The sequence below is a fragment of the Mesorhizobium sp. M00.F.Ca.ET.216.01.1.1 genome, assembly GCF_004010325.2.
Taxonomy (GTDB): Bacteria; Pseudomonadota; Alphaproteobacteria; order Rhizobiales; family Rhizobiaceae; genus Mesorhizobium.
Map to the genome: position 1 here is coordinate 1 of NZ_SADR02000037.1, position 47,001 is coordinate 47,001.

Here is a 47,001-nt window from a genome sequence, read left to right on the forward strand (position 1 = left end):
TCCGGCGGTTGCGGGTTTGTCTTTAGAATCAGTCGCTTGAAACTAAAGCGTACCTGAAACCGCCGGGCTTTGCCCGTGGAAATATCGCGATTTCTCTAATAAATTCAGATGCTTGCCCTTTATGGACACGCACTAGACTAGGGTCAGGACCTATTAATCTGGCATCAACTGCCAAGAGCCATCGCTTTCGGAATAGGCCTCGAACGGCAACTTCCCGCCATTATGAGATTAGACCAAGGTCTCAAAAGCGCCAATTGCAGACATCGGAACCAAAACGTGAGCCTAAGGGACCACGGCAAAAATTAGCTGCATTGGCAGGCCGCGACGACCTTCGAAGCACGCTTCCTAAGGAGGTTTGGCTCTCACCAAATACCCGGGAGAAGCCGCCATCGGACCCGCGCGGCGTAATCCGAATAGCCCGCAAGCTCCGCGCGAAGAATTCGGTCCTCCGTGATGGTGCGGTAGAGCAGAAACGGCAGGCTAAAGAGCACAACGAGCGCAGCCGCAAGCCACGATCCGAGCGCGGGTCCGCTTGCCGCTATGATCAGAAATCCAGCGGTGTAACCAGGGTGGCGGACGAAGGCATAAGGCCCCGTGCTGACGACGTGCTGGCCGCGGTCGGCCTGGATCCGAATGACTGAGGAGAAAAACCGGTTCACACGCATAGCCCATAGTGCAAGGGCGTAGCCGGCCGCGACCGTGAACAGGCAAACGCCCTGAAGCCAATCGGGCACGTTGTCGCTCCAATGGAAACGGCCACGGTCAAGCCCCGCAACGATCCAATGCATGAACAGAACGAGCGAAAAGACCCTCAGCGAGAGCGGCGGCTTCTTGCCACCCGGCCGCATGCGTTCGCGCAGGAGGTCCGGATCGAGCGCCGCGAACGAAACGATCATGACGACAGCGAAGATTGCGAGATAGGCCCAAAAGCCCGGGACAGCGATCGTGCCGGCCGCTGAGAACAATGCGGCGGCCGCGGCGACCACAAACAAACCTGCCTTGAAGTAAGCCGAGACGGGCATCCGCTGCCTGCCACCTCAAAGGAGACGCGAAGTACGGTGTCCAGTTTACCCCGATGTCTGGCTTGGGCCAACAGGGGACGGTGGCATTTGCCACTTGCGGCGGCATCGACGGATTGATTCAATGGTTGCGCGAGGAGGCGCTGCCATGAGTGATTTGATGCTGTTGTCTGAGGCGCAGATGCGCCGCATTAAGCCATCCATTGTCGCACGGTATTCCGCGAGTGGACGACCGCCGGATCATCAGTGGTATTGTCTTCGTTATTCGGAACGGATTGCGCTGGCGCGACGCGCCTAAAGAATATGGTCCCCACAAGACGATTTATAATCGCTTCATCCGATGGAGCAGGCTTGGTGTGTTCTGTCGAATCTTAGCCGAACTCGCAGCCAGACGCGGCAAGCCGGAACAATTGATGATCGATGCTACCCATTTGAAAGCACATCGGACGGCAGCCAGCCTGTTAAAAAAGGGGATGTTCCTAGACGTATCGGGCGGACCAAAGGTGGTTTGAATTCGAAACTACACGCGGTGTGCGATAGCCAGGGCCGACCTTTGATCATGTTGCTAAGCGAAGTCCAGATGAGCGATTTCAGAGGGGCCGCGCTTATGCTCAAAGCCTTGCCCAAGGCCAAAGCAATGCTTGCAGACAAGGGATACGAGGCCGACTGGTTTCGAAAGGCGCTGGCTGATCGCAGAATCACCGCCTGCATTCCGTCAAAGGCCAACAGAAAGGTCCCAATCCCGCACGATGTTGTGCTCTACAAGCAACGTCACAAATCGAAAACATGTTCGGAAAACTCAAAGACTGGCGTCGTATTCACACTCGATACGACCGCTGCGCCCACACCTTTTTCTCAAGCATATGCATAGCAGCGGCCGTGATCTTCTGGCTCTGATTAGTGAGTCCTGACCCTAAGTCATCGTGCGCTTGTTATTGTGCAGTGCAGCAACGATATTGCTGCATGTGCGTTGTGCGCAGCGCTGCCGCCATTTTTGGCGGCCGGAACAAAGGATACTAATTTGCGAAAAATCTCCGACACGATCACCCGCCTTGCGGCATTCCGCGCCGGGCAGAGTTTTCAAAGCCACGGCCAAGGCCGCGATCGGTTATCGGATCTGGCGGATTTCGGCTCCAATCCGGGCGCCTTGCGGGCGAGGATCTACGTTCCGGATGCTTTGCCTGAAGCGGCGCCTCTTGTCGTGGTGCTGCATGGCTGCATGCAGACCGCAGCCGGGTACGACCATGGTTCCGGCTGGTCGCAACTGGCCGACCAGGAAGGTTTTGCCCTGCTGTTTCCCGAGCAGCAACGCGCCAACAATCCCAACCTCTGCTTCAACTGGTTCGTGCCCAGCGATACAAAGCGGAACGGCGGAGAGGCCCTTTCCATCCGCCAGATGATTGAGGCGGTTGTCGCTGAAGATGGCCTCGACCGTAAGCGTATCTTTATCACCGGCCTCTCCGCCGGAGGCGCCATGACATCGGTGATGCTGGCTTGCTACCCGGAGGTCTTCGCCGGTGGCGCGATCATCGCCGGCCTGCCGTATGGGAGCGCAAAGACTATCCCGGAAGCCTTCGACCGCATGCGCGGTCATGGCGCGCCCTCGGAAAGGCAATTGCAGAAGGCCCTGCGCGGTGCCTCGCCGCACAAAGGTCCTTGGCCTTCTATATCGGTCTGGCACGGCTCCACCGATCAAACCGTAGCATCCTCCAATGCTGATGCCATCGTCGGACAATGGCGAGCCATTCACGGGCTCGATGCACGTTCAGTCCGATCAGAAATTGTGGATGGTCATTCACGGCGTGTCTGGTGCAATGCCCAAGGGCAGGAAATCATTGAGGAATATCGCATCGCCGGAATGGGCCACGGTACGCCGCTTGATACGGCCGGTGACGCGGCGCTGGGCGCTGAGGGACCGTTCATGCTCGACATCGGCATCTCGTCCACCTCGCATATTGCGCGCTTCTGGGGCATAGCGAAGTCAGGTAGGAACCGGGCGGCGAAAACCAGGCCGGTGAAAGCCAACGGCGAGACTCGCTCTGCCCGTCTCTCAACTACTTTGTCGATGCCCGAAATCGAGATTCCCAAAATGCCACACCCTGCGCCACGCGCTGCGAGGGGAAATGGTCCACCTTCTCAGGAGCCCAACTCCGCCGCAGAGATCCGAAAGGTTATAGAGGATGCCCTGCGATCGGCTGGCTTGATGCGGAATGTCTGAACCGAGGCTCCTGCTGACCGACCTGAGGTCTCTGGCGCGCCCGGATGCAGTGCGCTTGAGCGCTGCATTCGGCTTGACGGCAGCCGAGGACACCAACCGACCATGCGCGCCAAATGCGGAAGTTGGGTAGGCTACCTGCCGACGTTTGCGCCGAACGCAGCCAATGTCACGAGTCGAGTCCGAAGCGATCTATAGATCGGGGCACAGGGGAACGGCAACTTGGAAGCCATTTTGTTATTGTTGCGTCTCAGGTCCCCACAAAGCGTCAGGAGATTCCGCCGAATTGTTCGTCCGTTCAAACTTGGAGCATACCGATTTCTTCGTCCCCTGTGCGACGTCCGCCCATCCGGCGAGTCGCTGAACGTCGGCGACGGTCTGCTTCGCCTCTTGCCCGACCGGCCCGTCGCCGATCCGGATGGGTATCCGAGGGTGCTAGTCGATCTGTGGCCCATGGCCTATCGCTTCAAGAAGGGGCATCACGTCACAGTGCAGGTTTCCAGCGGCGCCGCGATTTGCGCGAAATCTGGGAACGGGGGAGCCGCTCAGAACGGCGACCACGATGATGGTGGCTGAGCAGAGCATCTTCCGCGACCCGGCTCATCCGTCGGCTGTCATTTTGCCCATGAAGCCAAATCATTCTGCTGACCGTGGCGAACTTTCGCGCATCAAAAGTCGCACATTGAATCATGATGAGATCTGGTGGAGGTGTCCGCTGAGGTTCCATCGCCAATGTCAGGTCCCTCTCGTGAAGCCGTCGGCGCTCCAGCGTTCACTGCCCACGCCGTGATGCACGAAGAAGAGGCCGGCCGGGTCGTATTTGTCCTTCACGGCGAGGAGCCTTGCGTAGTTCGCGCCCCAAAAAGATTCCCGCCACGCCTCGTCGAAGAAATCGCTTTCCGACACATAGGAGCCGACGGCCGGCAGTTTACGCGCCTCGGTCATTGCGTTGTCGACCGCGGCTGCATGCCGGCGGGCGGTCGGCACGTCGGGCTCGTGACCGGGAATGCCGGGGTAGGTCGGCGGCCCTTCGGCGCCGCTGATGGCCAGCGCGAAGGCGTCGAGCACCGCCGGGTTCGTCGCCATGTCGTGGGCCGCCTCGATCGCCTCCGCAGAGGCGCCGGCCAGGCCCTTGTTGAAGTGCAAGGAGATGCCCCAATGCCGGGTCGCCGCGAACAGAGCATCGGCGAGACGGCCCTGCTGGCCCGGTTGCAGGAGGGAGGACGGAAGCCAGGCGGACTGATAACCGTGCAGGACCTGCCCCGCTTCCCCCACGTTGCCTGCCCAGAACAGGTTGGCTTTTGGCGCGCCGGGGCGATCGTCGGCAATCACCAATCCGGGAAGTTGCGTGAGAAATGCGGGGTCCCAGAAATTTCGAGCCGGCACCGCCATGATCATCGGCTCAGAGTCGAGGCTGAAATCCTGCGGAGCGCCTTCCAGCCAGCTCAAGAACGGCCGCCAGACCGTCTCCGCCTGCAGCTGGTCGAGCCCTTGGAACACCATTGCGATATCGAGAACGTTGCCCGGCCGGAGGCGGATCTGCTCGCCCCAATGCGGATTGAACAGCGCCGCGCCGTAGAATTCCAGGATCTGGCCGATCAGCCGGCGGAAGGCGGCGTCCGATGCCGCCTTGATCGTCGCGAACACCGCACCGAAGAACTCTGGCAGTTCGTGTGTGCGCAGCGTAAGCCGCGTTACCACGCCGAGGCTGCCGCCACCGCCGCCCTTGATTCCCCAGAATAGGTCAGGGTTCGTACAGGCGTTGGCGATCCTCACTTCGCCATCGGCGGTAACGATCTCTGCCTCCAGCAGGCTCGCCGCGGCCATCCCGTAGGCCTTCGAGAAACTGCCGAAGCCGCCGCTCAGGATCAGGCCCGCAACGCCCACCGTCAGGCAGCCGCCGCCCTGGACGTAGCGGCCCGCCTTCGTCGTGACGGCGTCGTAAACGTGACCCCAGATCGCGCCTGCCTCGACGGTGACGGCCGGCTGCGGCGGCTGTTGCCCGGCACATCCCGTGGCGACGAACGCATCATGCAAGGCGACGGCGTTCATTTTGCGTGTCCAGATCACCACGGAATCGGGGGCACTGGAGGTGCCCTGATAGCTATGCCCGCCGCCCTTCACGACCAGCCGCAAATTGTTCTCGCGGGCGAAATTGACCGCCGCCACGACGTCGCTGGTCGTTCGGGCGGCCACCGCATAGGCGCTCGGCTGAGACGTCCAGCCATCGACCCAGCCGAGGGTCTGCGTCAGCCCGACCTCGTCGCCAAGGTAATAGGGATTCTTCAGTTCCTTGAAGACATCGGCGCAGCGGGGGCTCGACGGCGCTTCCATGCACGCGGCGAGCGGTGAGCGAACCTTTACGAGTTGGCCCTCGACCTCCTGGTTAAGCCGGTCCCAACTTGCCTGGGACGGCCATTCCGGGTCAGTCGGACGGACGCGCGACATCGAACGGTCTGCTGCCGTCGCCTGGATCGGGCTGAGCACCCACGACCACAAGCTGTGCAGGAAGGGGAGGGCTGCTGCGGTTGTTCGCAATAGACGTCTTCTGTTCATTTGACCCCGTCCTTAGCCCGAAGGCCCGTGTTCGATGGCCTGGAGATAGGCTACCGCCGCCTCGGCGCATCCGCAATGATCGCGAGCGAGGCTTGCACCGCGGCACCGCGCTTAGGTTCCTTGCCTTGCCGTGGGTGCGCCGACCGACCGACCCGCCCTGGCCTTCCCCAGCATAACGCGATCGGTTTGAGGTACATCAAGGCGCCCCGGACTCAATCGAATAGGATGGCACAAAGTGGATTTCGAGAATGGCGGTCATGGTCGGGATCAGATGGTTGTTATTGGCGGTCTCCATCGTTGTGCTGGCCGCCGGCGGACTGGTTTTCCTGTCCTACAACAATGAGATCAGCCGCGCGCGTGCCGCGGTCGAGAGCGGAGCCAAGGTCGCGAAAACCGCCGCCGGGCCGATCGAATACGCTGATAGGGGCGATGGCATTCCGCTCCTTTCTATCCACGGTGCGGGTGGCGGATGGGATCAGGGTTTGGCCAACGTTGCCGATCTCGTCGGGGACGGCTTTCGGGTCATCGCCCCGTCGCGTTTCGGCTATCTGGGAACATCAATCCCCTCCGTTGCTTCGCCCGCCGCTCAGGCCGACGCGCATGCGGCGCTGCTCTCCTCACTTGACGTCGACAAGGTCATCCTTGTCGGCATCTCGGCTGGCGCGCGCTCGGCAATCGAACTCGCTCTTCGCCATCCGGATAAGGTGGCGGCGCTCATTCTGATCGTCCCCGGAACATACGCGCCCGAGAGCCCCGTCATGGTCGAGGGCAGTCGTGGCAGCGCGTTTGTCTTCTGGCTGGTCAACGCCGGAGCTGACTTCGCCTGGTGGGCGACCGAGAAGATTGCTCCGTCGGCTCTCATCCGTTTCATCGGCGTGCCGCCGGAATTGGTCGATGCAGCCTCGGAAGAAGAGCGGAATCGGGTGATGACCATCGTTCGGAGCATCGAACCGCTTTCGCGGCGCTTCCCCGGCATCAACATCGACAGTACGCCCGATCTCCAACGCCTGCCTCTCGAAAAGATCGCCACGCCAACTTTGGTCATGTCGGCCCGAGATGATCTGTTCAATACGCTGCCCGCGGCTGAGTTCGCAGCGAGCACGATTCCAAACGCAAAGTTGGTCGTCTATCACACTGGCGGGCATCTCCTTGTGGGGCATGAGGAGGACGCAAGGGAGGTGATCGGCGACTTTCTTGCCCGGGCCGGGGTGGCGCCGTTGTCCAAACCTCCCCTGGCCGCGGCAGCCCGGCCACAGCCGCCGCTTTGAAACGGTCGCGACCTTCCAGGACTATGGAGAAACACATCAGATGACCAGGCGCATCGCTATTGTCCAGGGCCATCCAGACCCGGCTGGCCAACACCTCCTTCACGCTATGGCCGACGCTTATGCCGAAGGCGCGACTGCAGCGGGGCACCAGGTACGCCGCGTCGAAGTGGCCAAGCTCGACTTTCCACTGCTGCGTACGATCAAGGATTTCGAGACCGGGGCGTTGCCGCCAAGCGCGCGGCCGCAAACTGTGGTAGGAGCTCGTAGCACATATCTTGGTCGCCCAGAGTGCCTTGTTGAGGCCATGCCGGCAAAGGCGGAAAGATGTCGGCCTACACGCGTTGGCCCGTGGACAAGTGTGTAATTGCCCCTTGGCGTACTCGGAGGTTAGGGCATGTGGAACGATGTCGCTATCGCAGTGTTAAATGGTGAAAAGAGGGACGCAGTACGGTGGCTGATCTCAAAGAGACGGCATTTGTCGCGCGGCTCGCGGCACGCGGCACGGGTTCTCAAGGGACGCGGTAGAAACCGTGCTGCGTGCCCTGCGCTCGGGCGGCGGTTCCATGGCCCAGTTCAGCCATGCCGAATTCGGCGGGATGTCGCAGTGGTCATCAGGCATGACAATGGTCGGCGACATGTTCAACGATGCGCTAAGGGCGAAGCTGAACGCTGTGGCGACGGATCTCGCAGCTTATCTGCGGGAGAATCCTGAGGTGGCCCGTAATGAACCTGCCGAAGTGAGCTATAGATCGCAGCAGCAGGTAGCTAAAAGTTGGCCGAGCGGACTCGGCACACCCTCATCGACCGGATCGCAGAACCATCTGCGCTACGCAATCTATCCCGAAGCGCGGCGACTGGTCATCGAGGATGCCGGGCAGCGTACGATCTACGACACCGGCGATCACGTCATTTCGGGGATCGCCCAGGCGCAAAGTACGGATGCGTCGCTGACATTCCGCAGCCAGAACGGCCTTGTGCGGCTGTCGGAGCTGAAGAAGGTCGATGCTTAAGGTGTGGCCCTATTTGACTAATGCGCTGCGGTGATGCTCGCGCCCCGCGCCATTCACCGCAGCGCGAGGTGCCTAAAGACGTCCTTCTTCGCCTCTTTGCGTTTCCGCCGCTCCGTCTGCGGCCCGTTCGAGCGCAACCATTTTCTTGACCAGGGCAAGCAGATCGCGCTTGGTGCCGTGCGGCAGGGACACGACCTGTTGCGCGAGCTCCATGGTGTCGCGCGCTTCCTCCGGCGTGCGGCCCCATAGATGCGGGGCAGCGCTGAACAGCATTTCCATTGGCATGAATCCGAGGATTTCGCACAGGTGGATCATGCGCGTGACGTGCATTTTTGAGAACGCGCGTTCATAGCGGCCATAAACCTGCATCGAAAGGCCAAGCAAGGGCGCGAGCTCGGCGCGCGTCAGATCCTTGTCCTCGCGCGCCTTGCGGATGAAGGTGGCAATTCTTTCATCGAGCTCGCCGAGGGTTTTGATGCCTTCGAACCCCGGGCGGCGGAAAACAGGCTTGTCGATCTCGGGGTCGATCGTCTCAACCAATTCCATTTTGTTTTTATAGGCGTCCATATCCTTAGGCACGTCCCCTCCCTCCCACTGAGAGAATATCAGCGCGCCCTGGCTGCAACCATTCGCCAAGTACCCGGCTTGCCCTCGAACACAGCTTCGACAAGTTTTTCCCCATCGACCCACCCCAGCTGCGCCAGGAGTTCGCACGCGATAGAATCTTTGCCCATACTAATACATCGCTTCACGGCAACCGTCGATCCAATCCCGTGCATTGAGATATCCCAATTGGATAAGCGAAAGAGCTCGCCTTTGGCAGTTTCGTTCGATGGCCGGATGCCCGCATCGAGATCGGATTCCATAAGCCCGTTCAATGAGGAGGCGGCTTTTGAGCCTTCACCAAAGTCGAAGCCTTGGCGACCGACCAACGGTGCGGCATAGATGCCAATAAGGATACCGATCCCGAGCAGGAGACTTCGACCGCTCACGGATCAATAGCCGTTGTCTCGTAGAAACTGGTCGATGGCCGCCTTTATGATCACCGTCATCTTGATATCGTTGAAAGGGCCGCGACCTCGGCGCGGCCCTTTATGACCGGGTCGGTCAGTTCGAGCATCTGCAAGGTGCCGAGGCCGTTGCGGATTTCGCGGTAGCAATTTCTTTCGGTGAGCTCGGTATCCATCAGCGTCGATTCATAGCCACTATCGCGAAGATTGGCGATGAACGGACGGATCAGCCTGTAAGCCTCGAGAAAACGGCCAGGAAGTGCGATGCGCGTCACCACGTTGACGTGCGGAATCGTGCGCCGCTGCCTGTCGCCAATATCCGCGGTCACGGTGGCGGCTTCACCGGCCGCCTTGATTTCATCCTGGTTTGGCTGAAGTGGTGTCAGCACCAGGTCGGAGTTGCGGATGATCGTATCGCGGATGACGCTGTCGACGCCCGGTGAGTCCATCAGGATTACGTCATAGACGCCGTCTTGTTCGGCCAGCACGGTTTCAATGCTTCGCTGGGTTGCCGCGCTGTGCAGCTCGATGTTGGCCGGAAGATTGTCCTTGGCCTCGCATCGCTTCCACCATTCGGCGAGGTTTTGGCGCGGATCGGCGTCAATCAGAAGCACCCTCTTTCCATGAATAGCGTACTCGCCGGCAACGAGGATAATGACCGTCGTCTTCCCGGCGCCGCCTTTGCCGCTGATTGCGCAAATTCTTCGAGGCATGTCTGATCCCTCTTTTGCCGCAACCCCCAAAGGCGAACGCGGCAGGCCGTCGCCACGCTCGTGCCTCCTCAACAGCATTTCCAAACGATGTGTTGCTTGGTTTCGCAAGGCGTTTTTACACGGCGGGATTAAGCCTCACTACCCCAGGGTGTGATACTTCAATCACATCTTGCTTTCACATCGTAACGTCATGGCATGTGAACACACCGTGTGAGCCAGTCGTGTGAAATTAGATCACCGAGCGCTGGCGTTGAGCAAACCCTGGAGCCCTCGCCAGTCGACGCAATTTTCCCTCGTTTGGCCAAAGGGGCCGTCAGCGCCGCCGCAGGCCTTCCCGCTCCTTTCGTGGTGAACCCCGGAGCCGCGCGAAGGCCGTCTGTGACGCTCGCACGCAGTCCGCCAGGGCGAAGAGCGGAGCGTCCCTTGCGGGCGAGTACGAGGGGCACACAAAGGCCGACAAAGCGGTCCTGGAGGTGAACCCTGGAGAGCGTTTTAGCGTTTCATGGGCAGCGGACGAAGGCCGTTGCCCATGGTCGCGATAAAGTCGAGCGACGTGTGGGCCGCGCGAAGTTTTCCTCCGTTGAGTGCGAATTTCACGTCTATTGATGGTGGCACCGCGAAATTCGAGGTCCGGCTCGAGCCGGACCGGAAGGGTCGGATGGTGCATGCCCGCGTCGGCGCGGACGAATATGCGGCGATCGAAAAGGCCGCGAAGGCGGCCGACATGACGGTTTCGGGATTTTTCCGGTCGCTGATCCTCGAAGGCGCCGGCGTACGACCAATCCTGACTAAGGATGAAGCGAGGCAGCGCAGGGACGGTACGATGCCAAGCGGGGCGGCCGGCGCAGTCTGGCGAAGGCCGAAAGAAGCCGGGAGTATGCCATAAAGGTAACGCAAAGTTGGCAGAAAATTGCGCTCGCCAGCGGTGATCGGCGTGTTGCCGCTTATGCGGAACAGCTGCGGGATCATTTGACAGCAAGCCTTTCGGCGGGTCAGGCAGGAGCGAGCGCAAATGTCGTCCATGCAGATTTCGGCTCAAAATTCCGCGCCAATCTGGTAACATTGCAGAAAGTCGTTTTGGAGGGTCAGGAAATGCGCGAGACGACGCGGGCAGAGTTTGAAGCATATGAAAAGAAGGTCGAGACGGCCTTATTCCGGCTGGAACGGAGCGTCGGTCCGGACGAGCGAGACGACTTTGATGAAGTCGCGTCTGTCGCCCGCGAGCATGTGAACGGCCGGCGCGAGCTCATGGAACTTTACGAGATGAAGGGCCAGGCACAGGCGGAGCAGGGAACTGCGACCGAGCGAGACAAAGGCCAGGAGCGTCGAGACGATGCGAATGAACAGTGGGATGCGGCAGTCGCCAAACACGGTGAGGCGGTTGTCGAGGCGGCAAATGACATTCTCTTGGACATCGAAACCGGTCGCGAGGGTTTGGATAGAATTGAGGCCGGTGAGCTTTCCAACGATCCAAGGGTATTGCGAGCTGATATCGAGCGCGGACTGGCACGCGCGGGGGAGCTTGCCGTCCAGGGCAACACCTATATGCGCGAGGTAGCCGAGAAGGATCCGGAGCTCAAGCGCGCTATCGAGGCAGCAGAACATACCGACGAACCGCCGACAGAAGACAAAGGCAATACCCCGGCCAATGTCGATGCCGTGAGCGAACAGCAGCGAGATCCTCGCCCCGAGGAGGCCGAGCGGCGGCCGGACGAACCGGCCGAGCAGGCTCACGAACTGGCGTCGACCGTAGATGCTACAAATCGGCTGCAGGATAAGGTAACCAGGGACAAGGAGGCCGCACAACGAGGCGGTGAAACGACGCGGACCGATCCGGCGCAACAGCATATTCCTCGCCTCGAGGAGTTGGAGCGGGAGGAACTAGAAAGAAGGGAACGCGACCGCGACGACCGGGACCGTTAATGGACCATGTTTAATCGACAGGATTACGTCTATCAGAGCAGCGACCCGAAGGGTGACGAGGGGTTTGGCAAGGTATTTGCCATCGTCATCTGTTTCGTTTTCTTCCTGGGTGCACTGCAGGTTGCTTATGAAACGGTGTCTGGCTGGTACCAGAACGTCATGCAGTGGGGCAGCGAAACGCTGGCGTTTTTGGCCGGCTTTTGGCCGTTCTGATAGTTGCGGGCCCCTGGCACTCAAGTCTTAGGACAAGGATAAGAAAATGGCAGTAAAACGAACCGGAGTCCTTATTCGAATACGGTTGAACAAAGCGGACTTAGGTCGAAAATCGGATATGACGAATGGGCGACGTTGTGACCGTCAGAACTGCAGCTCTAGGCGATGCGGCGGAAATTCAGGCGATCTATTCACCTATCGTCGAGCACACCGCAGTAACGTTCGAGGAGGTGCCTCCCACCATCGATGAGATGGCTGGGCGGATCGAAGAAACGCTCCTTGGTTATCATTATTTGGTTGCCGAACGGGGCGGTCGTGTCATTGGATTTGCCTACGCCGCCCCCGCATCGCACCCGTGCCGCATACCGCTCATCAGTTGACGTGACCGTCTATGTCGCGGAAGGGGCACACCGGATAGGCGTTGGGCGTCAACTGTATGGAGCGCTGCTTCCCGATCTAGCAGGACGAGGTTTTCACGCGGCTTTCGCCGGTATCGCCCTTCCTAGTAGGGTCAATACCCAATCACTCTGGACGATCGAGCTCGGACCTTTCCCGGACGTTTGAAGCGCCGGACGCTTCCAAAGCCCGATGCAAAGGCGATCTGGGAGTGCGATAGAGACGTCTCACCTATCAACCGTTTGACTTTCTGAACTCTCTGTAGCCGCCACCTGCGTTGGGCTTGCCCCAACAGGTTTCGCGAACAAGCGCGCGAATCAACTTCTGCAACGGCGACGGCTGAAAATTGCCCGACGCAGCTCTCGGATGGGTAGCGACCTGGTGATATCTTCGCTTCGGGCGCCGGGCTTGCTCCATCCTTCGAGGGAGGACATTCTCATGGCCATCATCAACGGCGACGACCTTGCCAATGTGCTGATCGGCACCAACGCGGCCGACACGATCAGAGGGCTCACTGGGGACGACACGCTGTTCAGTTTGGCCGGACATGACCTGCTCAACGGCGGCAACGGCGCCGACATCATGAGCGGCGGACCCGGCGACGACCTCTATATCGTCGACAATGGCGCAGACACTGTGATCGAAAGCCTGAATGAGGGAACGGACCGGGTCGAGAGCTCGGTCACCTTCAGCCTGAACGTCCCCGGCGCCTTCGACGTCGAGAACCTGACGCTGACGGGCAGCCTCGAGATCAATGGCCTGGGCAATGCGCTGAACAACAGAATCGTCGGCAACGATGTCCACAACGCGCTCTACGGAAGGGCGGGACACGACAGCCTCTTCGGCCTCGGCGGCAACGATTACCTCGAGGGCGGAGCCGGCTCCGATACGCTGAACGGCGGACAAGGCGCTGACATCATGCGGGGCGGTGACGGCAATGATACCTACGTGGTCGACAATGCCGGCGATACGGTCCGTGAAGAGGTCGGCGCGGGTCACGATAAGATCGTGAGCTCGGTCAGCCTCGATCTGCGCGTCGGATACCTGGTGAATGTCGAGAACGTGACGCTGATTGGGTCGGCAGATCTCAACGCGAGCGGCAATGGGCTCAGCAATACCATCGTCGGCAACGCCGGCGACAACCTGCTGATCGGATACGACGGAAGCGATCAGCTGCGCGGAGGGGGCGGCAACGACGTGATCCACGGCGTCGAGGGCAACGACCTCATCAACGGCGATGAGGGCTTCGATTCGATCATAACAGGCAGAGGGTTCGACAGGGTCGTCTTCGACACGCCGCTCGCTCCCGACAACATCGACGCGGTCCAGGATTTCGATACGCTGCGCGACCTTTTCCTGCTGGACCACGCCATATTCGGTGCGCTGGCGCCGGGTGCGGTGCCGGCAGACGCCTTCGTCATCGGCACGGCAGCCGCCGACGCCGACGACCGCCTCGTCTACGACGCCGCCAGCGGCTGGCTGTCATACGATGCGGACGGCTTTGGCGGGCTCGAGCAAACGCTGTTCGCCGTGGTGGCGGGCGACCTTCCGTTTACCGGCTCGGACTTCTGGGTGATATAGCGCCCGCTACGGCTCGCCCACCCGACTACACATTCGGCGATTCACATTGAGGCGCGACGCCGGCGCCTCCCTCTGCGCCGAAGATGAACGTCTGTTGATGGTGCAAAGCAGGCCACATGAATTGCCTTTGCGGCACCAAGCGGTGTCGATGCCAAGTTTTCGCGGAGGCTCGCGAGATGCAATCGAAGCGCGATCGACCGGCCTTTGCTGTGCTCGTTGCCGCCGACCGATTCAAACGGCAAGATTCCACGCATCTCGGCCATTGGCGGCAGCCAATCTGATTGAGTTTTGATCATAACGCCGGTAGCATCCGCCTACATGAGACGATGGGGTTCAAGGCGCTTGGGGTCTATCACGAGGTTGGTCGCAAGTTTGGCCAATGGCATGACGTCGGCTGGTGGCAGCGACTGCCGTAGGTTCCCCTTCGATCGTCGCGAATGTCACTGACCGGACAGCGATCACGACCGCCCTTCCGCTGTCCCTGTACGACTCACTTGCGAAACGTAGCCGGTGCATGGTCTTCACCTCCAGCCTGCTGATGCCCTCCACCTTCAGAGACTTCGGTGATCTTCTCGTATTCCGATTGCGACATCTCTGGAAGACGTCGGGTAAAGGCCACCATCGCCCATAGCTCTTCCTGGTTGTGCGTTGGACCAAACGCAGGCATCCCGGTCATTTTTATGCCGTTTTGCATGATCCAATAGAGCTCTGCATCATCCAAGGTTGCAGCAGCTTTTTTAAGATCCGGCGGCTCTGGCTGCATGTTCTTGGCGAACTCCGCTCGAGAAATTCCCGGACCACCGTGACAGTAGACGCAGCCTTCCTCCTTGTAGTGAAGGCCACCGGTGCGGATCATCTCCGGATCGTCAAGCGATCGATCGAGGCTGACATTGTGGCCGGCGTGGCGTTCAATGGAGTTGTTCCGGATTGTCTCCAGCGACCAGCGGACGAGGTCCCAGTCCTGCTCGGTGGCAGCAACATTGTAGAATCCAAAATAGGTGTAGCTTGCCAGTCCGACGACGTTTGCGAGCAGGACAACAGCGATCGCAGCCAAGGTTCGCACGGTTAGCCTCATCGCGGCGGGCGTCATCGCGTAGGCCCGCCATCTGCCATCCTGAACGCCTGGCGCCGCCAATTTATTCCGCGGCTTTGCGTCACGACATCGCGAGCCGCGAATTCGAGATAAAACGGGGGGTGGTTCGGCTGGTGTGTCAATCTGTATTGAATCTGGATCCCCCAACGGGTGCGCCCCTGCGGATGGGGAGATCGGGGTGAGGAATTGACCAGCCTTCCGGGTTTTCGGAGAGAGGACCCAGGCAAAGCACGTCGTCATCAATGACAATTTCGATTTGCGCATCTTTCCGTCCCCATCTTGACGCCGCCGGCCGTGTTGACAGCTCCGACCATGGACCGGCGGCCCGCTGGCATGATCGCGGCGAGCGCACATTGACGCTCGGCCATTTCGTCGCGTTAGGGGAATTGCGCGCCACCTTCGGGTTGCAGCTTTCGGCGCTCGCCGCCGAATTCGAGATAGACGTGGAAGAAGACCTTGCGTCGATCTTCCCCGTTGGCGGCGACCGGCATGGCTAGATCGGTGACACTACGCCGGCTTTGCGCGGCTTCGGTTTTGGCGCTGGTAGTGCATCCACTGCCCGCAATGCCCAAGTCCTTCGTTGCACCACCTGCCAGTCGACGGGGTTTCGATAGACATGGCCGGGCATCAATTTCAGATCGACCTCGACGGCACGTCGCTATTGCTGGATTCCAGCGGAAAGCACCTCGACTGCCGGCAGATCGACACAAGGACCGTCTGCTTCAATGACGACCAAACGATAGTCTATTCCCTTGAGCCTGACGGGAAGCTCACGGCCGAACAGTCAATTTGAGACGGCAATTGAGAGCGACAACCCACCGAGCTCTACAGCCAAAAGGAAAGTCGGCGGCCCATCTTTCAATGAGCATTGCCTGAACCCGCCGACCTGCGGATTGCCAGTGGCCCCGCGATTCGCAGCTTTGCCGGAACCAAGGCGTGCCGTCTAGCAATGTAGGCGTGTACAGTTCCAGGTGCGGAAGTTTTCAAGACTCTGCTCTAAACCGCATCCGCCGGCCGATGATCCCGGGTATCTCGTTCCGTGGCCCTCTTCTTGCCCGATCGGACTTTCCCCCATACGAAAGCGGAATAACAATATGTGAATTCACACCGAACAGTGACCCCGGGCACCGGAACGCTTAAATGTCTGATACAGCTGCTCTTTCCAGGATTTTCGAAGGGTCACGATAGTCGCCTTCTGGGACCCCCCCGGCTACACTCATTTTCGCAATGAAATCAGCCGGTTAATCCTGGTCGACATGGGATCACTGTTCCGTGCGATTTCACACTAAAGACGATGGGCGAGTGAACAGGTCCGATTGACCAACCCCATCTAACGCCGACAACTCGTCCAGCGTCGTGAGTTGCGTTGCCGTGTCAATTTTGGCGGCTAGGAGGCTGCTTGCGCATTCTTGAGGGGCAGTGGTTCCGCTGAGGTCAACTCCCGCCGTTGGACGTGTGTCAACTGAATGGCGGGTTCTGTGCGCAACTTGCTCGTTCCAATTGACGAGGCGAAGGGCAACATTCCACAGCCAAAACAGAAGTTCGTTCGACGGCGGTCGAATGCAAACCCATGACCCTTCTGTGACGTTCTAATTGGGGCCGATGAACGACCAGATCGGGTGGGAAATCGGCCATTGGCTCACCCAATTTAGATGCTGGCAAACCAGTTTCGAAGTCCAGTCCGATAGACTTTTGAAACGGGCGCCAATACAATCCGATGCCCTGCTTTCTATGAAAGCAAATGCAAAATGGCCGAAGAACCCGCCCAACGCCGTCTTGCAGCCATAATGGCTGCCGATGTGGTTGGCTACAGTCGGCTAATGGAACTGGACGAGCAGGGCACCCTGGCCTCTTTAAAGGAGCGGCGCAGGGGAATCCTGGAGCCACTCGTCCGCGAGCATCATGGCCGTATCGTGAAGGTGATGGGTGACGGCGTTCTGGTCGAGTTCGCCAGTGCGGTGAACGCCGTGACTTGCGCAGTCGAATTCCAGAAGGGGATGATCGCCGCGAACCAAGGTCGCGCTGACGACCGTCACATTGTCCTACGCATCGGGATTAATCTGGGTGATGTCGTTGTCGAAGGCGGCGACCTTTTCGGTGATGGCGTGATTGTCGCCGTGCGGCTTCAGGCAATAGCCGGGTCGGGAGACATCTGCATCTCTGGCAGCGTCTACGACCAGGTTAAACGCAAGCTTGATTTCAGTTTCGACGAACTTGGCCCGCAAGCGATCAAGAACATCGCCGAGCCGGTGACCGTTTATCGCATCCATGCATCGAGCATTCCGGAGCATCACGGCCCGGCGGAGAAGGCCCCACTGCCATTGCCCGCCAAGCCTTCCATCGCCGTCCTTCCGTTCACCAACATGAGCAACGACCCGGAACAGGAGGCGTTTGTCGATGGCCTGACCGAAGACCTGATCACGGACCTATCGAGAACCAGCGGATTGTTTGTCATCGCCAGCAACTCTGTCTTTGCTTACAAAGGTAGGCATGTGGACGTGCGCCGCATCGCTCGCGAGCTCGGTGTGCGCTATCTCCTGGAGGGTAGCGCCCGGCGGGCTGCGGGACGAGTTCGCATCAACGCCCAATTGATCGACTCAATCGGAGGCGACCACCTGTGGGCCGAACGGTTCGACCGCAGCTTGGAGGATATTTTCGCCGTCCAGGACGAGGTGACGGGCAAGATCGTCGAGGCCTTAGCCGGCCGTTTGACGACCCAACCAGCGCGCAACAGACCTGCTAACCTGGAGGCTTATGACCTCTGTGTACGTGCGCGGGCATTGGGCTTGCAAACGGCACTCGCTGCGAAAGAGGCCATTTTCCTGTTGGAAACGGCGATCGCACTTGATCCGGAATATGCCGAGGCGCACCGCTGGTTGGCGCTGAACCTTTGGTTGGGCTGGGAGTTCTGGGACGAGCCGATCGATCCCAATCGGGCAAGAGCGTTGGCGGAAGCACAACAGGCCGTGACGCTCGATCCTAACGATGCCGGGAACCACTGGGTATTGGGCATCATCCTCGGACATGAATGTCGCTGGGCGGAATCGGATTCTGAGTTCGATGCTACCGTGAAACTGGATCCAAACTATGCAGACGCATGGGCCATGCGCTCGGATCTGATTACGCTGAAGGGCCAACCGGCCGATGCCCTCGAACACGTACGCAAGGCGCTCCGGCTCAATCCGCACCCACCCGGTTGGTATTACTGGATGTTGGGGCAGGCCCAATATGCACTTCGCGACTACGAGTCTGCGGTCCAAACACTTCGCAGGCCCGAAACCTATCGCACAACATCGCGCCGCATCCTTGCGGCGAGCCTGGCACAACTCGGGCGTCTTGAGGAGGCGCGCCGGGAGGCACAGACGTTCATGATGAGCAATCCGAATTTCACAATCCGGCATTGGTCCGCCTCGCAACCTTTCCGCGATGAAAATGTGCGGCGGCATTTTGTGGAGGGCTATCGCATGGCCGAGCTGCCAGAATGAACGGTTGGCGGGGCCGCGTTGACATGGCCAACGGAGACTTGCGGCACCGGATCGCGCGACGCGAGGATCTCACGGCTATCACCGTGCTTATGGATGCGGCGATCGCCGAACTCCAGAAGCCCTTTCTTAACGACGCCCAGATTCGATCCAGCCGTTCAATCATGGGGCTGGACACGCAGCTTGTCGATGACGGCACCTATTCGTCGTGGAGCACGATGGCGTCCTGGCAGGTTGCGGGGGCTGGAGCCGGCGCACGACGATGTACGGTGCGGATCAGTCGCCCGGACGTAACGCTGCGTTGCTTGACCCCGCCAAGGACGCGGCGCGTGTCAGAGCCCTGTATACCCATCCGGCCTTTGTCCGACGCGGTGTCGGTCGTCTGATCCTTTCGCTTTGTGAAAATGCAGCCATGACCGAAGGCTTTGCTCGTGTCGAACTGGCAGCAAACATGGCAGGTGAGCCGCTGTATCGAGCCTGCGGCTATCACCCCGCCGAGAAATTCTTCGACGACCGTGGCGGCGCTCCGGTGCCGATCCTGATGATGAGCAAGACGCTCTGAGCTAGGGCTCAAAAGGCAATCCGACCGCTGCTGGTAGTTGCTCTCGTCCAGGTCAGGAGGATGTTGGAGATTCAACCAAGCCATCTCGAACTATAACAGTGCTCCAAAGTTCGCCTGAACTTCCGTTCCGGGTCGAGTCGGACCTTCGTGGCGGTGTTCGCGAGTGTCCGGAACTGGCGGATACTGTTGAAAAAGTCCGCGTCTCGGCTGCCCATGGCATCTGCATAGAATGGCGTTCCGCGAAGACCCCAAAAGTGAATCCTGATTCCATGCAATGCGCCGGGATGGAACGGGATTCTATTATCGGTGGCGGCTTTGCGGTGCGTCGGACTTTTTCAACAATATCGGCGCATTCCAGAAACTCGTTGTTATCCGGTAATCATCATCACCAGGCTCCAGCGGCCGCTGCGATCTATTGCTGTACTCTAGCTCTGCCAAGGTGAAGGCGCTGCGGCTGTGGAGGGCGGCATGGGAGAGAAGTGGCGTACAGATCGTCACAATGGCGCAACTGGCGGCCCGTTTGGCCTGCGGCTTTACACACCCAGCGCGATCCCAGGACCTCGACCCAGCGATCCGGGCCGCGCTCGAAACCAGGAACTTCGCCGAGTTTCGAACGTGTCCAAGAGCTTGCAGGTGTTTGCCAGCGTCCCCTCTGAATCAAAAGGATTCATCGGTAATCAATTTGCGTCGCATGCCAGCCTTCGGCGCGTTTCGTCCAGAACGTTTCCCGCAGCAATGTTGACAGAGGACCAGGGCTGTCATTCCCCAGTATTCGTCCATCGATGCGAGATGCGGGCATGATGCCCCCGGCCGTGGTGGCCAGAAAGATCTCATCGGCCTCCCGCAGTTCAGCTGCACGCATCGGCCGCACTTCACAGGGAATTTCGAGTTCGTTGCACAGCTCGAGCACGGACATGCGCGTTATACCTTCAAGCGCGCCGCGGTCGGGCGTGACGACGGTTCCACCAACGATTGCGAAAACGTTGAAGCCAGGTCCCTCAGTCACCAAACCGTCAGTATCGAGCAAGATGCAATTGTCGGCTCCGCAATCATGGGCTTCGAACAATCCCCGCGTCAGGTCTCCCCAGTGGAAGTTCTTGACCGTGGGGTCAATCGACGCCTCAGATATGCGAGGCGTCTTGGCGATCATTAGGTGAGCGCCCCTCCGCTGCACTTCCTGCGAAACGACCCATACCCACGGGATTGCAAAGGCAGCCAGGTAGTTGCTGCAATTGACAGGGTGGCGCGCCAGCCCGAGCTTTGGCTTGCCGCGGAGGCAATCAACAGCGACGTAGGCCTCTCGCAGGCCCGAGAGCCGAACACATTCCGCAAGAACTTGCCGAATTTCTTCGTCGGATTCTGGCGGGGCAAGCCGAAGCTCGCACATTGAGTTGCGGAACCGACGAACATGGTCGTCCAATCTGAAGAAGGCGCCGTTCCACACGCCCACTACGTCGTACGTCGCGTCCGAGCGACGGTAACCCCAATCGGTTACCGGGATGGCCGCCTCATCAACAGAGACATAGCGGCCATTGATGTATGCCGCTCCCGTTGGCCAAATGCCAACCGTGAGGCCAGACGGTGCAGTCATATCGCGTGGTCTCCATTCTTCAATGGCAGGCGCATGGGATTGGCGATAGCGAGCGAAAAACGCTCAGGTTTGATTGCCAACCTTAGGTTCTTTTCCGCGCAGGGTTCCAATTGGGACTCCATTGATCTGCGCCTGAGCCTCAATGAGCGAAGGAACATAACTCGCGCCGAATCCAAGACAGCTTGCGAGTGCGAACGTCTGATGAATCGTTTCGCCAATAAAACTGGTGGCCCCCAAACTCTCGGCCATATGTGTGTAGTAGCGTAGGTCCTTCTGTCCGTTCGCGAGTTGGAACTTCATACCGTCAAACTCACCGGCAATTGCCTTCGGAACGAGATTGCGCAGCAGCCCGTTGGCCAGAGGGCCCGCGCTAACAACATCATACAGTTTCGCAATGTCTACGCCGGCTTTGGCAGCAGTGGTGATCGCCTCAGCTACTATTGCCGACATGCCTAAAACCATGAAATTATTGATAAGTTTTAGTTTGTGCCCCGCGCCAGGTCCGCCGACGTGAAAGACGTTCTCACAATACGCATCCAGCATTGGTCTGAGTTTTTCAAATATCTCTGGGGTGGCGCCGACCATCGTGTTTAGCCTGCCTGCTTCGGCTTCAACTGGCGTTCGCGTGAGGGGAGCGTCGACGAGGATTGCGCCGCGCTTCGCAAGTTCCGCACCAAGGCGCAAAGTCGAATCTGGTTCGCTGGTCGATGTGTCCACGACGATCAGTCCATGGTGGGCACCGGCCAGTATTCCATCCGGCCGGTAGAACGCTTCCTCGACCTGGGGCGATCCAGTCAAGCAGACGAAGACGACATCGTTTTGGCGAGCCGCTTCTGCTGCAGTATGCGCTTCCAATGCGCCGCGGCTCACGAGATCTTCAACTGGAACTCGATTGCGATGCCCAACGACGGTGAGCCGGAAACCCTTCTCAAGAAGGTTCTTCGCCACGCCATGTCCCATTAGCCCAACGCCAATGAAACCGATACGCAAGTTGGCTGCTGACAAGGGTTCCACTCCTGAGGACATTGGTTCTCAATTCCAGGTCTGAAGTCTTCAGAGACTTCGCGCCTGACCTTCTTTTTCTGTTGCCACGACGACGATTTCAACCGGGCGACCGTGCTGCTGAGCAGAACGTCGACCCGTGGATGGCTCTTTCAGGGGCAATTCATTGCGCGGAATGCTCTCCGCTCTCGCGTTTCGCCTATCTTGGGTCATCTTTTCCGACCTCGCCTGAAATCGGCCGCGTGACATTAGCTTAGTGCTCCTATACAACTGGCTATACAGTTTGGTAATACCACCTTTGCCGATAACGCGCATGCTGTCAAGGCAGATGGGCACGCCAAATCCTCAGTGGTGCTGGTTCTCCCTTTGCCCTCGCTGGACGGAGGGACCAAGGGCGAACTGAGCGGCCAGGAAATCGACGGATCAAATTAAACCGTCGCTTAAACGTGCAGTAACTAGACCCTCGGGGAGGAACTCATGAAGATCTCGACTATTGAAGTAATTCGCATTGGCGAGCCGAGATGGGATGATCTCCCATGGTGGTCGACCTCTCCTTTGGACGTCTTCTTGACAGAAGGAAGCACGCCTCCGGAGCGCCAGTCGGGTCTCTACAACAGGGCGCCAGGAACGGGCGATAACGTGTTTGCGCTAATCGTCCGTATTGGGCTCGAAAATGATATGATTGGCATCGGGTGCATTGCTCTGGGATCGGAAGCAACGGCCGTCTTTATCGAGCGCAACTTATCCCCGCTTGTCCTCGGCTCCTCGGTCTTCGATACCGAGATGATCTGGAATAAGATGTTTCGGGGAACGATCAACGTTGGGCGTCGCGGACTTGTCTTGAACGCTATCAGTGGAATTGACATAGCAATATGGGATGCTTTGGGTCACCTTCTCCAGCAGCCCGTTTACAACCTTTTGGGAGGAAAGACAAAAAAGCGATTCCGGTCCTATTTGAGCTCTGGGTATACAATGGAAGACCCCGACAGAATGGTAGATTTGGCAGCTCGCTATGTGTCGGAGGGGTATACTGCATTCAAGATGCGCTTTGGCTACGGTCCTGCAGATGGCAGGCCAGGAATGTTAAAGAACAAGGAAATTATTCGAAAGCTCCGTCTCAAACTCGGCGACAAAATGGAGATCATGGGCGACGCATACATGGGCTGGACCCGACAATACGCGATCGAGATGATCCGTATGATCGATGAATACGAGCTGACCTGGATCGAGGAGCCACTCCTGCCCGATGATGTCGAGGGGTACGCTCAGATACGCAGTTCATGTCGAACGGCGATTGCCGGTGGGGAGCATGAAGCAACGCGTTGGGGGTTCCGGCGTTTAATTGCGGCTGGAGCAGTTGATTATGTGCAACTGGACGTGAATCGGGTGGGCGGGATCACCGAGGCGCGCAAGATTTGCAACCTTGCTGCAAGTTTCGACCTTCCTGTCGTCCCTCACTCTCCTAACTTTCATAATGCGCACCTCATCATGGCCAACTTCAACGCCCCCCTGATCGAGATGTTTCCCCGCGATTACCGGGATGGCGACACATTCATTGCCGAGCTTTTCCATGGCGAACCCGTTTCGCGTGATGGGTACGTCTACCTGGATGATAGTCCCGGTTTTGGGGTGAGTCTCAACGACGAGGTTGTTGACCGATTCAGGGTGGTCAGTGGTACCACATGAGCGCGAGAGAAGCGCACTCTGCCCCTTGGCCCATGCACCGCGAAAATGGGCTCTGGTCCAGCATAGTGCCAGAGATGAGAGATGCAGCGTAGCGGATCCATCGAAGAGCGCATCATTGGGATATCGCAATATCAGAGCCGAGGTCCCGGTCTCGGCCCGGCAGAACTCGGCCGCATTGGCGAACTGGCAGATGCCGCCGCGACGTCATGCCTACCCGCCTGGAATCGCCGTCTTGCTCTCTGCAGCTCAACGGAACTGGACTGACCAATCTGGATATGCCATTCTAGGGGAAGCAAAGTGGGCAAAAGAAGTTGAACGGCCGGCGACACGTAGTCGTACTCAGCTGGTATCGGCTCCAATACACGAGGTGAGACGTACCTATGAATAGAATACCGGTGCACGTCCGGAAGGGGCAGGCTATTGAGATGGCCAAGCGGACGCTAGCCTGAATATCTCAAAGTGAGGGGTGCATCGGCCCCGAGAATCTGAGAAACTGCTTTTGAAACAAAGAGTTATCAGATCCAAGGACGGGGTCCGATGCAAACACACTGTGCATGAACCCGAAGGTCATTACTTTGATCCGGCATCCAGAAGTATTTGCCAAATATGCCTGAGGTGATCGGTCATGGCCGCCCTTGCAGCCTTCGGATCGCGTTCTTTGATCGCCGAGAGGACAGCGAGATGGTCTTCGACCCACAACGGGCGAATCTCCTTTGTCCGTCCATATTCGTCGGCTCGGAGCCACATTCGACTCTTCTGCTGGGTACTCCACAAGACCTCTATAAGTTCCATAAGGACAGTGTTGGCGGACGCTTTGGCCACCGCGCAGTGGAACAATCTATCGCCCTTCTCTGTCGGCGCATTCTGAATGTGTTCCAAGCGCATCTGCTCAGTCGCCGCCTCCATCTTTTCTAGGTCGGCTTGGATGTGATGCTCTGCGGCTAGCGCGGCTACCTCAGGCTCAAGAATCATTCGCGCCCGCAATATTTCGAATGGCGGAGCGCCAGGATCGTCAGAAGCTTGGGGCATGGAGTTGGCCACGTAGGTCCCGCTGTTGGTCCGCACGTGAACCAGTCCGGCAAGCTCGAGACTGACGACCGCCTCGCGAACGGTCGGACGGCTGACCTTGTATTTCTTTGCCAAGTCACGTTCACCAGGGAGGCGATCGCCGATCTCATACTTTCTGAGAATCAGCTCCTCGATCTTGCGGGCGAGCACTTGATAACTCCGGCGCGTTTCCAACGGTATTGTTCTCCTAAAAGGGCTCGTTGAAGGGGCTCGGTTTTGAATAATCAGAGGGCCTGTTATAGACAGGTTAACACTTCTGTTGCCGCCGCGAGGACCGGCTGCGGCGCATTGAAGTAAGCCTGACCGATATTATCGTCAAGCGACTGCGAGCACACCTCGATCGGGGCTTATCGACTGAGCTGCACCGCATGGGACAACCAAGGCGAGCACGGCCTCAGAACTCGTCTTACTGGCGAGGCCCAGAACAGCCGGACGGCGTCACAAACCACATTCTGGGCCGAGCCCTACAGGCATCGATGGCGATACCTGAAGTGTGTCTCCGATCATTCACCTGCTACATGACCGCCCCTATCGTCCAAGGAACAAATTCATTGTTCCCATAATCATACCTCTCGCTTGCCGACTTTTCTCCAGAAGCAACTGCGAGCATCTTATCGAAGATACGTTGACCCGCCTGTTCGATGCTCTCCTCGCCGGTTATGATTTCCCCACAATTAATGTCCATGTCATCTGACATCCTTTCATACATAGGCGTATTGGAGGCAATCTTAATGCAGGGCGCAGGCTTAAAGCCGGAGGTTGACCCGCGTCCGGTCGTGAAACCAATCAAGTTAGCCCCTCCGGCCACCTGTCCGGTCACCGCGACAGGATCATTGCCTGGGGTATCCATGAACACCAGGCCCTTCTGGGTGATGGGTTCCGCAAATTCGTAGACAGCATTGAGCCGCGTTGTGCCGCCCTTTGCCACGGCGCCGAGTGATTTCTCAAGAATGGTTGTCAGACCGCCAGCCTTGTTGCCATGCGAAGGGTTGTTATTGAGCTCCGCATTGTTCCGCTGCGTGTAGTCGCGCCACCACTCGATTCGTTCAAGCAGCGCCTGCGCAACGCCCGGTGTTGCAGCTCGCCGCGTCAAGAGATGCTCGGCGCCATAAATTTCAGGCGTCTCGCTTAGGACCGCGGTGCCACCCTGTTTGACGATCAGGTCCGCCGCATAGCCAAGCGCCGGATTGGCAGAAATTCCAGAATATCCGTCGGAGCCGCCACACTGCAGCGCCAACACCAGATCTGACGCGTAGCATGACGTCCGCGCAAAACGGTTGACCTCATGCAACATAGTGCCGACGCGATCAATCGCAGAGTCCACCGTCTTGCGGGTTCCTCCATATGCTTGAATGTTAAACGTTCCGAGCGTCGGATTTTCTTGTAGCTTATGCTCATCCAGCATAAGTGAAATCTGATTTGTCTCACAACCTAGGCCAATCATAACGACGCCGCCAATATTTGGATTGCTCGCGTATCCGGCAAGTGTTCGTGTCAGATAGTGGTAGCCTTCCGCGTAGCCATTGCTAGAACAGCCACTCCCGTGCGTAAACGCGACGACTCCGTCTACATTTTTATATGCACTCAATCGCTGTTCTTGACGAAAATGATCTGCAACTGCCTTGGAGACGGTGGCCGAGCAGTTCACGGACGATATGATTGCAATGTAATTGCGGGTGCCGACTTTGCCCGAAGGGCGCGGTATGCCGTTAAACCGCGCCCGCTGCGAAGCGGGAACAATTTCCGGGGCGCTTGCATCTACGCAGAACTCATGTTGTAGGGAAACGTCCCGCATAACTGCGTTATGCACGTGGACATGTGCTCCGGGCGCGATATCTTCACTCGCATAGGCGATCACCTGCCCGAATTTTCGAATGGCGCAGCCAGTGGGAATACGCTCGACTGCTATTTTGTGCCCACGAGGCACCGTATCTCTCGCGAGTAGCTTTGAATGTCCGACTTCATCTCCGCAAGCGAGCGGCCGGCGCGTGACAGCTACGTTATCTGATGAATGCAGAATGATAGTTGGTGAGATGGATTGGGTCATAATAGATCCATAACGGATTGAAGTGTATCTACATTGCCGCGGTTCGAATCCAACCTATTGCCGCAAGACAAAACCTCGATGCCGGCCGCAATCAATCGCCGACAAACAGCTAAAGGCTGCGCAGCTCAAAGGACTCGTCGACGGCCGTTGCCAACGTATTACGCAATGGCCTGCCTAGATCCGGGACATCAATTTCGAACTTGTCGCCAATTTGAGTCTGGACACCAGAGGCGCAGCTCAGCACAGGAGCGCCGAAAAAATACGCGTGAAGATCACCTGGCCGTCTGAACATCGGATATCGAAAATGGTAGTGCTCCAGATTGGAGACCGAGTGGGACATATTGTCTTCACCGCTCTGGAATTCTCCTTCCCAAATCACATGCCCCTTACGAAGAATGCGTGATTTGCCGCGAATATCAGCGGGTAGGTCACCAACGAGAAGCTCAGGGCCGATGGAGCATGAGCGGAGCTTTGAATGAGCCAGGTAGAGGTAATTCAGGGCTTCGGTGGTTTGGTCGGAAAATTCATTTCCAAGCGCAAATCCCAGCCGCCAGGGATTTCCGTCCGGCCCTATCAAGTAAAGACCCACAATTTCGGCCTCTTCTCCTCCCGACAGGGAAAACGAAGGCATTGGTAGAGCCGCTTCCGGTGGAACAACGCAGGTTCCCACGCCTTTGAAAAACCACTCCGGTTGAACGCCTACTTCGCCGAATGAAGGCTTCCCTCCTTCAAGGCCCATTCTGAATATCTTCATCGAGTCAGTAAGTTCTTCGTCAGAGCCGTGGGCGATCTCATGCATTTTGTCCCGGGCGTCCGCACTCCCTATGTGAGTGAGACCAGTGCCGGTGATCCAGAAGCGTGCGGGTTCGGGGTGGTCAACGGGCGGCAGGAGACGGCCTTCCGCAATTATTTCATTGTAGTCAGCTCGCTCAGCTCCGACTTGCGATTGGGCCTGGTCCGCGAGTGTAGAGGACCTCGACAACGACTCATTGGCAAGTTCATAGACTGTGCGCGATCGCTTCAGCACCTGTACCTGCTGACCGTCCACTATACCGACGCGACGCTCTCCGGTTTCGGAGGCAAATTGTACAAGGTGCATTCGTTTGACCCTCATCTGGCTGGAATCGCGCAATTTTCTGCAAATCGCGCTCAGGCTGGCTTGGCGAGTTGCTGCGCCTCTGTCGAATGAAGATCGGGAGCCTGCTTCAAACGCCACCGCTGAACATCCAATCTGGTATATCCAGAATGGTAAGTCCAGTGAACCAGCCTTCTGGTCGTGAGTCAAGCTGGATCGCTGAGGTGCGGCGGCGCGCCTCGGCATATTAACAATTGACAATATTCCTCTTTCCTGCCTATCTGGTAAGGCCAGTTAGGTCATACCAGATTTCAAAATTTAGCAATCCCTATGGTCCGATGGGATGCTTTCCAAATGCGACTGGACCCAGCGAAACGTTGTAAGAAGGAAGTAAGATGATGACCCGAAATATCGTCAAATATGCTGCCTTAGTCTCCATTGTGGCGGGCCTTACTGGGTCAGTCACCGCGAGTCAGGCGGCGAGTGAAAGTGCGACGCTCGACGCGGTCAAAGCGCGCGGCGAGCTGATTTGTGGCGTTGACACAGGCATGCCAGGCTTTGCGTTTCAGGATTCGTCGGGTGAGTGGAAGGGTCTCGACGTTTCGTATTGCCGCGCGATCGCGGCAGCGGTTCTCGGCGATCCGCAAAAGGTCAAGTTCATCGGAACGACCTCAAAGGTCCGCTTCACAGTGTTGCAGTCCCGCGAAATTGACGTTCTTGTCCGCGATTCTGAATATACACTGGCCCGTAATTCACAATTGCGCCTCATGGAACCAGCTGTGAACTTCTACACGGGCCAGACATTCATGGCGCGCAAGTCGCTTGGAGTGTCCCACGTCAAGGAATTGGACGGCGCCACGATTTGCGTGCTTACGGGCACCACGCTCGAAACCAACATTGCCGATTACAATCGGGCGATGAAAATCAAAATCAACACGTTGCTCTTTGATAAGCCGGAAGAGGCGTTTGCGGCAGCCGATGCACAACGATGCGATGGCTACACGGATGACAGCGGTTCGGTGGCTGCGGCGCGTTCGACCATGAAAGTGCCGGAGGACTGGGTTATTCTGCCGGAGACAATTTCGAGCCAGGCGCAAGGGGCGTTTACCCGGTACGATGATGATCAATGGACCACCATTGTTAAGTGGACACACGGAGCAATGCTCAAGGCCGAGGCTCTCGGCATTACCAAGGCCAATGTGGACGAGCTCAAGTCGACATCCACCGATCCTCAGGTCAAGAAGTTCCTTGGTGTCGAAGGTGAGCTCGGCGGCGCGCTTGGTCTCAACAACGATTTCGCGTACCAGATCGTAAAAGGCGTGGGCAACTACGCTGAAGTTTACGATGAGTATTTTGGTTCCAAAGGGTTGCAATTACCCCGCGGCCTGAATGAACTCTATACCAAGGGTGGATTGCAGTACGTCGCATCTTGGTACTGACTGGCTAAGTCGGGGATCAAAATGATCAGGCGACCGTCATCGCGGGCAGTTATCGGCCAGTGGGTCTTACTGGCAGCCCTGGTGATCGTCGCTTGGTTGCTCATCGCAACAGGTGGAGCGAATCTTGCTCGCAGGAATATGTCATTGGACTTCGGGTTTCTTGCAAACTCAGCCAATTTTGACATTCCGTTCCATCTGATATCTTGGCAGGATTCTGATACCTACGGCCGAGCTTTGATCGTTGCCGTCTTAAACACCTTGCTCGTTTCGGTCATGGGTATCATTGGAGCGACGCTTTTAGGGCTGTTGGTCGGCATCATGCGGCTCTCGGCCAATTGGCTGGTCCGAAACGTTGCACTGACTTTCGTAGAGGCTGTCCGCAATACGCCCCAAGTCGTGCAGATTGTGTTCTGGTACGTAGCGGTCCTGCAGTCATTGCCACCACCTCGGCAAAGCATTGATGTCCCGGGGGGGATATTGCTGAACGCCCGCGGCGTTTACTTGCCGTTTGCCGTCATGAATGCAAATGGGGCGCTGCTGTCATCTTTTGTGCTCGCCGCCTTGGTTGCCACCCCGATTGTCTGGCGGCTCCGCATTCGTCAGCGACGTATCGGCGTTAAAGCATTGGTATTGCCGTTGGTGGCGCTCAGTTCTTGGGTGGCTGGGGTTGAGCGAATTGAATGGCCCGCGCTGAAGGGATTCAATGTCGCCGGCGGCACTGCCATTCCGCCGGAACTGGTCATACTTTGGGCGGGTTTGACGATCTACTCGGCCGCATTCATTGCGGAGATTGTGCGGGGCTCAATTGAGGCTGTGCCCAAAGGGCAGCGCGAGGCGGCGGTGAGCCTCGGGCTGAAGTTCACACAGGTCCTCTTTCTAATCGTCCTGCCGCAAGCCTTGCGCATGATGGTGCCCCCGCTGACGAACCAGTATCTCAACTTGATTAAAAGCAGCTCACTCGGCGCGTTCATTGCGTACCCAGAGATATTTCAGATCGTCCTCGGCACGGTCCTGAGCCAATCTGATCGGGGAGTAGAGTCAATCATTTTAGTGATGGTGGTATTTCTGACAATCAATCTGGCTGCGTCTGCATTTATGAACTGGTACAATGGCCGAGTGGCCATGGTCGTCCGCTGAACGTTGGAGCACCGAGCATGGCAATCTTATTGGAGCAGCGGCCAAAGGCATCACCGACTACCTCGTCGGCGGCGTCAACGAGTTCGATGACGCGACCGATGGATCCGACGAGCTTGACCCAAGAGGGCTCAAAGGGGCTTCGTAGTCGCATCAGCAACTGGCTTCGGCGCAATCTTTTTGGTTCTCTCGCCAACACAATCCTCACCTTGTCGGTGTTGATTCTACTGGGCCTAACGGTGCCTCGCTTCATCGACTGGGCGATTACCCACGCGAGCATCGGGGGCAATTCCAAGTCAGCATGCTCCGGGGACGGGGCTTGCTGGACCTTTATCAAGGTAAGATTAGCCACCTTCATCTACGGGCACTATCCAGCAGGGGAACTGTGGCGTGTCAATGTTGCGGCTATACTCCTTGCGATCCTCATCATTCCCGTCATCCGGCAGCATGTGAAGCGGCGTGGGCTCTGGCTGCTAGGACTTGTAATCGGGTATCCCGCAGTGGCATGCGTGCTTCTTATAGGTGGCACCCTGGGGCTGCCGTTCGTTCCCACCGATCTCTGGGGCGGATTGATGCTGAACGTCGTGATGACATTCATAGCATTGGTTGGATCTTTCGTCCTTGGAACACTGCTTGCGCTCGGCCGTCGATCTACTCTGCCAATCGTTCGACTGCTATCGGTAGGGTTCATCGAGCTATGGCGTGCTGTGCCGCTGCTGACGATTCTATTCATGTCGGCGGTAATGCTGCCTCTGTTCCTGCCTGACGGCGTTTCGATCGATCGACTTGTGCGCGCAATAGTTGCTCTCACTCTGTTTACCTCGGCTTATATGGCGGAAGTTGTGCGCGGTGGCTTGCAAAGTGTGCCTGAGGGACAGGAGGAAGCAGCCTATTCACTCGGACTTCGATGGATTGACGTGCAGATTTTTGTCCTATTGCCACAGGCGTTTAGGCAAGCGCTTCCTGCAATCATCAACACGGCGGTCGAGCTCTTCAAGGACACGACCCTCGTAACAATGATCGGCGTCTTTGATTTGCTTGGTGCGGTAACCCTTGCTTCAAAGGACCCCAACTGGATCGGGTACGTGAAGGAGGGCTACGTGTTTGCGATGCTTGTTTTCTTTGTGTGTTGTTTTTCCATGTCCTTTTACGGCCGCCGGGTCGAGCGCCGTCTGAATCGCGATCGATCCAATGCAGGTTGATTGAGGTGGCTTGGTTGTGGCTGTCGGCCCGATGCCATTGAGGCTGAACAGGCCTTGCTCGGTGCCAACACACAGGGGCTGGACGTCCAAAGAGCCTTGATCGTTTCGGTTCCATGAACGAGAGAAGCCCGCGCCCCACGGAGGGGAAGGACGCGGGCTGATCGGGAGGGAACACCGATCTCGCAGCATTGGTTCACAGGAACGAATGCTGCAGGAGGCGAATGTACTGCCCGTGCAAGTTTTCCATACAGAAACAAAAAACCCCGCCGCACAGGAGAGCGACGGGGTATCAAGCTTTCACCGAGAGCGGGGTTGGACGGGCTTCGCCCGGTGCGCGGATCGTGAAAATCTTAGGCTGCCGGCTGTGTCGCGCCTACCAACCGGCAGTTGGAATGTTTCAACAGCGGCCGCGCGAGCGGCGGGCGTCACGGTGGTCGTGATAACGCATCGACCGTCGATCGCCGCAGCCTGCGACCGCGTCATGCTTCTGCGTGGCGGCATGATCGAAACCTTCGGCCCGAGCGGCGATGTGCTGCGGCAGCCAATTGTCGACAAGGGCGTCGGCAAGGGCCTTCCCGCGCAGCAGAACACCGTGGTGACAGGATCGTTCGCCACGACGATCCGCACGCACAGCAAGTGCGGGCATAACCACATCGCCTATAATTCCTGCAAGAACCGGCACTGTCCGAAGTGCCAAGGACCTGCGGCGCGGGATTGGATGGCTGCGCGGGCCGCGGATCTGCTGCCGGTGGAATATTTCCACGTAGTTTTCACCCTGCCTGCCGAGATCGCGCAGATCGCCTACTGGAACAAGAAGGCCGTCTATGACCTGCTGTTTCGGGCATCGGCCGAGACGCTGGCCACGATCGCGGCCGATCCCAAGCGGCTCGGCGCACGGATCGGCATGACCAGCGTTCTGCACACATGGGGATCGGCGCTGACGCATCACCCGCATGTCCACATCATCGTGCCTGGCGGTGGACTGTCGCCGGATGGCACGCGGTGGATCGCCTGCCGCCCCGGGTTCTTTCTGTCCGTGCGGGTTCTGTCCCGGCTGTTCCGACGTTTCTTTCTGGAAGGTTTGATAGCGATGCATCGATCAGGCGATCTGGCCTTCTTCGGGGATCTGGCCGGGCTTGCACAGGCTGACACCTTCGCCGCCTGGCTCGCGCCGCTACGCAAATCCGAATGGGTCGTCTACGCCAAGCCCCCGTTCGGCGGTCCCGAGGCCGTGCTGGCCTATCTCAGTCGCTACACCCATCGCGTGGCGATCTCGAACAGCCGCCGATCAGCGCGAATGCCGAGGCGGTCATCTTCCGCTGGAAGGATTACCGGATCAAGAACGGTGACCGTCAGAAGGTGATGCGGCTGGCCACCGACGAGTTCATTCGCCGCTTCCTGATTCACGTGCTGCCCGACGGGTTCCACCGCATCCGCCATTACGGCCTGCTGGCCGCAGCAGGCCGCAAGGCCAATGTCGCGAGGATCAGGAAACTGCTCGGGGCGGAAGCGCCATCGCAGGATAAAGCGCCAAGCGCCGAGATCATCCCGCTCACCCTCAGACAGCCATGCCCGGACTGCGGTGGCCCGATGCGCATCGTCGAGATATTCCGCCGCGGCCAGCGCCCGGCAACTCGCGCACCGCCACAAAAGGATGCCGCATGACGAAATGCACCTCACATCGGCCAAAGCCGGCCTGGATCTGCGATGCGGTCCGGGGTGGCGCCGGTTTGCCTCAAGCAACGCCCCACACCGCAAAAGCGCCGATGCGAGCCTACGAAAGGCTGCCACCCCAATCCCGATCGTGTCATCGCAAGCCTTTGAGGCAGCCTATTTGCAGCTGACGCTCCCAGCGATAGCCACCTTGGCCAACGGCAGCCGCACGCTTTCCCCATAGGCTCCACCCAGCCCCCCGCGGCTTCCTCCTTGCGAGGTTTTTCAACGCGGGCCGACACAGCCTCACTCGCCACCGTCACGCCGCGGCCCGCATCGAAAAACCTTCACCATAGCGGACTTGGCCGGATTTGCCAGTTGCTCGACCCGGTCGCGAATGACCCAAAGCGGAGATTTTCTGGTGCCGGGTCGCGGCGATCGATTGACTGAGCCGCCGCTTGCGCCAAAATACCTCGGCGCACCTAGGGGCACCCAGTGGTGGAATCAAGCGATGTCCGGCGACGGCTGGTGGCGGTCTTCGCGGCTGACGTTGAAGGCTATTCCCGACTGATGGGTGCTGACGAGGTCGGCACGCTCAAGTCGCTGACCGAGCGCCGTGCGATCCTCGACAAGGCCATTGCGGATCACAGGGGCCGCATCGCGAACACGGCGGGGGACAGTGTGCTTGCGGAGTTCGGGAGCGCTGTGGATGCCGTGCAGTGCGCGGTGGAAGCGCAGGCCGCCTTGGGTGAAGCGAATGCCGGGCTGTCATCTGATAAACGCATCAACTTCCGTATCGGCATTCACGTGGGAGACGTGATGGTACGCGCTGGCGATCTGTTCGGCGATGGCGTGAACATCGCCGCGCGGTTGCAAGCCTTGGCGCAACCGGGAGGCGTTTGCGTCTCTGGTGAGACCTATGGGCAAGTCAGAAAGGTTCTGCCCATCGCCTTCACTGATCTTGGGGCACAGCAGGTCAAGAACATCGAAGAGCCGGTGAGGACGTACGCAGCGACTGGGCTCGGTGAAACTGTCGGTGTGGTCGCAATTCGATCCGAAGAGATTTTCAAGCCTCTATCGCTCCCTGACAAACCCTCCATTGCCGTGTTGCCTTTCCAGAATATGAGCGGTGATCCAGAACAGGAATACTTTGCTGATGGTATGGTGGAAGACATCATCACCGCGCTGTCCCGTTTTAAATGGCTGTTCGTGATCGCCCGCAATTCAACGTTCACATACAAGGGACGGTCCGTTGACATCAGGCAAGTTGGACGGGAACTAGGTGTTCGTTACGTGTTGGAAGGGAGCGTGCGAAAGGCGACCGGACGAGTAAGGATCACAGCCCAGCTCATTGACGCGGAGACCAGCGCACACATATGGGCAGATCGCTACGACCGCGCCGTCGATGACATCTTTGCCTTGCAGGATGAGATTACACTAAGCACCGTCGCCGCAATCGAGCCCAGCGTGCGCCAAGCCGAAATTGAACGCGCCAAGCGCAAACGGCCGGAAAATCTCGACGCCTACGACCTTGTGCTACGTGCGACCCCTTTGGTGGATACTGGAATGCCGGAAGGCGCGTCGCAGGCAGTGCCACTCCTTGAGCGCGCACTTTTACTTGAGCCGAACTACGCGCTTGCGCACGGCCAAACGGCGTTTTGCAATGAGATACTGTATCTCCGAGCGGGAAGGCGTGAAGACAATCGCAGAGCGGCGATACGGCACGCGCATATTGCAGTGGCGCTTGGCCCCGACGATGCACCAGCGCTTGTTTATGCCGCAATCGCGATTGGTCTAGTCGAACATAACCGTACCTTGGCTCAGGAGACGTTCGAGGCCGCTCTTGCAATCTCCCCATCGGCAGCGTGGGCATATTCTTGGGGCGCGTTGATTCTGGGCTGGGGAGGGGAAGCCGAGCGTGCAATCGACTGGGGCGAGCGGGGCATCCGCCTTAGTCCGCTCGATCCGTGGATTACGGCGGCGCTGCACGGCGTTTGCATGGGTCACTTTCTTCGGGGGCGCTATGAAGATGCTGCGGTGGCAGCGCAACGGGCCATTCGTAGCAAACCAGGTTTCAGTGTCTCCCACATGTTCCTGGCAGCGGCGCTTGCTAAACTCGGTCGAATGGAAGATGCGAAAGCGGCTGCCGAGCGCGTGATACAACTTCAACCCAACTTCAGCAGCACCGGTCAGTGCTCCGCCATCGGTTGCGTGCCGGTGCTCGCGGGACCTCTTATCGAAGCAATGCGCGCCTCAGGTCTACCCGAATGACACCCACGCGCCTGACTCGCAGCCATCATGGCCGCAGATGTCGCTGGGTTCTCAGCGGCGATGGAGCGCGACGCGGAAGGCACGCAGCATCCGGAATGGCCCATCGCGTCATTTAGCTGCGCTGCAAACGTTGGTCTTTAACGCGCCTTTAAGGCTAAGTGCCTGTTTTTACTCGGCGCCGTTACCAAACGCTTCCAACCGGCGGCGGGCGCTGGAAGCTTTTTGCCGGCAGCACGAACTGTTCCTCCGACACGGAGAAGGGGCAAAAATGGCGTTCCCTTTCGGAACTACGCCGCCGCCGCATGACCGCCGCCAGCGCGGCGCGACCCTCGATCCGAAACATGATGCCGAAAGTGACGGCAGCGAAAAGTACGGCGCGCGCCGTCGTCACCCCGGCGAGGTATCGCCCATTCTCGGACCAGACGTCGTGCCAGTCCATGAGACGGTGCCGGTCTGCCACAACTCGTCAAGGGCGCGGTGCGTCGCTTGCCGAATGGCCATCGTTTATGCCGTGCTGAGGCATTCCCAATTGTCTGAATGGTTGGAAGCTGGTTTAACGGACGCTTAGTGCCGAGTTCATCGACTAGCGAGATCCATCCCGGAGCGCGTCGAACTCGCGCGGCGGCTGCCCGGTCACCCGTCTGAACACGCGCGAGAAGGCGGCCGCGCTGTCGTAGCCGACCTGCGCCGCGACACTCTTGACCGGTTTGCCCTTGCCGAGAAGCTGGCGCGCGATCGTCATGCGCCAGACCGTCAGGTACTCAATGGGCGTCAGGCCGACCAGCGTCCGAAAATGATCGGCGAACCGCGTGCGTGACATGCCCGCAACGTCGGCCAGATCCTCAAGCTTCCAAGGCTTCTTCGGGGCCTCGTGCATCGCGGTCAGCGCCTTGGCCAGGCGTGGGTCGGCGAGCCCGGCGAGCACGCCGGTCGAAATGGCGCCGCTCTCAACGACGTGACGCACGATTAGGATCAGGAGATAGTCGAACAGCCGGTCGAGCGCCGCCTGGCGGCCACCAGCTTCGGAGAAGGCTTCGCCGACCAGCAGATCACAAACCGGGCCCAGCGCCGGATGAGCAGCGAGCGGCAGGACCACACATTCAGGCAGGCCCTGGCCAATCGGGTTGCCCTCCGCACCCCCGAGTTCGACGGTCGCGCATACAAGGTCGGCTCCGCGCTCGGGATCAACCGCGAAACTGTGGGTCCGCCCGCGCGGCAAAAACAGCAGGGTCGGCTCAACGAGTTCGAGGTCGGCTTGTCCGTCCTGGGTGACCGTGAGCGCGCCTGCCTTGAACAGGTGCAAATAGCCCACACCAGTGAACTGCAACGTCTGACACAGGTTCCCGATGAAGAACGTCCGGGCCGTCGGCGTTACGTGGGCGAACAGGGCAGCGAAGGGGGTCCATCGGGACGATCAGCAAAATTATTGGCACCAAGCGTCACCCATAGTCTTCCATATGAGCGGTGTGCAAGTCCCCAGTCCTTGATCAACCGGAGAAGTTCCATGAATATTCGCTTCGTCACAAAGACCGTTCACGCCTTCCTCGACTATCCCGTCGCGCTGAGCCTGATGGCAACGCCGTTCCTGCTCGGACTCGGCCATGCCAATCCGCTGGCGCTCTGGGTGTCGGTCGCAACCGGCGTCGCCGCTCTCATTCTGACCCTGTTCACCAATCACAAGACCGGTGTAGTCCGAGTGCTGCCATATGGGCTGCATGTCGCGGTTGACCGCCTCGTCGGCATTACTTTCGTCGCCGTGCCCTTCGTGCTCGGCCTGCAGGGGCTGGACGCCTGGTACTACTGGGCGAACGGTGCTGCGGTTCTCCTCGTCACCTTGGTGCTCAACGCGCCCGAAAGCGGGGAGCGCGCGCTGAAGTCGGCGCACCCCTAAGAGCCTTTGCTAACGTGGCCGCGGCCGAGTTAACCCTCGGCCGCTGCCGGTGCTCGAACCACCAAGGTTCGCTCGCCAATAGCGATCCGCTTCGCTGCGGCGCACGAGTCCGGATTTGGCGCATCGCGACATTTGCCGCGGTTGCACAAAAGCGGTGTCGGGCCGAAGCGGACATCACCGATGATTTATGAGTACGCGCCCTAGGCCCGGTACGGAGCCAGGTTTGGAACGTGGGCGACCAGTAGAACCAATGCGCAATTACGATAAGATGTTTCAGCATTTCCGGTTTTCGGGGTCCAATGTCTGAAGTGGACTGGCTTAGCCATCTCTTGCAAATCATCACCGTTACCGGCCAGCTCGAGGTCCGCTGCGCCTACGGTGCGCCGTGGCGCATTGCCTGGAGCAGGGCTGCCGCGAATGAAATTCCCTACCACGTGGTAGTCAAAGGTCGGGCCATTTTCGAGGATCCGGAGTCGAAAACGGCGCAGGAGCTGGTGAGCGGAGATATCGTATTGCTCCCTCACGGCGCGGCGCATGCGCTGCACGACGGTAGCGGGCAAACGCCCATCCGGACGCACGAAAGCCTGGGCTCTGCCGGATGGATGCTGAGCGAAAACGACAGCCAGGGTGAGCAACTGGATCTGCTGTGCGGGCGGTTTTTCGTTGCGCCGCCCCATGATCGGCTGATCCGCAACTACCTGCCCACGACTCTGGTGGCGCGGTCTATGGACGGCCACGCAGAAGAGGAGATTGAGTCTGCTTCCAACCAACTGGCCAGTCTGGTCGGGCTGATGCGAACGGAGTCCGCCGGCAACAGGGCCGGAGGACGCGCCATTCTCAACGCGCTTTCCTCGGCACTATTCACATTGGTCCTGCGCGCCGCGAGCCAATCTGGAAAAGCCCCAGAGGGCTTGTTGGCCCTGGCCGGCCATCCACGCCTTGCTCCAGCCATTGCGGCGATGTTCGCCGATCCAGCACGGCCTTGGAAGCTGCCCGATCTGGCCGATTTGTGCGGCATGTCACGAGCCACGTTCATGCGCCAGTTTCAGGACAAGCTGGGTCGCTCCGCCCTCGATTTGTTGACCGATCTCCGCATGAGTCTGGCCGCAAACGAGTTGAAGAAGCCAGCGATCAGCACTGAGGCCGTGGCCGAGACCGTTGGGTACCAATCCGTTTCGGCATTCCGGCATGTCTTCGCTGAAAGGATGGGGATGACGCCGGGCGAGTGGCGGCGACTGGCGCACAAGGGCGAGTAAGACGCGCGGTCCGGGTTCCGGAAGGCGCAGTTTGATCCTTTCGCGCATCATATTGAGCTAAATCAGTCTCGAAATCATCACTCATCCCCGTAAATTGGGCTCCGTAATCACTTGATGAAGGAGCCACCCAATGAACTGCATCAGCCTCGCCACCACCGGACCCGCAACCCGCGTAGCCGCCGAAATCTTCGGGGATACCGGGAAAAGCGAAAACGCTTTCGAGACGAACGCCGTCATCGAAATGATCCTGAGTCGCAGCGCCGCCAAGTACTACGACCCTGCTGCCAGCCTGAGTGACCACCAGATCCGCGATCTGGTGCGTATCGGCACGTCCGCGCCGACATCCTTCCACCTGCAGAACTGGCGCTTCATCGCCGTGCGCACGCCTGAGGCCAAGGCACGGCTGCGTCCGATCGCCTGGAATCAGCCCGCGATCACCGACGCGGCCATTACCTTCATCATCATCGGCCAGTTGGCCGATGCCAGTACCGTCCCCGACCGTCTGGCGCCGGTGGTGGAAGCCGGCATCATGCCGGCGCACCTGGTGCCGGAATGGGAAATCCCTGCGCGTGGGCTGTATGACGATCAGCCGCAGCGGCAGCGCGACGAGGCGGTACGCTCCGCGACCTTTGGCGCCGCGGCGATCATCTATGCGGCCCGCTCGCTGGGCCTGGGTTCGACGCCGATGATCGGTTTCGACGCTGAAGCCGTGCACCGCGAGTTCGGGCTGGCCGAAGACGAAGTGCCGGTGATGCTGCTGACCGTCGGTCCGGAGCGAGCTGGCAATTGGCCGCAGAAGCCGCGCATGCCGGTGGCCGATGTGCTTGAATTCGCATAATTCCCAATGAACTCAACAACTTATGGAGACTGTGATGGCAAGAACTGCTGCTCTGAAGCCTGACCAAGTGCCGGCCGAATCGAAACCGACTCTCGATGCGTTCACCAGGAATATCGGGTTCACTCCAAATATGATGGCGGCCTTCGCGCAGAGCCCGATCGCGTTCAACTCCTGGGCCACCCTGCTCGGCTCCCTGAGCAAAACGCTCGACGTGAAAACGCGGGACAGTATCGGCCTCGCTGTTTCCGAAGTGAACGGCTGCGACTACTGCCTGACGGTTCACAGCTTTACGGCTGAGCATATGGCCAAGTTACCGGCAGATGACATCATCCTCGCTCGGAAGGGTCGTGCCAGCGATCCGAAGCGGGACGCCGCTGTCCAGTTTGCACGCAAAGTCATCGAGACCCGCGGCAAGGTCGGCGACGCCGATGTGAAAGCCGTCCGCGATGCCGGCTACACGGATGCGAACGTCATTGAGATTGTCGCGCTGGTCGCGATGTATTCCCTGACGAACTTCTTCAACAACGTGTTCGATCACGAGAAGGACTTTCCCGCCGTCGCGCCGGCCGGCTCGATCTGAGCTCGGTTCTGTCGCAACCTCGTAAAGCCATTGGAACAATCACATGAATATCCTCCATATTGATGCTAGTCCGCGACAAGAATCGCATAGCCGCCAGCTTTCGGCGGCGATCGTCGAAAGGCTCCTCGAGGTTGCGCCCGGGGCGCGTGTCAGTCGGCGTGATTTAGGGGCTGACCCCTTGCCTCACGCCGCGGCTGACTACGCGGTTGCGCTGTCGTCGCCTGCTACCTTGGCTGCCCCGCCGAAGGGCGCTCTGGATTGTTCTGAGGCGCTTATCCAGGAAGTCGAAGCGGCCGATGTGATCGTCATCGGAACACCCATGCACAACTTCACCATTCCCTCGGTCCTCAAAGCGTGGATCGACCAGATCTTACGCGTCGGTCGCACGATGAAGTCGACGCCCGCCGGGAAGGTGGGAATGCTTCGGGACCGTCCGGTGTTTATCGGTGTCGCCTCCGGCGGCATCTTTACCGGCGACCGACCCAACCAACCGGATTTTCTCACTCCCTACCTGACGTTGGCGTTGAACTCCATTGGACTAAAAAACCTGCAATTCCTTCCCATTCAGGCCACTGCCTCCTTTGATCATAACCAGGCTGCATTAGCGAGGGAGAAGGCTTTGGCGGCGATCGATCTGACGGACATGGGAAGCTTCGCGGCGTCGATGGTCGCCCCGCAGTGCTCTCAGGTACCGGTAGAGGGCCCCTGCTTCGGGGAGAGTCGCACCGGGAGTGCCCTAAGGGCACGCCGCAAGCTCTTGGCACGCCCTCACCATAATCCTCCGGCCTCCGCCGGGCTATGAACATGAGGTCTTCTGATGATTTTACCTACTAATACGCTTCCCCAAATCGGCGAAAGGGTCACCGACAAATCAGCACCACCCGATGACGGCGCCGTCCGCGAATGGATCGGACCAGAGGCGTTCGAGCGTTGGGCCGAGCTGCGGAACTGGATCGATGAATTCTACCCTGGAGTTTTCGCGCCCGACTGGCTCTACGGTGGCAAGAACCGCGGTTGGTCCTTGCGCTACAAGAAAACCAAGGCGTTCTGCACCTTAGTGCCGGAATATCGGCGGTTTTCGGCTGTCGTGGTCATGGGCGGAGCAGAACGAGAGAAGTTTGAGGAGCGGCGTTATGTCTGGCGCCCGCAATTGGTCAAGCTTTACGACGAAGCCAAAACATACATCGACGGGAAATGGCTGACGATTGCCATCTCATCGGCAGATGATCTGAATGATGTGACGGAGCTTCTGACTATGAAGCGCCCGCCACCGTCGCGCGGTTGAAGTTCACAAAAAATGCTGGGTTCGCGGCGCGGCAGCTCCGAGGAACCCGAGCAGCGGTCTCGTCGACATCACACAGCTATTCGACATCAAGGTCGTCGCGGAAGGCGTCGACCCGATAACTGGTTGCGTGAGATCGAAAAGACCCTTCCACGCCCGCAATTTACCCTGAACCAACAAATCTCTGAGGAGACAACACCCATGAAAGCGATCATTGTGACGAACCAGTCTGCGGGAACGGCCGGCATGACACTGGTGGAGCGGCCCAAGCCACAGGCAGCGATAAACGACGTCGTCGTTCAGGTTCATGCGTCGGGCTTCGTCCCGACCGAGTTGGAGTGGCCTTCGACCTGGACCGACCGCCGCGACCAGGAGCGTACGCCGTCGATCCCTGGACACGAGCTGGCCGGAGTGGTCGCTGCCCTGGGCTATGGCACGACAGGACTGTCGGTGGGACAGCGGGTGTTCGGTCTCGCGGACTGGTATCGCGATGGCACGCTCGCGGAATATATAGCCATAGAGGCACGCAACCTCGCGCCGCTGCCAGGCGAAGTCGACTTCACGGTGGGCGCGAGCTTGCCAATCTCGGGCCTTACCGCGTGGCAGGGACTATTCCAGCACGGCCGTCTTCAGGCGGGGCAGAGCGTCCTTGCGCATGGCGCGGCCGGCGCGGTCGGTTCGATGGTGACGCAACTCGCACGGGAGGCCGGTGCCTATGTCATCGGCACCGGACGCGCCGCCGACCGACAGAAGGCGCTCGACTTCGGCGCAAATGAATTCGTCGATCTCGAGAACGACGCACTGGAAGACATCGGCAGCATCGATCTGGTGTTCGATGTCATCGGCGGGGACATCCAGAAGCGGTCCGCAGCTCTGATCCGGGCCGGAGGAACGCTGGTGACCGTCGTCGGCCCGGCCGAGGCGCGGCCCGCAGTCGGCCTGGCGGTTGACTTCGTTGTCGAGTCCGATCGCGCCCAACTGAGTCAGATCGTCCAGCGGGTGCGGGACGGACGACTGCGGACGAACATCGGCAAAGTTTCGGCCCTCGACGAGGCCGTTGCAACCTTCAACGCGAGCGAGCGACACACGGGGAAGACGGTCATCCGCGTTCGTCCGTAAGAACTTGGGAGAGATGGCGGTTCCTTTCTCCTCGATTATCGTCTACGCGTCTCACCGGCCCGCGCTGAGCGATATTGACGACGTGATTACGACCAGCCCTTCGAAGATCGGCTGCGGCGTAGCCCACAAGAAAACCGGGCACATGGCGGTCACGGCCGAACGGCAGCCTGCAGCTCTTTTGGATCCAAGCCAGACGGTCCGGCAGCGGTCCCGATTCAGGCAAAGTTCGCCTGGGCGGCTTTGCGCCCAAACTTGGACCTAGAGTCCAATTTTGCGGTTGCCAGAAAGCAGACATCTCCAGCGACCAACTGGGGGTCGGGTCGCGCCAGGAACCTGCTATCCCGGTAGAGACGATTGACGGTCTCATCGGTATCGGCGGAGCCGCGAATCTGTGGTAAGCCGCCGCTCAACCAACCAAAGGACGACACCTGTGAGCGAACCGACCGTGGCCCAGGCGACCGAAAGTATCTATGCCTCCCTCCGGGCGGACAATGCCGACATCGACGCACATATCGCGACGCTTAAAGCGGCACTGACACGAGAAGGGATAAAACAGGCGGTGTTCGATCCGACCAAGTTGGCGCAGAACAACCGCTCGGGGCGCAAGTTGATGCAGGCCTATTTTCGGCAGCGCGGCGTGAGCGTGAGGTTTTCGGACTAGTAGAGCCGCGCGCGGGTGATCTCAAGCGCGCCGTTGGGAGTTCTCGGGCCGGTCCGGCGGTTCGCCATCTGGACCATCTGGACGTCGGGACTGCGCCCCAATGTCGGCCATTGACGTTATCTTTGCTGTTGCCCGATAGCAGACGTTGCCAGCGATCACCCTGGACATCGTAGTTGCGCCAGGAGTCGACCGTCGGCACCGAGATATCAAAGTCTTGATTGGGGCCGTGAACGGACTGGCGGCTTCGCAGGAGCGAGTCCAGGAAAGCAGACATTCGTTTGCGTTCGAATAGACAGTAGGTTCGACTCTCGTCCCGCGCGCCACGGCCGATGAAAATGGGCACTATTGCTGCGCCGTTCTACTATGATTCCGCAACCCGCCACGCGCTCCAATCGGTCAATCTGCGGCGCTCTGCGACTTGGCGCTAGCGGGTATACTCTTCCAAGCGACCGCCAACCTTCACCGAGTTGATCAAGGCGTGGAGATCCGCGGCGAGTTCCATGCGCAGCAATTTGGGGCGGGCGCCGTGCCTTCAAAACGGAAAGGGTCGCGCTTGCAGCGCCTGGACGAAGGTCGCCACGGTCAGGGTCGCATAGGCGGCCGACCCCGCCGAAATCGCGACCCATCGTGCGGGAAGATTGAGGCGAGCGACGAACAAGGCCAGCAGCGGGATCACCTGCTCGGCGTGAATGCCGAAAAAGTGCGCCACCCGAAGATCGCCGCCCATGCGATTCCACGAGAAGACAGGCAAATGCCCGACATCGGCACCCACCGCGTGGCCCGTCTGCTGGCTCATATAGATCCCGAACCCGCCGCCCAGCGCGACAGTCAACAGCAGGCCGGCGATGACTGCGGCTCGATATTCCGGCCTAAGACCGTCCGCGGGTCGCCGCCAGATATTCCAGGCGAGCGGCACGTTCGCACCGACGATCAGCAGAACGGCCGCCCCCATCACCGCATACATGACCGCATAGAATGGAGTGTCGTTGTTGAAGTGCGACCGTAGGCCATGCGCAGCCTGCCAGCCGATCCATACGAGTTCGAAGATGTTGGCGGCGATCAGGACGGCCACCGTGCGACGCATCAGCGGCGTCTCACGCTGATTGGGGCGCACATAGCCCATGAACCAGGCGAAGGTCAGCACATGGACCGCGATCGAGAACAGGAACTTGGCCGGCTTGGCCCAGACGCTGACGCCATTGATAGTTCGGGGATCTATCATCGAGGCGGCGAGGACGGGCACGAGGAGCAGCAGGAGCGCCCCGCCGAAGCGGGTCAATGCCGGTTGCCGGCGTAGCCATTCGCTGAGAATTCCCATGCGGGTTGGGAGAGCGGTGAGCGTCGTGGCCATCACGTCGCCTCCTGTGGAGGCAAGAGCCGCAGCCCCAGGTAGAGAAGGAGCCCCGCCGGGCCGAACAGGAAGGTAAGTCCCAGACACGGAATCAGCGCAAAACGGTTGATCCTCCGCGTAAGCCCGTCCTCGATGATCCAGTTCCCAACGAAGAGATCGAAGGCGAGATAATGGAGCCAGCCTGCAACGAGCGCTGCATCTACCGCGAACAGCGCGCGCACCTGCTCAATCGAACCGAATCCGGCGCCGACCGCATTGCTCCAGCCTTGCCAGATCAACACCACATACGCGACGCCAAACAGCGCCGGGATGAACAAACGCGTGGTGCGCCACACGGCGTCCCGTGCAATCGGGACGAACAGCGATGTCAGCAGTCCAAGCCAGCCGAGCATGGCGATGGTGCTAGCAGTACTGAACGCGAAACGAGGATCCAAATGCCTTGCCCCTTGGATCTACTCAGTGCATAGATTGTCTTATGAACCCCAATCTACCCAGTGTCAAGATGGCGCGCGGCTATCATCACGGCGACCTCCGCGCCACCCTGCTGGGAGCTGCGAAAAGCCTTCTCGCAGAGAAGGGCGTCGAAGGTTTCAGCCTGCGTGAAACCGCGCGCCGCGCCGGCGTGTCATCCGGGGCCCCCAAACATCACTTCCGCGACGTTCGGGCCCTGCTGACGGCGATCGCGACGCTGGCGTTCGACGAACTCGCCGACCGGCTCGAGGCCGCGAGTTCAGACTGTTCCGCAGATCGCATGACGCGCATCCACGGCCAGGGTGCTGCCTACGTCCGCTTCGCGCTCGAGCAGCGCGCACGTTTCGATCTTATGTGGCGCGTCGCGCTGCTGGACATGAACGACCCCGAACGCTGCCGCGCAGGTGATCGGGCCTTCGCTGCGATGGACCGTCTCGTGCGAGGCGAAGACGCACCCGAGCTTGAACACAGCGATCCGCGCATGGCACCCTCGATCGCCTGCTGGTCGATTGTTCACGGATTTGCCCGGTTGGCCATTGATGGGACCTTTGGCCTAGGGGTGGATGCCGCGGAACGCGCGGCGGATGCCCTGTTGCCCGCAGTCCTGGCGCACCTCTCCGTTTAACCGCATCGCAGTCTCCATTGATACCTCTTGCCTCAACGATGAGGGATTCGGCGACACATTCGAAGGTGAAGTCGCGGAATCCGAAGATGTAGTGGTTGAGATTACGCCAGGTCCTACACTACGTCGCCGGAGGCGCCCTGACCGTCGAACGGCAGCACAGAGACGGCGCCGCCGGCGCACCATAGCGTGCTCTGGCGTAGAATGGCGCGCCACGGTCGATGAAAATGGGCACTACCGAACTCCGTTACGAGGCGGACGGTCTACGATGCAGACTTCACTTCCCCGCAGCTGGTTGAGGCTTGTTCGCAAAACGAAACTTCGCCGACCAGTCCTCTTGAAAGCAATGCGCTATCATTTCGATGGCTTGGGATTGCATCAAGCGCGTCGCCGCCTTGCGATCTCCCGATAGAGCGCCTCGGGACTGACGCCGATCTCAAGGGCTAAAAACGACCGCTCGCCCTTGCGAGGCAGAGATCCGTTCCACGTTAGCCACGCGTTAAGGCGGGCTGCAACCGTCTTCAGGGAAAGGATCTCTGCGCGCAGTCGCGCACGCTGCACCTCGAGCGCGAGGTGACCGGCCCAGGCCGCCGCCAGTATCGGGTCGCCGGCGATCTGCCTCCGCACCTCGTCGCGCCCGACCACCCACGTCACTGCAGCGGTCTCGGCACGCGCGTCGCAGTGGTAGGTGGTCGCCCACAGAGAAGCCTCCGCAAGGACTGCTTCTTTGCGGGCACGCTGGAGCACGAGCGCGGATCCATCCTCTTGATGGCGAATGAGATGCACTGAGCCCTCGCGAACTATGTGGAGAAGGCGCACACGGTCACCCAGATGAAACAGCGTTTCGCCGACGGCGAAGCGGAGTTCGCGGCCAGGCAGGCGAGTTACAGCTGCGATCAAGTCAGACATGATCGCTATCATGTCCGACGCTTTGAGCGATATGGCAAGTAGAGTGCGATGGAATGGAGATTTGAAATGACTCGCGCACTCGCCGCAATCGCCTGCCTTTTGATTCCCTACGCCGCGCTGGCGCAAACGCCGGACGGTCATCGGCCAAATGAAGCGATGGCGCACCACCAAGATGGATCAGCACTTTCTGAGCCGGGGCAAGCTGCTTTCGCTGCCATTCAGGAGATCGTCGAGATCCTCGAAGCTGACCCGGCAACGGATTGGTCGAAGGTGAAGATAGATGCTCTGCGAGAACATCTCGTCGACATGGACAACGTGACGCTCAAGTCGATCGTAACCGGCGAGCAGATTGAAGACGGAGTGCGTTTTCAGATTACCGGCCGCGGGCCGGTTCAAGAATCCATCCGCCGAATGGTCGCCGCGCATGCAAGCGCCATGGACGGTGTTGACGGATGGCACTTCAACGCTTCAGAGATCAGTGAAGGTACCGAGCTGACCGTACTACCGACGGCGGCCGATCGCGCAATGCTCAGGGGACTCGGGTTCTTTGGGGTGATGGCTCGTGGCATGCACCATCAGGAACATCATCTCATGCTCGCGCGGGGACAGGCTCCTCACGAGTAAGCGCCTTGGCCACGACTGAAACTGCCAAGGTGTCAATCGGCTCGCAATCGGGACCCTGGATTGGAGTGGGCCCCTCGGGCCGGACAGGGTCAGGCCGCTGATTTGACCGTTTGCCGGGTGTGTGGATCCTCGAATTGCATTGGACTGAGATAGCCGAGTGCTGAGTGAAGCCGTCGGCGGTTGTAGAC

The 47,001-nt window shown here is 59.2% G+C and carries 41 protein-coding genes and 4 pseudogenes; 29 read left to right on the forward strand and 16 right to left on the reverse strand.

Features of this window, described 5'->3' with window-relative positions; genetic code table 11:
- Positions 1 to 362: 362 nt before the first annotated feature.
- Positions 363 to 1,022, reverse strand: coding sequence for an isoprenylcysteine carboxylmethyltransferase family protein (locus EN859_RS31740; RefSeq protein WP_127856578.1), 660 nt, complete (start codon positions 1,020 to 1,022; stop codon positions 363 to 365).
- Between the two features lie 145 nt (positions 1,023 to 1,167).
- On the opposite strand from EN859_RS31740, the pseudogene EN859_RS31745 reads away from it, so the two are divergent.
- A pseudogene (locus tag EN859_RS31745) lies at positions 1,168 to 1,916 on the forward strand (IS5 family transposase).
- A 124-nt stretch (positions 1,917 to 2,040) separates the two neighbouring features.
- Entirely contained in the window at positions 2,041 to 3,237 is a 1,197-nt protein-coding gene (locus EN859_RS31750; RefSeq protein WP_127856583.1) for a PHB depolymerase family esterase, read from the forward strand.
- Between the two features lie 732 nt (positions 3,238 to 3,969).
- Here the strand turns inward: EN859_RS31750 and EN859_RS31760 are convergent.
- Entirely contained in the window at positions 3,970 to 5,790 is a 1,821-nt protein-coding gene (locus tag EN859_RS31760; RefSeq protein WP_127856577.1) for an FAD-binding oxidoreductase, read from the reverse strand.
- A gap of 248 nt (positions 5,791 to 6,038) precedes the next feature.
- On the opposite strand from EN859_RS31760, the gene EN859_RS31765 reads away from it, so the two are divergent.
- The 3 genes and pseudogenes from EN859_RS31765 to EN859_RS31775 all read left to right on the forward strand — a co-directional run bounded on the left by EN859_RS31765 (position 6,039) and on the right by EN859_RS31775 (position 8,068).
- A complete protein-coding gene (locus tag EN859_RS31765; protein ID WP_127856576.1) occupies positions 6,039 to 7,058 on the forward strand; it encodes an alpha/beta hydrolase in 1,020 nt (339 codons plus the stop codon).
- 40 nt (positions 7,059 to 7,098) lie between these two features.
- A pseudogene (locus EN859_RS40575) lies at positions 7,099 to 7,290 on the forward strand (flavodoxin family protein); the annotation flags it as partial.
- A 298-nt stretch (positions 7,291 to 7,588) separates the two neighbouring features.
- The gene (locus EN859_RS31775) at positions 7,589 to 8,068 is read left to right on the forward strand and encodes a hypothetical protein (protein ID WP_127856575.1); all 480 of its coding nucleotides are present in this window, start codon (positions 7,589 to 7,591) and stop codon (positions 8,066 to 8,068) included.
- Positions 8,069 to 8,140: 72 nt separating this feature from the next.
- Here EN859_RS31775 and EN859_RS31780 read toward each other — a convergent pair whose 3' ends face one another.
- From EN859_RS31780 to EN859_RS31790, 3 genes are read right to left on the reverse strand one after another with little or no spacing between them, the layout of a single operon-like run.
- Positions 8,141 to 8,635, reverse strand: coding sequence for a helix-turn-helix transcriptional regulator (locus EN859_RS31780; protein WP_127856574.1), 495 nt, complete (start codon positions 8,633 to 8,635; stop codon positions 8,141 to 8,143).
- Positions 8,636 to 8,673: 38 nt separating this feature from the next.
- Entirely contained in the window at positions 8,674 to 9,060 is a 387-nt protein-coding gene (locus tag EN859_RS31785; protein ID WP_127856573.1) for a hypothetical protein, read from the reverse strand.
- A gap of 56 nt (positions 9,061 to 9,116) precedes the next feature.
- Positions 9,117 to 9,791: a ParA family protein gene (locus tag EN859_RS31790; protein WP_127856572.1), complete on the reverse strand. Its 675-nt coding sequence runs from the start codon at positions 9,789 to 9,791 to the stop codon at positions 9,117 to 9,119.
- A 601-nt stretch (positions 9,792 to 10,392) separates the two neighbouring features.
- Here EN859_RS31790 and EN859_RS31795 point away from each other — a divergent pair.
- The 5 genes and pseudogenes from EN859_RS31795 to EN859_RS40330 all read left to right on the forward strand — a co-directional run.
- Positions 10,393 to 10,590, forward strand: a pseudogene (locus EN859_RS31795) (plasmid mobilization relaxosome protein MobC); the annotation flags it as partial.
- 170 nt (positions 10,591 to 10,760) lie between these two features.
- Entirely contained in the window at positions 10,761 to 11,714 is a 954-nt protein-coding gene (locus EN859_RS31800) for a hypothetical protein (protein ID WP_127856571.1), read from the forward strand.
- Positions 11,715 to 11,720: 6 nt separating this feature from the next.
- Entirely contained in the window at positions 11,721 to 11,927 is a 207-nt protein-coding gene (locus tag EN859_RS31805) for a hypothetical protein (protein WP_127856570.1), read from the forward strand.
- 125 nt (positions 11,928 to 12,052) lie between these two features.
- On the forward strand, positions 12,053 to 12,307 hold the full coding sequence (locus EN859_RS38810) for a GNAT family N-acetyltransferase (protein ID WP_210237733.1): 255 nt from the start codon (positions 12,053 to 12,055) through the stop codon (positions 12,305 to 12,307).
- Positions 12,308 to 12,761: 454 nt separating this feature from the next.
- Entirely contained in the window at positions 12,762 to 13,904 is a 1,143-nt protein-coding gene (locus EN859_RS40330; RefSeq protein ID WP_189502366.1) for a calcium-binding protein, read from the forward strand.
- Between the two features lie 490 nt (positions 13,905 to 14,394).
- On the opposite strand, the gene EN859_RS38380 is transcribed toward EN859_RS40330, so the two are convergent.
- Positions 14,395 to 14,994: a cytochrome c gene (locus EN859_RS38380; protein ID WP_189502368.1), complete on the reverse strand. Its 600-nt coding sequence runs from the start codon at positions 14,992 to 14,994 to the stop codon at positions 14,395 to 14,397.
- A 356-nt stretch (positions 14,995 to 15,350) separates the two neighbouring features.
- Between EN859_RS38380 and EN859_RS38385 the strand changes: the two genes are divergently transcribed.
- From EN859_RS38385 to EN859_RS31835, 3 genes are all read left to right on the forward strand, one after another.
- A complete protein-coding gene (locus EN859_RS38385) occupies positions 15,351 to 15,494 on the forward strand; it encodes a hypothetical protein (protein ID WP_189502370.1) in 144 nt (47 codons plus the stop codon).
- 1,251 nt (positions 15,495 to 16,745) lie between these two features.
- On the forward strand, positions 16,746 to 18,482 hold the full coding sequence (locus tag EN859_RS31830; RefSeq protein ID WP_127856567.1) for an adenylate/guanylate cyclase domain-containing protein: 1,737 nt from the start codon (positions 16,746 to 16,748) through the stop codon (positions 18,480 to 18,482).
- Between the two features lie 205 nt (positions 18,483 to 18,687).
- The gene (locus tag EN859_RS31835; RefSeq protein WP_245525806.1) at positions 18,688 to 19,041 is read left to right on the forward strand and encodes a GNAT family N-acetyltransferase; all 354 of its coding nucleotides are present in this window, start codon (positions 18,688 to 18,690) and stop codon (positions 19,039 to 19,041) included.
- Between the two features lie 667 nt (positions 19,042 to 19,708).
- On the opposite strand, the gene EN859_RS31845 is transcribed toward EN859_RS31835, so the two are convergent.
- Entirely contained in the window at positions 19,709 to 20,632 is a 924-nt protein-coding gene (locus EN859_RS31845) for an aminotransferase class IV (RefSeq protein WP_127856565.1), read from the reverse strand.
- A 63-nt stretch (positions 20,633 to 20,695) separates the two neighbouring features.
- Positions 20,696 to 21,637, reverse strand: a complete 942-nt coding sequence (locus tag EN859_RS31850; RefSeq protein ID WP_210237734.1) for an NAD(P)-dependent oxidoreductase — start codon at positions 21,635 to 21,637, stop codon at positions 20,696 to 20,698.
- A 474-nt stretch (positions 21,638 to 22,111) separates the two neighbouring features.
- Between EN859_RS31850 and EN859_RS31855 the strand changes: the two genes are divergently transcribed.
- Complete coding sequence (locus EN859_RS31855; RefSeq protein WP_127856563.1) at positions 22,112 to 23,320, forward strand: enolase C-terminal domain-like protein; 1,209 nt, start codon at positions 22,112 to 22,114, stop codon at positions 23,318 to 23,320.
- A 570-nt stretch (positions 23,321 to 23,890) separates the two neighbouring features.
- On the opposite strand, the gene EN859_RS31860 is transcribed toward EN859_RS31855, so the two are convergent.
- The 3 genes from EN859_RS31860 to araD1 all read right to left on the reverse strand — a co-directional run bounded on the left by EN859_RS31860 (position 23,891) and on the right by araD1 (position 27,534).
- Positions 23,891 to 24,562, reverse strand: coding sequence for a FadR/GntR family transcriptional regulator (locus EN859_RS31860; protein WP_127856562.1), 672 nt, complete (start codon positions 24,560 to 24,562; stop codon positions 23,891 to 23,893).
- Positions 24,563 to 24,902: 340 nt separating this feature from the next.
- Positions 24,903 to 26,435: an altronate dehydratase family protein gene (locus tag EN859_RS31865; RefSeq protein WP_127856561.1), complete on the reverse strand. Its 1,533-nt coding sequence runs from the start codon at positions 26,433 to 26,435 to the stop codon at positions 24,903 to 24,905.
- 109 nt (positions 26,436 to 26,544) lie between these two features.
- On the reverse strand, positions 26,545 to 27,534 hold the full coding sequence (gene araD1, locus EN859_RS31870) for an AraD1 family protein (RefSeq protein WP_127856582.1): 990 nt from the start codon (positions 27,532 to 27,534) through the stop codon (positions 26,545 to 26,547).
- 374 nt (positions 27,535 to 27,908) lie between these two features.
- Between araD1 and EN859_RS31875 the strand changes: the two genes are divergently transcribed.
- The 5 genes and pseudogenes from EN859_RS31875 to EN859_RS31900 all read left to right on the forward strand — a co-directional run bounded on the left by EN859_RS31875 (position 27,909) and on the right by EN859_RS31900 (position 35,209).
- Positions 27,909 to 28,949, forward strand: coding sequence for an amino acid ABC transporter substrate-binding protein (locus tag EN859_RS31875; protein ID WP_127856560.1), 1,041 nt, complete (start codon positions 27,909 to 27,911; stop codon positions 28,947 to 28,949).
- A 21-nt stretch (positions 28,950 to 28,970) separates the two neighbouring features.
- The gene (locus EN859_RS31880; protein ID WP_127856559.1) at positions 28,971 to 30,086 is read left to right on the forward strand and encodes an ABC transporter permease subunit; all 1,116 of its coding nucleotides are present in this window, start codon (positions 28,971 to 28,973) and stop codon (positions 30,084 to 30,086) included.
- Between the two features lie 17 nt (positions 30,087 to 30,103).
- Entirely contained in the window at positions 30,104 to 31,285 is a 1,182-nt protein-coding gene (locus EN859_RS31885; protein WP_210237735.1) for an amino acid ABC transporter permease, read from the forward strand.
- A 652-nt stretch (positions 31,286 to 31,937) separates the two neighbouring features.
- Positions 31,938 to 32,950: pseudogene (locus EN859_RS31890) on the forward strand (IS91 family transposase); the annotation flags it as partial.
- A gap of 516 nt (positions 32,951 to 33,466) precedes the next feature.
- Positions 33,467 to 35,209 (forward strand): adenylate/guanylate cyclase domain-containing protein, encoded by a 1,743-nt coding sequence (locus EN859_RS31900; protein ID WP_281015648.1) that lies wholly within the window; start codon positions 33,467 to 33,469, stop codon positions 35,207 to 35,209.
- Positions 35,210 to 35,390: 181 nt separating this feature from the next.
- Here EN859_RS31900 and EN859_RS31905 read toward each other — a convergent pair whose 3' ends face one another.
- Positions 35,391 to 35,648 carry a hypothetical protein gene (locus EN859_RS31905; protein WP_127856558.1) on the reverse strand — a complete coding sequence of 86 codons (258 nt, stop codon included), beginning with the start codon at positions 35,646 to 35,648 and terminating at the stop codon, positions 35,391 to 35,393.
- A 144-nt stretch (positions 35,649 to 35,792) separates the two neighbouring features.
- Positions 35,793 to 36,596: an AraC family transcriptional regulator gene (locus EN859_RS31910; RefSeq protein WP_127856557.1), complete on the reverse strand. Its 804-nt coding sequence runs from the start codon at positions 36,594 to 36,596 to the stop codon at positions 35,793 to 35,795.
- A gap of 117 nt (positions 36,597 to 36,713) precedes the next feature.
- On the opposite strand from EN859_RS31910, the gene EN859_RS31915 reads away from it, so the two are divergent.
- The 8 genes from EN859_RS31915 to EN859_RS31950 all read left to right on the forward strand — a co-directional run bounded on the left by EN859_RS31915 (position 36,714) and on the right by EN859_RS31950 (position 42,836).
- Entirely contained in the window at positions 36,714 to 37,100 is a 387-nt protein-coding gene (locus tag EN859_RS31915) for a hypothetical protein (RefSeq protein ID WP_127856556.1), read from the forward strand.
- A 299-nt stretch (positions 37,101 to 37,399) separates the two neighbouring features.
- A complete protein-coding gene (locus tag EN859_RS31920) occupies positions 37,400 to 38,356 on the forward strand; it encodes an AraC family transcriptional regulator (RefSeq protein WP_127856555.1) in 957 nt (318 codons plus the stop codon).
- Between the two features lie 241 nt (positions 38,357 to 38,597).
- Positions 38,598 to 39,194 (forward strand): nitroreductase family protein, encoded by a 597-nt coding sequence (locus EN859_RS31925; protein ID WP_127856579.1) that lies wholly within the window; start codon positions 38,598 to 38,600, stop codon positions 39,192 to 39,194.
- 34 nt (positions 39,195 to 39,228) lie between these two features.
- Positions 39,229 to 39,774, forward strand: coding sequence for a carboxymuconolactone decarboxylase family protein (locus EN859_RS31930; protein ID WP_127856554.1), 546 nt, complete (start codon positions 39,229 to 39,231; stop codon positions 39,772 to 39,774).
- A 43-nt stretch (positions 39,775 to 39,817) separates the two neighbouring features.
- Entirely contained in the window at positions 39,818 to 40,576 is a 759-nt protein-coding gene (locus tag EN859_RS31935) for an NAD(P)H-dependent oxidoreductase (protein ID WP_127856553.1), read from the forward strand.
- A 15-nt stretch (positions 40,577 to 40,591) separates the two neighbouring features.
- The gene (locus tag EN859_RS31940; RefSeq protein WP_127856552.1) at positions 40,592 to 41,059 is read left to right on the forward strand and encodes a DUF3788 domain-containing protein; all 468 of its coding nucleotides are present in this window, start codon (positions 40,592 to 40,594) and stop codon (positions 41,057 to 41,059) included.
- Positions 41,060 to 41,257: 198 nt separating this feature from the next.
- Positions 41,258 to 42,175, forward strand: coding sequence for an NADP-dependent oxidoreductase (locus EN859_RS31945; protein ID WP_127856551.1), 918 nt, complete (start codon positions 41,258 to 41,260; stop codon positions 42,173 to 42,175).
- 430 nt (positions 42,176 to 42,605) lie between these two features.
- Entirely contained in the window at positions 42,606 to 42,836 is a 231-nt protein-coding gene (locus EN859_RS31950; protein WP_095488311.1) for a hypothetical protein, read from the forward strand.
- A 532-nt stretch (positions 42,837 to 43,368) separates the two neighbouring features.
- Here EN859_RS31950 and EN859_RS31955 read toward each other — a convergent pair.
- Positions 43,369 to 44,187 (reverse strand): hypothetical protein, encoded by an 819-nt coding sequence (locus EN859_RS31955; RefSeq protein WP_127856550.1) that lies wholly within the window; start codon positions 44,185 to 44,187, stop codon positions 43,369 to 43,371.
- Entirely contained in the window at positions 44,187 to 44,621 is a 435-nt protein-coding gene (locus EN859_RS31960; protein ID WP_281015649.1) for an abscisic acid-deficient protein Aba4 family protein, read from the reverse strand. Before EN859_RS31960 ends, EN859_RS31955 begins: the two co-directional genes overlap by 1 nt.
- A gap of 41 nt (positions 44,622 to 44,662) precedes the next feature.
- Here EN859_RS31960 and EN859_RS31965 point away from each other — a divergent pair, with 41 nt between their 5' ends.
- Positions 44,663 to 45,283 (forward strand): TetR/AcrR family transcriptional regulator, encoded by a 621-nt coding sequence (locus EN859_RS31965; RefSeq protein WP_127856548.1) that lies wholly within the window; start codon positions 44,663 to 44,665, stop codon positions 45,281 to 45,283.
- Between the two features lie 375 nt (positions 45,284 to 45,658).
- Here EN859_RS31965 and EN859_RS31970 read toward each other — a convergent pair whose 3' ends face one another.
- The gene (locus tag EN859_RS31970; RefSeq protein WP_245525807.1) at positions 45,659 to 46,189 is read right to left on the reverse strand and encodes a Crp/Fnr family transcriptional regulator; all 531 of its coding nucleotides are present in this window, start codon (positions 46,187 to 46,189) and stop codon (positions 45,659 to 45,661) included.
- Positions 46,190 to 46,255: 66 nt separating this feature from the next.
- Between EN859_RS31970 and EN859_RS31975 the strand changes: the two genes are divergently transcribed.
- Positions 46,256 to 46,813 (forward strand): hypothetical protein, encoded by a 558-nt coding sequence (locus EN859_RS31975; protein ID WP_127856546.1) that lies wholly within the window; start codon positions 46,256 to 46,258, stop codon positions 46,811 to 46,813.
- Positions 46,814 to 47,001: the final 188 nt, after the last annotated feature.

Coding starts and splice junctions, on each gene's coding strand:
- EN859_RS31965 (WP_127856548.1), top strand. CDS start 44,663: ATGAACCCCAATCTACCCAGTGTCAAGATGGCGCGCGGCTATCATCAC.
- EN859_RS31880 (WP_127856559.1), top strand. CDS start 28,971: ATGATCAGGCGACCGTCATCGCGGGCAGTTATCGGCCAGTGGGTCTTA.
- EN859_RS31935 (WP_127856553.1), top strand. CDS start 39,818: ATGAATATCCTCCATATTGATGCTAGTCCGCGACAAGAATCGCATAGC.
- EN859_RS31865 (WP_127856561.1), bottom strand. CDS start 26,435: ATGACCCAATCCATCTCACCAACTATCATTCTGCATTCATCAGATAAC.
- EN859_RS31830 (WP_127856567.1), top strand. CDS start 16,746: ATGGCCGAAGAACCCGCCCAACGCCGTCTTGCAGCCATAATGGCTGCC.
- EN859_RS38380 (WP_189502368.1), bottom strand. CDS start 14,994: ATGACGCCCGCCGCGATGAGGCTAACCGTGCGAACCTTGGCTGCGATC.
- EN859_RS31875 (WP_127856560.1), top strand. CDS start 27,909: ATGACCCGAAATATCGTCAAATATGCTGCCTTAGTCTCCATTGTGGCG.
- EN859_RS31780 (WP_127856574.1), bottom strand. CDS start 8,635: ATGGACGCCTATAAAAACAAAATGGAATTGGTTGAGACGATCGACCCC.
- EN859_RS31765 (WP_127856576.1), top strand. CDS start 6,039: ATGGCGGTCATGGTCGGGATCAGATGGTTGTTATTGGCGGTCTCCATC.
- EN859_RS31955 (WP_127856550.1), bottom strand. CDS start 44,187: ATGGCCACGACGCTCACCGCTCTCCCAACCCGCATGGGAATTCTCAGC.
- EN859_RS38810 (WP_210237733.1), top strand. CDS start 12,053: ATGGGCGACGTTGTGACCGTCAGAACTGCAGCTCTAGGCGATGCGGCG.
- EN859_RS31885 (WP_210237735.1), top strand. CDS start 30,104: ATGGCAATCTTATTGGAGCAGCGGCCAAAGGCATCACCGACTACCTCG.
- EN859_RS31970 (WP_245525807.1), bottom strand. CDS start 46,189: ATGTCTGACTTGATCGCAGCTGTAACTCGCCTGCCTGGCCGCGAACTC.
- EN859_RS31760 (WP_127856577.1), bottom strand. CDS start 5,790: ATGAACAGAAGACGTCTATTGCGAACAACCGCAGCAGCCCTCCCCTTC.
- EN859_RS31855 (WP_127856563.1), top strand. CDS start 22,112: ATGAAGATCTCGACTATTGAAGTAATTCGCATTGGCGAGCCGAGATGG.
- EN859_RS31925 (WP_127856579.1), top strand. CDS start 38,598: ATGATCCTGAGTCGCAGCGCCGCCAAGTACTACGACCCTGCTGCCAGC.
- EN859_RS31805 (WP_127856570.1), top strand. CDS start 11,721: ATGTTTAATCGACAGGATTACGTCTATCAGAGCAGCGACCCGAAGGGT.
- EN859_RS31915 (WP_127856556.1), top strand. CDS start 36,714: ATGAATATTCGCTTCGTCACAAAGACCGTTCACGCCTTCCTCGACTAT.
- EN859_RS31845 (WP_127856565.1), bottom strand. CDS start 20,632: ATGACTGCACCGTCTGGCCTCACGGTTGGCATTTGGCCAACGGGAGCG.
- EN859_RS31930 (WP_127856554.1), top strand. CDS start 39,229: ATGGCAAGAACTGCTGCTCTGAAGCCTGACCAAGTGCCGGCCGAATCG.
- EN859_RS31905 (WP_127856558.1), bottom strand. CDS start 35,648: ATGGACTGGCACGACGTCTGGTCCGAGAATGGGCGATACCTCGCCGGG.
- EN859_RS31790 (WP_127856572.1), bottom strand. CDS start 9,791: ATGCCTCGAAGAATTTGCGCAATCAGCGGCAAAGGCGGCGCCGGGAAG.
- araD1 (WP_127856582.1), bottom strand. CDS start 27,534: ATGCACCTTGTACAATTTGCCTCCGAAACCGGAGAGCGTCGCGTCGGT.
- EN859_RS31920 (WP_127856555.1), top strand. CDS start 37,400: ATGTCTGAAGTGGACTGGCTTAGCCATCTCTTGCAAATCATCACCGTT.
- EN859_RS31740 (WP_127856578.1), bottom strand. CDS start 1,022: ATGCCCGTCTCGGCTTACTTCAAGGCAGGTTTGTTTGTGGTCGCCGCG.
- EN859_RS31940 (WP_127856552.1), top strand. CDS start 40,592: ATGATTTTACCTACTAATACGCTTCCCCAAATCGGCGAAAGGGTCACC.
- EN859_RS31945 (WP_127856551.1), top strand. CDS start 41,258: ATGAAAGCGATCATTGTGACGAACCAGTCTGCGGGAACGGCCGGCATG.
- EN859_RS40330 (WP_189502366.1), top strand. CDS start 12,762: ATGGCCATCATCAACGGCGACGACCTTGCCAATGTGCTGATCGGCACC.
- EN859_RS31975 (WP_127856546.1), top strand. CDS start 46,256: ATGACTCGCGCACTCGCCGCAATCGCCTGCCTTTTGATTCCCTACGCC.